The organism is Crossiella sp. S99.2, assembly GCF_023094165.1.
GTDB lineage: Bacteria > Actinomycetota > Actinomycetes > Mycobacteriales > Pseudonocardiaceae > Crossiella.
Map to the genome: position 1 here is coordinate 112,824 of NZ_JALMDK010000009.1, position 56,280 is coordinate 169,103.

At 70.9% G+C, this 56,280-nt stretch carries 58 protein-coding genes and 2 tRNA genes (2 of these 60 running past the window's edge); 28 read left to right on the forward strand and 32 right to left on the reverse strand.

The window, feature by feature from the left end; all coding sequences use genetic code 11:
* From MZC64_RS31175 to MZC64_RS31260, 18 genes are all read right to left on the reverse strand, one after another.
* On the reverse strand, positions 1 to 65 hold the 5' end (the start) of the coding sequence (locus MZC64_RS31175; RefSeq protein WP_247760662.1) for a DUF5403 family protein. Its footprint begins 223 nt before the window's first position; the window shows 65 of its 288 coding nt (coding positions 1-65); the start codon lies at positions 63 to 65; its stop codon lies beyond the left edge, outside the window.
* On the reverse strand, positions 66 to 404 hold the full coding sequence (locus tag MZC64_RS31180) for a hypothetical protein (RefSeq protein WP_247760661.1): 339 nt from the start codon (positions 402 to 404) through the stop codon (positions 66 to 68).
* Positions 395 to 775 carry a hypothetical protein gene (locus MZC64_RS31185; RefSeq protein ID WP_247797765.1) on the reverse strand — a complete coding sequence of 127 codons (381 nt, stop codon included), beginning with the start codon at positions 773 to 775 and terminating at the stop codon, positions 395 to 397. Before MZC64_RS31185 ends, MZC64_RS31180 begins: the two co-directional genes overlap by 10 nt.
* Entirely contained in the window at positions 756 to 1,160 is a 405-nt protein-coding gene (locus tag MZC64_RS31190; RefSeq protein WP_247760659.1) for a hypothetical protein, read from the reverse strand. Before MZC64_RS31190 ends, MZC64_RS31185 begins: the two co-directional genes overlap by 20 nt.
* Positions 1,161 to 1,201: 41 nt before the next feature.
* The gene (locus MZC64_RS31195) at positions 1,202 to 2,128 is read right to left on the reverse strand and encodes a major capsid protein (protein ID WP_247760658.1); all 927 of its coding nucleotides are present in this window, start codon (positions 2,126 to 2,128) and stop codon (positions 1,202 to 1,204) included.
* Between the two features lie 31 nt (positions 2,129 to 2,159).
* A complete protein-coding gene (locus tag MZC64_RS31200) occupies positions 2,160 to 2,696 on the reverse strand; it encodes a hypothetical protein (protein WP_247760657.1) in 537 nt (178 codons plus the stop codon).
* A gap of 54 nt (positions 2,697 to 2,750) precedes the next feature.
* Complete coding sequence (locus tag MZC64_RS31205; protein WP_247760656.1) at positions 2,751 to 3,515, reverse strand: hypothetical protein; 765 nt, start codon at positions 3,513 to 3,515, stop codon at positions 2,751 to 2,753.
* A 265-nt stretch (positions 3,516 to 3,780) separates the two neighbouring features.
* Positions 3,781 to 5,160: a phage portal protein gene (locus tag MZC64_RS31210; protein WP_247760655.1), complete on the reverse strand. Its 1,380-nt coding sequence runs from the start codon at positions 5,158 to 5,160 to the stop codon at positions 3,781 to 3,783.
* A 179-nt stretch (positions 5,161 to 5,339) separates the two neighbouring features.
* Positions 5,340 to 6,884 (reverse strand): hypothetical protein, encoded by a 1,545-nt coding sequence (locus MZC64_RS31215; RefSeq protein ID WP_247760654.1) that lies wholly within the window; start codon positions 6,882 to 6,884, stop codon positions 5,340 to 5,342.
* Positions 6,884 to 7,363 (reverse strand): hypothetical protein, encoded by a 480-nt coding sequence (locus tag MZC64_RS31220; RefSeq protein WP_247760653.1) that lies wholly within the window; start codon positions 7,361 to 7,363, stop codon positions 6,884 to 6,886. The genes MZC64_RS31215 and MZC64_RS31220 overlap by 1 nt, the downstream gene beginning before the upstream one ends.
* 1,551 nt (positions 7,364 to 8,914) lie before the next feature.
* On the reverse strand, positions 8,915 to 9,124 hold the full coding sequence (locus tag MZC64_RS31225; RefSeq protein ID WP_247760652.1) for a hypothetical protein: 210 nt from the start codon (positions 9,122 to 9,124) through the stop codon (positions 8,915 to 8,917).
* Complete coding sequence (locus MZC64_RS31230; RefSeq protein ID WP_247760651.1) at positions 9,121 to 9,825, reverse strand: hypothetical protein; 705 nt, start codon at positions 9,823 to 9,825, stop codon at positions 9,121 to 9,123. The genes MZC64_RS31225 and MZC64_RS31230 overlap by 4 nt, the downstream gene beginning before the upstream one ends.
* Positions 9,826 to 9,886: 61 nt before the next feature.
* Positions 9,887 to 10,405 (reverse strand): hypothetical protein, encoded by a 519-nt coding sequence (locus MZC64_RS31235; RefSeq protein WP_247760650.1) that lies wholly within the window; start codon positions 10,403 to 10,405, stop codon positions 9,887 to 9,889.
* Complete coding sequence (locus MZC64_RS31240; protein WP_247760649.1) at positions 10,402 to 11,409, reverse strand: hypothetical protein; 1,008 nt, start codon at positions 11,407 to 11,409, stop codon at positions 10,402 to 10,404. The genes MZC64_RS31235 and MZC64_RS31240 overlap by 4 nt, the downstream gene beginning before the upstream one ends.
* A gap of 33 nt (positions 11,410 to 11,442) precedes the next feature.
* Positions 11,443 to 11,673, reverse strand: a complete 231-nt coding sequence (locus MZC64_RS31245; RefSeq protein ID WP_247760648.1) for a hypothetical protein — start codon at positions 11,671 to 11,673, stop codon at positions 11,443 to 11,445.
* Positions 11,670 to 12,110: a hypothetical protein gene (locus MZC64_RS31250; protein ID WP_247760647.1), complete on the reverse strand. Its 441-nt coding sequence runs from the start codon at positions 12,108 to 12,110 to the stop codon at positions 11,670 to 11,672. The genes MZC64_RS31245 and MZC64_RS31250 overlap by 4 nt, the downstream gene beginning before the upstream one ends.
* Complete coding sequence (locus MZC64_RS31255; RefSeq protein WP_247760646.1) at positions 12,107 to 12,430, reverse strand: hypothetical protein; 324 nt, start codon at positions 12,428 to 12,430, stop codon at positions 12,107 to 12,109. Before MZC64_RS31255 ends, MZC64_RS31250 begins: the two co-directional genes overlap by 4 nt.
* Positions 12,431 to 12,503: 73 nt before the next feature.
* Positions 12,504 to 12,749 (reverse strand): helix-turn-helix domain-containing protein, encoded by a 246-nt coding sequence (locus MZC64_RS31260; RefSeq protein ID WP_247760645.1) that lies wholly within the window; start codon positions 12,747 to 12,749, stop codon positions 12,504 to 12,506.
* A gap of 506 nt (positions 12,750 to 13,255) precedes the next feature.
* On the opposite strand from MZC64_RS31260, the gene MZC64_RS31265 reads away from it, so the two are divergent.
* On the forward strand, positions 13,256 to 13,636 hold the full coding sequence (locus MZC64_RS31265) for a hypothetical protein (protein ID WP_247760644.1): 381 nt from the start codon (positions 13,256 to 13,258) through the stop codon (positions 13,634 to 13,636).
* Between the two features lie 370 nt (positions 13,637 to 14,006).
* Positions 14,007 to 14,234, forward strand: coding sequence for a hypothetical protein (locus tag MZC64_RS31270; protein WP_247760643.1), 228 nt, complete (start codon positions 14,007 to 14,009; stop codon positions 14,232 to 14,234).
* 5 nt (positions 14,235 to 14,239) lie between these two features.
* On the opposite strand, the gene MZC64_RS31275 is transcribed toward MZC64_RS31270, so the two are convergent.
* Entirely contained in the window at positions 14,240 to 15,745 is a 1,506-nt protein-coding gene (locus MZC64_RS31275) for a tyrosine-type recombinase/integrase (protein WP_247760642.1), read from the reverse strand.
* 331 nt (positions 15,746 to 16,076) lie between these two features.
* Positions 16,077 to 17,324, reverse strand: coding sequence for an FAD-dependent oxidoreductase (locus tag MZC64_RS31280; RefSeq protein WP_247760641.1), 1,248 nt, complete (start codon positions 17,322 to 17,324; stop codon positions 16,077 to 16,079).
* Positions 17,325 to 17,402: 78 nt separating this feature from the next.
* Between MZC64_RS31280 and gltX the strand changes: the two genes are divergently transcribed.
* The 4 genes from gltX (at position 17,403) to MZC64_RS31300 (ending at position 20,056) form a co-directional block, all read left to right on the forward strand.
* Positions 17,403 to 18,905, forward strand: coding sequence for a glutamate--tRNA ligase (gene gltX, locus MZC64_RS31285; RefSeq protein ID WP_247760640.1), 1,503 nt, complete (start codon positions 17,403 to 17,405; stop codon positions 18,903 to 18,905).
* A gap of 149 nt (positions 18,906 to 19,054) precedes the next feature.
* On the forward strand, positions 19,055 to 19,747 hold the full coding sequence (locus tag MZC64_RS31290) for an HAD family hydrolase (protein WP_247760639.1): 693 nt from the start codon (positions 19,055 to 19,057) through the stop codon (positions 19,745 to 19,747).
* A gap of 128 nt (positions 19,748 to 19,875) precedes the next feature.
* Positions 19,876 to 19,947 (forward strand) — tRNA-Gln (locus MZC64_RS31295).
* Positions 19,948 to 19,983: 36 nt separating this feature from the next.
* Positions 19,984 to 20,056: transfer RNA gene (locus tag MZC64_RS31300), tRNA-Glu, on the forward strand.
* A 427-nt stretch (positions 20,057 to 20,483) separates the two neighbouring features.
* Here MZC64_RS31300 and MZC64_RS31305 read toward each other — a convergent pair.
* Positions 20,484 to 21,185 (reverse strand): IclR family transcriptional regulator, encoded by a 702-nt coding sequence (locus tag MZC64_RS31305; protein ID WP_185009215.1) that lies wholly within the window; start codon positions 21,183 to 21,185, stop codon positions 20,484 to 20,486.
* A 67-nt stretch (positions 21,186 to 21,252) separates the two neighbouring features.
* Here MZC64_RS31305 and leuC point away from each other — a divergent pair, with 67 nt between their 5' ends.
* From leuC to MZC64_RS31320, 3 genes are all read left to right on the forward strand, one after another.
* Positions 21,253 to 22,668 (forward strand): 3-isopropylmalate dehydratase large subunit, encoded by a 1,416-nt coding sequence (gene leuC / locus MZC64_RS31310; protein ID WP_247760638.1) that lies wholly within the window; start codon positions 21,253 to 21,255, stop codon positions 22,666 to 22,668.
* A 10-nt stretch (positions 22,669 to 22,678) separates the two neighbouring features.
* On the forward strand, positions 22,679 to 23,281 hold the full coding sequence (leuD, locus tag MZC64_RS31315) for a 3-isopropylmalate dehydratase small subunit (RefSeq protein ID WP_247760916.1): 603 nt from the start codon (positions 22,679 to 22,681) through the stop codon (positions 23,279 to 23,281).
* 234 nt (positions 23,282 to 23,515) lie between these two features.
* Positions 23,516 to 24,160: an HU family DNA-binding protein gene (locus MZC64_RS31320; RefSeq protein WP_247760637.1), complete on the forward strand. Its 645-nt coding sequence runs from the start codon at positions 23,516 to 23,518 to the stop codon at positions 24,158 to 24,160.
* Between the two features lie 97 nt (positions 24,161 to 24,257).
* Here the strand turns inward: MZC64_RS31320 and MZC64_RS31325 are convergent, their stop codons facing one another.
* The 3 genes from MZC64_RS31325 to MZC64_RS31335 all read right to left on the reverse strand — a co-directional run bounded on the left by MZC64_RS31325 (position 24,258) and on the right by MZC64_RS31335 (position 28,095).
* On the reverse strand, positions 24,258 to 25,163 hold the full coding sequence (locus MZC64_RS31325) for an NUDIX hydrolase (protein ID WP_282106208.1): 906 nt from the start codon (positions 25,161 to 25,163) through the stop codon (positions 24,258 to 24,260).
* A gap of 5 nt (positions 25,164 to 25,168) precedes the next feature.
* Entirely contained in the window at positions 25,169 to 27,643 is a 2,475-nt protein-coding gene (locus tag MZC64_RS31330) for an RNA degradosome polyphosphate kinase (RefSeq protein WP_374205812.1), read from the reverse strand.
* A 239-nt stretch (positions 27,644 to 27,882) separates the two neighbouring features.
* Positions 27,883 to 28,095: a hypothetical protein gene (locus tag MZC64_RS31335; protein WP_247760635.1), complete on the reverse strand. Its 213-nt coding sequence runs from the start codon at positions 28,093 to 28,095 to the stop codon at positions 27,883 to 27,885.
* A gap of 114 nt (positions 28,096 to 28,209) precedes the next feature.
* Here MZC64_RS31335 and MZC64_RS31340 point away from each other — a divergent pair, with 114 nt between their 5' ends.
* On the forward strand, positions 28,210 to 29,808 hold the full coding sequence (locus MZC64_RS31340; protein WP_247760634.1) for a hypothetical protein: 1,599 nt from the start codon (positions 28,210 to 28,212) through the stop codon (positions 29,806 to 29,808).
* Between the two features lie 70 nt (positions 29,809 to 29,878).
* Here MZC64_RS31340 and cofC read toward each other — a convergent pair whose 3' ends face one another.
* Positions 29,879 to 30,511: a 2-phospho-L-lactate guanylyltransferase gene (cofC, locus tag MZC64_RS31345; RefSeq protein WP_247760633.1), complete on the reverse strand. Its 633-nt coding sequence runs from the start codon at positions 30,509 to 30,511 to the stop codon at positions 29,879 to 29,881.
* Positions 30,512 to 30,600: 89 nt separating this feature from the next.
* On the opposite strand from cofC, the gene MZC64_RS31350 reads away from it, so the two are divergent.
* From MZC64_RS31350 to MZC64_RS31360, 3 genes are read left to right on the forward strand one after another with little or no spacing between them, the layout of a single operon-like run.
* Positions 30,601 to 31,380, forward strand: coding sequence for a lysophospholipid acyltransferase family protein (locus MZC64_RS31350; RefSeq protein ID WP_247760632.1), 780 nt, complete (start codon positions 30,601 to 30,603; stop codon positions 31,378 to 31,380).
* Positions 31,380 to 32,387 (forward strand): NAD(P)H-dependent glycerol-3-phosphate dehydrogenase, encoded by a 1,008-nt coding sequence (locus MZC64_RS31355; RefSeq protein ID WP_185009203.1) that lies wholly within the window; start codon positions 31,380 to 31,382, stop codon positions 32,385 to 32,387. The genes MZC64_RS31350 and MZC64_RS31355 overlap by 1 nt, the downstream gene beginning before the upstream one ends.
* Entirely contained in the window at positions 32,384 to 33,511 is a 1,128-nt protein-coding gene (locus MZC64_RS31360; RefSeq protein ID WP_247760631.1) for a cystathionine gamma-lyase, read from the forward strand. Before MZC64_RS31355 ends, MZC64_RS31360 begins: the two co-directional genes overlap by 4 nt.
* Before the next feature lie 19 nt (positions 33,512 to 33,530).
* On the opposite strand, the gene MZC64_RS31365 is transcribed toward MZC64_RS31360, so the two are convergent.
* Positions 33,531 to 34,190 (reverse strand): type 1 glutamine amidotransferase domain-containing protein, encoded by a 660-nt coding sequence (locus MZC64_RS31365; protein WP_247760630.1) that lies wholly within the window; start codon positions 34,188 to 34,190, stop codon positions 33,531 to 33,533.
* Positions 34,191 to 34,294: 104 nt separating this feature from the next.
* Between MZC64_RS31365 and MZC64_RS31370 the strand changes: the two genes are divergently transcribed.
* Together MZC64_RS31370 and MZC64_RS31375 are read left to right on the forward strand one after the other, a co-directional pair.
* Positions 34,295 to 35,203 (forward strand): LysR family transcriptional regulator, encoded by a 909-nt coding sequence (locus MZC64_RS31370; RefSeq protein ID WP_247760629.1) that lies wholly within the window; start codon positions 34,295 to 34,297, stop codon positions 35,201 to 35,203.
* A 219-nt stretch (positions 35,204 to 35,422) separates the two neighbouring features.
* Entirely contained in the window at positions 35,423 to 35,902 is a 480-nt protein-coding gene (locus MZC64_RS31375; protein ID WP_247760628.1) for a cysteine dioxygenase family protein, read from the forward strand.
* On the opposite strand, the gene MZC64_RS31380 is transcribed toward MZC64_RS31375, so the two are convergent.
* The gene (locus tag MZC64_RS31380) at positions 35,875 to 36,570 is read right to left on the reverse strand and encodes a pyridoxamine 5'-phosphate oxidase family protein (RefSeq protein ID WP_374205807.1); all 696 of its coding nucleotides are present in this window, start codon (positions 36,568 to 36,570) and stop codon (positions 35,875 to 35,877) included. The genes MZC64_RS31375 and MZC64_RS31380 overlap by 28 nt on opposite strands.
* On the opposite strand from MZC64_RS31380, the gene MZC64_RS31385 reads away from it, so the two are divergent.
* Complete coding sequence (locus MZC64_RS31385; protein WP_247760626.1) at positions 36,569 to 38,008, forward strand: PLP-dependent aminotransferase family protein; 1,440 nt, start codon at positions 36,569 to 36,571, stop codon at positions 38,006 to 38,008. The two genes, MZC64_RS31380 and MZC64_RS31385, sit on opposite strands and share 2 nt — an antisense overlap.
* 164 nt (positions 38,009 to 38,172) lie before the next feature.
* On the forward strand, positions 38,173 to 39,273 hold the full coding sequence (locus tag MZC64_RS31390) for a D-alanine--D-alanine ligase family protein (RefSeq protein WP_247760625.1): 1,101 nt from the start codon (positions 38,173 to 38,175) through the stop codon (positions 39,271 to 39,273).
* 4 nt (positions 39,274 to 39,277) lie between these two features.
* Here the strand turns inward: MZC64_RS31390 and MZC64_RS31395 are convergent, their stop codons facing one another.
* A complete protein-coding gene (locus tag MZC64_RS31395) occupies positions 39,278 to 39,865 on the reverse strand; it encodes a DUF3515 domain-containing protein (RefSeq protein ID WP_247760624.1) in 588 nt (195 codons plus the stop codon).
* A gap of 77 nt (positions 39,866 to 39,942) precedes the next feature.
* Entirely contained in the window at positions 39,943 to 40,179 is a 237-nt protein-coding gene (locus tag MZC64_RS31400; protein ID WP_185009185.1) for an Lrp/AsnC family transcriptional regulator, read from the reverse strand.
* Between the two features lie 96 nt (positions 40,180 to 40,275).
* Here MZC64_RS31400 and MZC64_RS31405 point away from each other — a divergent pair, with 96 nt between their 5' ends.
* The 5 genes from MZC64_RS31405 to MZC64_RS31425 all read left to right on the forward strand — a co-directional run bounded on the left by MZC64_RS31405 (position 40,276) and on the right by MZC64_RS31425 (position 43,839).
* Positions 40,276 to 41,247, forward strand: a complete 972-nt coding sequence (locus tag MZC64_RS31405; protein ID WP_247760623.1) for a thiamine-phosphate kinase — start codon at positions 40,276 to 40,278, stop codon at positions 41,245 to 41,247.
* A gap of 66 nt (positions 41,248 to 41,313) precedes the next feature.
* On the forward strand, positions 41,314 to 41,805 hold the full coding sequence (locus tag MZC64_RS31410) for a GNAT family N-acetyltransferase (RefSeq protein WP_247760622.1): 492 nt from the start codon (positions 41,314 to 41,316) through the stop codon (positions 41,803 to 41,805).
* A gap of 15 nt (positions 41,806 to 41,820) precedes the next feature.
* Entirely contained in the window at positions 41,821 to 42,342 is a 522-nt protein-coding gene (locus MZC64_RS31415; RefSeq protein WP_247760621.1) for a gamma carbonic anhydrase family protein, read from the forward strand.
* Between the two features lie 121 nt (positions 42,343 to 42,463).
* Positions 42,464 to 43,120 carry a hypothetical protein gene (locus tag MZC64_RS31420; RefSeq protein WP_247760620.1) on the forward strand — a complete coding sequence of 219 codons (657 nt, stop codon included), beginning with the start codon at positions 42,464 to 42,466 and terminating at the stop codon, positions 43,118 to 43,120.
* A gap of 44 nt (positions 43,121 to 43,164) precedes the next feature.
* A complete protein-coding gene (locus tag MZC64_RS31425) occupies positions 43,165 to 43,839 on the forward strand; it encodes a uracil-DNA glycosylase (RefSeq protein ID WP_247760619.1) in 675 nt (224 codons plus the stop codon).
* 710 nt (positions 43,840 to 44,549) lie between these two features.
* Here MZC64_RS31425 and rpmB read toward each other — a convergent pair.
* On the reverse strand, positions 44,550 to 44,741 hold the full coding sequence (rpmB, locus tag MZC64_RS31430; RefSeq protein ID WP_185009173.1) for a 50S ribosomal protein L28: 192 nt from the start codon (positions 44,739 to 44,741) through the stop codon (positions 44,550 to 44,552).
* 200 nt (positions 44,742 to 44,941) lie between these two features.
* Here rpmB and MZC64_RS31435 point away from each other — a divergent pair, with 200 nt between their 5' ends.
* Both MZC64_RS31435 and recG read left to right on the forward strand, forming a co-directional pair.
* Positions 44,942 to 46,543 carry a DAK2 domain-containing protein gene (locus MZC64_RS31435; protein WP_308301089.1) on the forward strand — a complete coding sequence of 534 codons (1,602 nt, stop codon included), beginning with the start codon at positions 44,942 to 44,944 and terminating at the stop codon, positions 46,541 to 46,543.
* Between the two features lie 28 nt (positions 46,544 to 46,571).
* Positions 46,572 to 48,782, forward strand: coding sequence for an ATP-dependent DNA helicase RecG (gene recG, locus MZC64_RS31440; protein ID WP_247760618.1), 2,211 nt, complete (start codon positions 46,572 to 46,574; stop codon positions 48,780 to 48,782).
* A gap of 14 nt (positions 48,783 to 48,796) precedes the next feature.
* Here recG and MZC64_RS31445 read toward each other — a convergent pair whose 3' ends face one another.
* On the reverse strand, positions 48,797 to 49,249 hold the full coding sequence (locus tag MZC64_RS31445; protein WP_247760617.1) for a hypothetical protein: 453 nt from the start codon (positions 49,247 to 49,249) through the stop codon (positions 48,797 to 48,799).
* A 235-nt stretch (positions 49,250 to 49,484) separates the two neighbouring features.
* Between MZC64_RS31445 and MZC64_RS31450 the strand changes: the two genes are divergently transcribed.
* Complete coding sequence (locus tag MZC64_RS31450; protein WP_247760616.1) at positions 49,485 to 52,862, forward strand: pyruvate carboxylase; 3,378 nt, start codon at positions 49,485 to 49,487, stop codon at positions 52,860 to 52,862.
* A gap of 208 nt (positions 52,863 to 53,070) precedes the next feature.
* Here the strand turns inward: MZC64_RS31450 and MZC64_RS31455 are convergent, their stop codons facing one another.
* On the reverse strand, positions 53,071 to 53,487 hold the full coding sequence (locus MZC64_RS31455) for a helix-turn-helix transcriptional regulator (RefSeq protein ID WP_247760615.1): 417 nt from the start codon (positions 53,485 to 53,487) through the stop codon (positions 53,071 to 53,073).
* A gap of 82 nt (positions 53,488 to 53,569) precedes the next feature.
* Between MZC64_RS31455 and rsmD the strand changes: the two genes are divergently transcribed.
* The 3 genes from rsmD to coaD form a co-directional block, all read left to right on the forward strand.
* On the forward strand, positions 53,570 to 54,124 hold the full coding sequence (gene rsmD, locus MZC64_RS31460) for a 16S rRNA (guanine(966)-N(2))-methyltransferase RsmD (protein ID WP_247760614.1): 555 nt from the start codon (positions 53,570 to 53,572) through the stop codon (positions 54,122 to 54,124).
* Positions 54,125 to 54,364: 240 nt separating this feature from the next.
* Positions 54,365 to 55,735 carry an RNA polymerase sigma factor gene (locus MZC64_RS31465; RefSeq protein ID WP_247760613.1) on the forward strand — a complete coding sequence of 457 codons (1,371 nt, stop codon included), beginning with the start codon at positions 54,365 to 54,367 and terminating at the stop codon, positions 55,733 to 55,735.
* A gap of 120 nt (positions 55,736 to 55,855) precedes the next feature.
* Positions 55,856 to 56,280, forward strand: partial view of a pantetheine-phosphate adenylyltransferase gene (gene coaD, locus MZC64_RS31470; protein ID WP_247760612.1) — the 5' portion only. 76 nt of this gene lie beyond the right edge of the window; the window shows 425 of its 501 coding nt (coding positions 1-425); it begins with the start codon at positions 55,856 to 55,858; its stop codon lies beyond the right edge, outside the window.

The following is a 56,280-nucleotide window of genomic DNA, read 5'->3' on the forward strand; positions in this document are numbered from 1 at the left end:
ACGGCGGCCTTGACCCCGCGCATGTGGGTTACGACGTAGACGGTGTTGCGTTTGATGGTTGCCAATCAGCCTGCTTTCTTGATGGTGGCGCGCACGTGGTGCAGGGGCGGGTGTGCTTGCCACTGCTGGGGTTCTCCGTCCACTTCATACCGTTGGCCGCGCCAGTCCACCGCCGACCAGGCGGTGACCGGAGCGGCCTGGGTGTAGACCCGGTACCGCTCGGTGGAGCGCTGCCCGGTGGTGTGGTCTTCGGTGGTGTCCAAGGGAAAGACCCAGCAGCCGGGCACGGTGACCGGCCGGGTGAAGTCCGGCGCGGCCACCGGGTTGCCCTCGGCGTCGGTCGTGTGGTGTTCGGGGTAGACGGTCAACGTCTCCGGGCCGTCGGTGAGCAGGCTCAGCAGCACCCCCCTGTGCAGGTCGGCCGCGGCGGCGCAGCGCCGGGCAGGATGGTGAAGGCGTCGCCCGGCGCCAGCTGGGTCCACTCCTCGCCGGTGGGGTCCAGGGCGGTGGGGTCACCGCCGAGAAGCTGGTAGCTGTAGTCCCCCAGGTTCTCAGCCCGGTATCCCTTGGGGTTGCGCATGTTGCGGGCCACGATCGCGGCCAGCACAGCCGCCGCCGAGGCCGGAACCCGCACGGCCAGGCGAGGTTTGGCGCCGGTGATCCTCGCCCACGACAGCGCGGCCAGCACGCGGGCGCGGGCGGCTTCGGCGGCGGTCAGGGAGTCCTTGCCCAGCAGGGCGGCCACCGCGGCAGGGTCAACCTCGGGTACGGGCACCTCGTCCGGCTTCCTGCCCGGCGGCGCTCTCCTCGGCGGCCGGGCCGGTCGGGGCCGCCTCGGCCGGGGTGGTCTCCTCGGGCGTCGGCGGGGCGGCCACGGCGGTGGTTCCGGTGTCGTAGTTGTGCGTGACGGTGACCTCGGTTCCGTCGGCGCGGCGCTGCTTGTAGGTCTCCACCCGGCCGCCGCCGGGCGGCGGCGGGAGGGCGGGCAGATCCCCGGCTTTGACCACGGCGTTGACCGTGCGGTGTCCGGCCGCCGCGGCGGCCCGCTTGTCCGGGGCCACCGAGGTGGCGCGTTCCCGGCGGTCGGTGGTGTCGGCCGGGGCGTCGCCGGGTTCGGTGGGCTGGGGCTTGGTGACGTCGTTGGACAGTCGGGTTGCCACGGGGGCGGGGTCCTCCTTTGCATCGAACAGGGACGGCTGGGTCAGTTCAGCTTCACACCGCGCAGCCGGGCGGCGGCCTGGCCGCCCTGCACCACCAGCCCGGCGTAGAACTCGATCCGCACCCGGTGCGCGGGCTTGTCCTGCAACTCGCCAAGCTGGGTGGTCTGCACGTTGCCGTTGGTGATGCCCATGACCCCGACTTCGCCGGGGCCACTGGCAAAGCGCAAGGCGTACAGGTCGGTCCCGTTGGTTGGGTCGACCGGCAGGACCGGACGCCCGTCGAAGGTGTTGCCCGGGTCCACCACAGGCACACCGTTCCAGGTGAGTTCGGTCTTACCCGTGATGTCGTTGCGGACCTGCTCGAACCCGCCGGAGCGGCGGAACAACCCCTTCAGCTTGGCCACCACGGACTTGTTGCCGTAGATGACATCCGGGCCGCCGGAGACCGCGGCGCACAGGGCGTCCAGCTGATCAAGCTGGGCATGGGCTTCCTCCACCGTGCCGGGGGTCAGGTCGCCGGTGGCGTCGATGACCTGATCGCGGACCAGGCGCTTGCGCAGCCCGTCGAAACCCTTGGGCTCCAACAGGGTGTCGCCGGTGAACAGCGCTTCACTGAAGGTGGCCTGTGTGCTGCGGACTTTCAGGTTGGTCTGCTGGGCCAGGTGGTCCCCGAGGGTGCCGCCCATGGTGGTCTGGACGAAGCGGTCCACGTCGGCGTCACCGCCGAGGATCTTCAGCTTTTCCACCACCTGGTTGATGACCCCGGTGGATTCCACGTAAGCCTCGTTGACGGTGCGGAAAGCCGTGCCTGGTAAGGCTTCCTCTTGGTTGTAGGACCAGGCGTTGCCGGTGACCGGTTCCAGGGGAAGGCGGTCCAGGACGTTGGATTCCTTGATGAACAGTTCCACGACCCCGCGGGCCACGGGGTCGGGGATCAGGGCTGCGGCCTGAGCGAGAGTGACAGCCACTCGGCGGGATTCTCCTTACGCGACAGGGGTTCTAGGGATTGGTGTTGAGTGCGCCGAAGGCTGCGCGGAGCCGGTCCATGCCGGTGGCGGTGCTGGCGGTGGCGCCGCCGCGGGCGCCCTGCCCGGCATCGGGCGCGGGCCGGGTGAGCGGGGTCAGCCGGGCGGCCAGGTGCGCGGCCTGCGCGGTGATCTGGGCCGGGTCGGTGGCGGTGATCAGCTCCACATCGGCCGGGGCCAGACCGTGCGCGGTGGCTGCGGTGGTACGCAGCTGGCGGACCCGGTCGGCGGCTAGGGCGGCCTCTACGGCGTCCAGCCGGGCCGCCAGGGGCGCGTACTCGGCCGCGACCTGTTCGACTGCTGGCGGGGCCGCAGGGGGCGCGGGAGGCGGCGCCGGTGCAGCCGGGGCCGTGGCGGCTGGGAGGGCGGCGCGGACGGCGGCCAGTTCGGCCAGGACCGCGGCCACCGGGTCGGGTACGGCACCCGCCGCCGGAACAGCCGCCGGGACGGGGGCGGTCGGGGTGGGCTGCTCGCCCGGGGCGGGGGTGTCGGGCGCGGCGGGGTCGGACATGCCGCACCTCCTTTCTGTCCACCAGGGACGTGGGGGTGTGGGCGTGGTCGGGGGTCAGTCGGCGCCGTTGCTGCGGGCGGTCGTGGTGGTCTTGTCCCCGGCGGGGACCCAGACGGAGCTACGGCCGGGGGCACGGCGCCATACCTGGGTTTGGTAGGTCTCTCCGGCCAGCACGGCCACCCCGACGCAGCGGCAGTGGTTGTGGGCGTCGAAGCCCGCGTTGTCCCGGCGGTAGACCGGGCCGCGCCACTCCAACATCCGGCACCAGGTGCACGCGCTGGGTTCGGCCCAGCGGCGCCAGGCGACCGCGACCCGTTGGGAGCGCACGGCTTTGGCGTAGGCGCGCTGTCCGGCGCGCTGAGCCATGGTGAGCGCGGCCGAGGCGGCTTCCCGGCCGGTGGCCTCCACCGCCTCGGCCGTCTCGGTGCCGGAGTTGATCCGGGCCGCCAGCCGGGCGCGGGTGGCGGCCAGACGCTCAGTGGTGCTGACGGGACCGTCGCCGAACTTCCCGCTGTTACGGGTGAACTCGGTGGGGTCCAGCTCCACCAGGCGCACCCGGCCGCCGGGGTCACCGGGCTGGCCTTCGGGGTGCTCGAACTCCGGCAAGGCCACCCGGTCGGTGCGGGTCCACTCCGGCAGGGGCGGCAACGGCGGGACCTCGCCGAGACGGTGGGCCAGGTCCAGGGCCAGGTACCGGGCAGCGAGCTGGACCTCAAGCGCCACATGGCGGTTCACCACCGGCGCCGCGGTGATCAGCCACCGGGCGTGCCCGGCGGAGAGTGCGGCGGGGGTGACCTGGCGGCGCCACAGTGCCAGCACGGTGCGGAACAGGGCGAACAGTCGGGCTTCAAAGGCCCGTTGGTGGGCACGGGCCAGGGTGGCCGAGGACGGGATACCGCACCTCCCTCAGACGAGCCTGCCACACCGAAGTGTGACGCTGCGTAAGTGTGCTGCAGGACGTTTCATGGGCCCTGACCTGCGGAGATGCTATGCCGGCATTTAGTCTGGAAGTACTCGGTGTGACCGGCTGGGGGCCTGCCCGGCAGGGGTCTGCGACAGGTCGGCGGAGCCGCCCGGCGCGCGGTCAGGCCGCGTCCCCGCCGGGGGCAATGTCGTGGGTGGGGGCCAGGCCGAGGCGCAGGCCGTCCAGCCGGGCGGCCTGGTGGTCGTCGGCTTCCATCCGGTGGATGGTGGCTTCGGAGTAGCCGAGGTCTTCCCGGGTCTGGCGCAGGGTGACCGGGCCGCGGCCGTCGGCGTAGAGCTTCACCGAGGCGTCGGCGCGCTGGGCCACCGTCGGGGTGCCCGCGTCGAACCACAGCGCCTCAAGGTGCCGTAACCCCGGATCGGTGCGCCCGGTGGCAATGCGCCGCCCCAGCCGCATCACGCGTTCCCACGATCCGCCGAAGCGGTTCTGCCGGGCCTCGGCCCGGCGGACAAGCCGGGCCTCACTGCTGCGGATGGCATCGGCCGAGGCCGGTACGTCGGTGCTGAACCCCAAGTAGTGCGGCGGCAACCCGCACAGGGAGGCCACCAGCCGGGCAAGCTGGTTGATGGTGTTGTGGAAGTTGGACAGGTCGGCTTCGGGCAGCTGTTCCACCCGCGCGTCGCCGGGGCTCTTGCGGGTGGCCCACAGGGCGTGTGCCTCCCGTGCCCACCGGTTGAGCGGGGTCCCGTCGGGGCCTACGAAGTCTTCTTCGGCGAAGCCGTAGGCGACCCGCCGCGGCATGGCGTGGAACTCCCCGGAGACCATCATGTCCGTCGCGATCTTGTTGACCGCGTCTGCTAGGGGGATGACGTCGGCCAGTTCCGAGACCCCGTAAGGGTTCCGGGGCCGGGACCGGTTGGCGAAGGGCACCACGGGGACCTGTCCGAGGCCGTGGCGGTCCACGGTGTCGGCGACCCAGCCGCGGGAGGCCCGGCGCATCAGCCAGGTCTCGGCGGTCAGGTACAGGGTGGCGAACTCCTCGGCGCCGTCCTTCCACGCCTTGACCGCCGCGGCCACCTGCCGGGTGCGCGGGTCGTGGACGGTGTGGACCTCAAGCGGGGACTCCACCGTCACCAACGGCACGTCGGCGGCCTCGGCCGCCGCGCCCACGATGGCGTAGGCGCGGCCGTAGACCAAGGCTTCGGTATGCAGGTCATGCTGTTGTTCGTCCAGGTCGTTGGCCTGCCACAGCTCGTTGAGTGCCAGGTCTGTCCCGGACTGATTCGGGAGACGGAATCCCTTGAGCTGCAAGCGTTCCGCGTGGGAGTCGACCACCAGGCGCGGCCAGTTCACCACCACCTGCCGGATACGGCCGGAGAGCAGCCGGACAAGCTGCGGGTCCAGGTAGGACAGGCCGGGGCGGCCTTCGTAGTACCGGTCCGCGGTCAGCAGGCCGGGGACATGGTTGGCGTGCCTGGTGATCAGGGCCGCGGTCAGGCGGCTGGCGTCCTCGGCCGTAACGGTGGCAGGCCAACGCAAGGGGCATCACCCCCTTGCGTTTGATCTTTTCCGCAGCACCGTCCATAAAAGACTGAACCAGCGCCAACAAGACTGTCCGTTGTGGACAGTCAGGGAAATGCCGGCATCGATGTTCCCGCAGGTAGATGGCCATGTGTTCGCACAAGGCGGAGTGGCCGATTCTGTGCCGGTCGGCGCCGTCAGGGCAGCAAGACCATGCGGTCCTCGCCTGCCTCCTCGGAGGTCCAGCCCGCGGCCAGCACGTCCAGGTACGCCTGCCAGGACAGCGCCCCGCACATGGCCAGGTCGATCTTGCGGGGCGAGTGGTCGCGGTCCTTGCCAATCAGGTTCCACCGGCCGCTGCGCCGGATCATGGCGTTGGCGACGTGGTCGGCGAACACCGGGTCACCGTTGTGGGACAAGGACTTCCGGCCGATCGCGGTCCGGTAGGAGTCCAGGGCGGTGGCCGTGGGCTTGACCATGGTGGTGTCGAACTCCCGGACCCGGCCGGGCCAGTTCAGCGCCCACGTGCCCACGGTGTCGCGCCACCCGGCCCACGGGTCGGCATAGACCATGCGCACGTCGTAGGTGTCCATGATGGCGGTCAGGACCGCGGTCACCTCGGTGGTGCTGATCTCCCAGTCCGGCCCGGCATCCTCGGGCCGGGACCACAGCCCGAACACCTCTTGGAATCGGCTGTCCAGGTCGGTGGCCACCAGGCCGGTGCAGTCGTGGCGTACCGACCCGTCGAACCCCAGCGTCACCGCCGACCCGGGCGCGATCTCCAGTCCCGGCAGGGCGCAGGCGGCCCAGCGGGCCGGGTCGAAGAACGCGTCCTCTCCGGCGACCAGTTCGGAGAGGAAGTAGCGGCGGGCGTTGGTCTCGCCGGTGGCGGGGTCGCGGATCTCGGCAAGGATGCGGTCCAGGTCCACCCACACCGAGTCCCCGTAGACGTGGCGCAGCTCCGCGCGCACGGCGCGGGTGTGGGTCAGGTTCAGGTGTCGGCGGGCGTGGCGGGCGTTGACGTAGACGCTGCGGTCCTTGCGCGCGGCTTCGTAGGTCGACTCCGCAACGGAGCGTTCGCCGGGGCGGTAGGCGTTGGTGGTCTCCAGTGCCCGGCCGCCGACCCCGCCGAGGTTGCGGCGCTGGGTCTCGGCCAGGCGTACCCCGCCGGAACTCGGGGTCCACAGGTGGGTTTCGTCCTGGCAGGCAAAGGTGATCCGCTGCCCCAGCCTGCTGCCCGAGGATGCGGTGACCCGTTGCAGGCGCCCGCCGGTGGCGGTCACCACCCGGGTCAGGCCGACGTCCAGGCCGCGCCGGTTGGCAAGCGGCCCCTCCCGCAGCATCGGCAACAGCGCGGAGTAGGTGTTGTCCGCCTGGTCCTCGCTCACCGCGGTGAGCTGCACCCACGGGGTGGGCCACGGGCGGCCGACCGGTTCCCCGTCGGCGTCGAACCCATCCGGCAGTACCGGGCCGAGGAGTTCAGCGGCGGACAGGGCCGCCAACAGCGGCCCCTTGCCCCACTTCTGCGAGCGCATCAACTGGCCGCGGCGGTAGACGAACTTCCCTGTCTCCGGGTCGATCCGGTACCACCAGCAGACGAACTCGTACTGTTCGCCGGTGAGCAGGAACGGCTGTCCTTTGTGGTCACCGTCGGGGATGACCAGGTGCTCAGCCACCCAGTCATAGACCAGGTGCCCGAGGGTGGGGAACTCACCGGGGTGCGCGGGTTCCCGCCACGGCATCAGCCGGACTCATCCGGCAACAGGGCCGGGTCGACCAGCCGCAGGGGCGGGCGCCGGGACGTGGGCTCAGCCGGGTCGGCGCTGTCCTCGGCCACCGGGTCGGCGGGCACGATGCGGCGCCGCAGGCGGGCCAGGTCGGCGGAGGTGAGGCCGAGCCCGGCGCCGAGTCCGGCCGTGACCGCCTTGAACACCTCGGCGGTGGGCCGGGCGAGGTAGCGCTCCACCAGCGGCAGGGCCAACTGGAGAGACAGCCAGTCGCCGGGCGACCAGGCCGCGGCCTGCGGCAGTTCGGCCAGTCGGGCGTAGAAGGCGTGGCCGACGGCGCCGACGTCCACCCACTCGGGGATCTCCGGGACCTGCCCGGCGTAGGGAGTGTCCGGCAGCTCCGTCCAGTCCGAGCCCCCGGCCAACAGGGGGTCGGCGTTGCGGCGGGCGCGGTCGGCGGGGTCTTTCGGGGCGGGGCCGGGGCGTCGGCTCACGGGGATCACCCCCGCCCGTCATCACCGTAGGTAGCGGCCGGAAGTGCCCTTGAAACCCGTACACCTGGCGAGGCCGTTCAACGGGACGGTCCCCCCTGGGGATTCCAGGGGTTGCCCCCCACCCCTCGGCGGTCACGATCGGTGACGGGCAGCCCAGCCGCCGGGCTGGTGGCGTGCGGTGTGGCCGTCGTGGCAGGGCTTGCACAGGCCGCGGCCGTGCGCGGGGTCGTTCGGGTCGACGCCGTCGGCAACCAGCTGGCGGCGGGACCGGGGCCAGTGGTCGGCGACCGTGGCCGGGCGCTGTCCACACAGGACACACACCGGGTCCCGGCGGAGAACTCCGGGCCGGAAGCGGGCGCGGTGGTCCCGGCCATAGCCGCGGGCGGCTGCACTACCGCGGTGCCGATCGGATGCCCGACGGACGCTGGCAAGCTGATTCCGTTGGTGCGTAAGGCATCGGGCGCCAATCGTGGCAGCGGCCGGGCAGTCAGCTTCAACGCAGGTGGACGGGGCACGCGGCAGAGGTCACCTCCGTTCAGAACTGGGTGCTCCCGCTGAGACCTGCGAGACACACCGCTGACACTCGCCAGCTACACAGGTGGTAGCCGCGGGGTAGTCGATTGCCCCACTGATGGACCCACCGATTGGCCGTCCGATTGACACTCCGATTGGCGCCCCACTCGACAGACCACTTGGCAACTCACTCGACAGGTCGCTTGATAGTCCAGTGGGCAGATCAGCAGACGGAGCGATCCGGAAGAGTGGATAGATTCTATTCGATAGAAATTCGCGAAAGATTGCGGCGCCAACTCGTCCCATAACCCGGCTAAAAACTTGCCGGAACTTGAACCATAACCCTTCCCACCTGGGGTTTTAGAACGAGTGTCAACCAAACATTTCACTCTCATGAGTGAACTTTATGGCAGTTGATCTTGCTGGCAGTGTCGACCAGTTGGCCAATTACCAGCGACGATATGGTGATCCATGCAAAAACGCCCGTTTTTGACATCGAGCAGCGATTCGACATGGAGAGTTGCTCTCGCATACTGTCGCCGCCATCGAACGCGGCGCATCCGGATGCACTCCGCGGATAGTTCAATCCCAGAGAGGCGACAGGGGGCCTGATGTCCCGAGTAGACGATCACGCAGGCGAGCCAGAGGGCGACTGCAACTGTCCGGACCTGCGCCCGCGGCGGCTGACGTTCGCGCAGTGGTTCTCGGTGCGCATCCGTCAGGCTGACGAGGGGGTCCGCACGCTCTACGAGTGGGCGTGCCTGTGGCGCGGCGGGCCGCCGCCTGCGTGGCGGCCACGTCGGCGGCGGCGCGTTGCCGCGGGGGTAGGGCTGGGTGCGCTCCTGGCCGCGCTGCTCGCTTGGTACTACGGCGGCTAGACGCCTGATCTCCTTGTGCGCCAAGGGGTGAGGAGAGCCCCGGCGCGGGGGTGTGCGCCGGGGCTCTCAACTCAGGGGGGTGCTGGGTACAAAACACCAACGTGACTGAAGGTACGTTACAAACCCCGAGTTGTCTAGATACATTGCAGGGTGACCTCGGTCACTTCTGCATGCTGTTGATCGCGTCGGCCACGGCGTAGAGCACGGTCCGGCCGCGGTGGGTGCGCCCCACCTTCCGGCGCCACCCCTGCCGGTGGGCGCGCACCCGCACCGCGCCGGGGCTGATGCCCAGCCGGGTGGCCAATGCCTCGGCGTCGGCGGCGGCCTCGCCCGGCAGCAGGCCCGGCGCGGCCGGGCGCTCCCCGCTCACGCGGCCCGCCGCAACGGCCGGGCAGCACGCGGGGTCTGCGCGTAGGCCAGCTCCGGCCACTGGGTGAACGGCCAGGCCGTGCCGCAGCCGCGGCAGCGGATCACGTCGGCGCTCAGCCCGGCCCGCAGGTGCACCCCGCAGGCCACCGGTTCCCCGTCATCACCCAGAACGCGGGTTGGGCAGTGGCCCACCGGGATGGTGCGGTCAAAGTCCCCGCAGGCCGCGCGTAGCTGGGTGTGGATCTCGCGGAGTTCGGTGGCGAAGTCGGTGATCCAGGACCGGCTGATCAGCCAGCCGAGGTTGTAGGAGAGCACGCGGGCTTCGCCGGGCACGGTGGCCGGACCGCGCCGGGCGAACAGGCCGCGGTCGGCGCGCACGGCTTGTGCCCATGCGGAGAGCACGGCCACGACGCTGTGTGGGTCGCCGTCGTCCACGCGGGTGGTGCGCGGGTCCCGCAGGGCAATGACCGCCAAGCGGGCCGGGGTGCCCGCGGTCGGCCCCGGCGAGCCACGCGGGGTGTCGGTGGGCAGCGATCCGGACTCCAACACCTCGGGCAGCAACCCCCACAGCTCCACTACGTCGTGGAGCGCGGCGGCCAGCTGGTTGGCGCACGGCCCGCACACCAGCCACCCCAGGTCGGCCACGGCCGGGCGGGCGGCCGGGCAGTCCAGCACGCACCGCCGGATCGAGTTCGTGATCATGGCTGTTCACCTCCATTGCCGCCGCCCGCAGGCGGCGGCCCGTTCCTCTTCGGACTGTCCTCTATGGATGATCAACAAAAATGCCGGCATGGGCGTTTCCGCTGGTCGAAGCCTCGGCCTGAAAGCGGGAGTCGTGGACCCCGTTCAGGTCGGTGTGGTCGCCGGAGCGGGTGAGCCTGCGGCAGCGTTGCCGGGGCGCGGCCTCGCAGACCGGGCACGGGCGGTCCAGGGCGGCCTGTTCGGCCTCGGTGCGGTCGGCCCACCCCATGGCAGCGCGCACCCGGGCGGCGCCGCGGGCGGCAGCGGCGGCGGCCTGCTCCGGACTGATCCGGTTGACCGCCAGGACCGCAAGGCCACCCTCCCGGTGCCGCTGACCGCGCCAGGCGCTGACCAGCACTTCAGGCCGGAGCGGGTCCCGGCTACGGCGGTAGTGCTCATTGGCCGCGGTCCAGGCCGCGGGTAGCGGCACGGCGGTAAGCACGGCGGCCCAGCTGCGGGCCACCTCGGCCGAGGGGCGCGGTATCCGGGCGTCCAGGGATGCCACGTGGGAGAGCAGCCGGGCGGCTTCCTCGGGGTTCACCGTGGCCCCTGCCAGCTGCTGACCAGGGCGGTGAACTCCCGGTCCACCTCGGCGCCGTCGGCGGCCGGGGCCGGGCCGGGCGGGTCGTCGGACTCGGCGGCCAGCTCCGCCGCGACGGCGGCCCACTCGTCGGTGCGGCTGGCCTGGACGCTGCGTTCGGGGACCTGCCGCATGACCTCGGCGACCAGCGAGGGCAGCGCCCGCGGGCCGAGGGGCCGGGCCGACCAGCGGCGGAGTCCGGCGGTCACCGTCTCGGCGGGGATGCCCTCGGCCAGCAGGCCAGCGGTTTGGTTGATCAGCTCACGCTGGACGTCTTCGGGCTGGCGGGGAACCGCGCTCAGGACCAGGCGCACCGAGACGTTGGCCGGGCCGGACGTGGGGGCGGAGTGCTCCGGCCCCGGGGCGGCGGCCTCGTGCGCGGGCGTGCCCGCGTGAGGCTGCTGGTGGGGGTGTTGGGTGCTAGGTGCAGGTGCCCCCTCTACTCCCTTTACGTAACCACCTACACCATTGCCGGAGGCCACCCCCTGAGCCTGGGCAACGTCAGGGGTTGGGTCAGGGCCTCCCAGCAGGGCAGACACGACCGGTTCCACCTGATGGCCCACCCGGTCGGCGGGCAGACGGCGCAAGTCGGCGGCCAGGTCCGCGCGAATGCCCGCGGAGTGGATCAGCAGCGCCTTGCGCAGCGCGACGGCCAGCATGCGGGGCTGTTTCCACAGACCGTCATCGGCAATGAAGCCTCGGACTAGCACTTCCTCGGTGTCCTCATCCACTGTCACGAACTCGGCCGTGGCGAGTTCGGCCAGGGCGGCGGAGACCTCGGCCGGGGTGGTGCCGTGCGCGCCCGCGGCGAACTTGCGCCGCAGCAGCGGGACCACCCCGGCAAGGCTGCGGTCCGGGTGGGACACCAGCTGGGTGTAGAGCCATTGGGCGTCGCGCCCGAGTGCCCGCCAGCGCGGGTCACTCCACCGCGCGATCCTGAATTGGGCGTACTGCTGGCCGGACACAGTGTTCCTCCACAGTGGATAGACAGGTATGGGTCAGCACCCGGCCGCGGCGGGCCGGTGCGGGGTTAGGCCGAGGCGCAGGCGGATGCGCCCGGTGGTGTAGCTGGACATGCGGGTGACCGCAGCGATACGCGCATCGGGATAGCCCCGAGCGTGCAGCACCGAGACGACCAGTTCGCGCTGCACCGGGGTCAGCTCCTCGGCCACCAGTCGCCCGGCGATGCAATGCCGGGCCGCGGTCAGGTCGGCGCGGGCGGGCCTCACGCGGCCCCCGGTTCCTGCACGTCGGACAGGTCCAGGGTGTAGACAGGCTGGGGCTTGCCGCCGTTGCGGCCGGTGGTGGTGTGCTCGGCGGGCACCCACCGGCCGGTCGGGCGCAGGATGCCGTGGGCCACCAGGCGCTTGACCGTCGCGCCGATGACCGGCGGCGCCACCCAGCCGGGCACGTGCGCCCGCCACGTGTTCGCGGTGACCTCGGCGTCCGGGTGCTGCTGCCCGGCGGCCAGGATCGCGCCCACCACCGCGACGACGTCCCGGTGGTGGAGCGGGTCCAGCACCAGCAGCGCGCACACCGCGGCGGCATCCCCGGCCACCGGCGCCGAGGCGGCCGAGCGGATCACCTCGGCGGCCAGCTCCGCCCAACGGGCAACGCCGGGCACCGCAGCGTGTGCGGTGCCCGGCGTCGGCTGGCCGGTGCTCACGCCCGGTCCGTCTCCTCGATCACGGTTGTGGTCTCCACTGTCACCGTCTCGGTGCCGCAGCCCGCGCACCGGGTGGTCTGGATCGTGCTGCGGGAACGGATCACCACCCGGCGTGTGCGCGACGGCGGGTCGGTGATCCGGCGCAGCCATGCCGCGGTGTTGGCGTCCGGCTGTCCCTGCCGGGCGTCGGCTTCGGCTTGCTGGCGGCGCTGCCAGGCGTCCAGCCATCCGGCCAGTTCGCTGGCCTGCGGCCCCCGGGTAGCGCCGGAGCGGATGCGGGTGGTGTTGGGCACAGGCGTGCTGGTGCGGTTTTTGCGCATGGCGAAGCCGCCTCCCCTGACGGCAGGTGTGTCCACAGTGGATGCCGCGAGCGGATGCTCCGCGGCGGAGAACTCAGCGTGCGGAGCGGGCGGCCTTCATTGCTGCGGTAGCTGCGCGGGCGCCGTTGCGCTCACGCAGTTTGCGGTACGCCTCAAGGGCGCCAGCGCTGATCGTGGGGCAGCCGTGGCCCCGGTTGACTACCAGTTCACCGGCCTTGATCCGGCGCAGCAAGGTGCGCTTGGAGATACGCAGCAGCCGGGCCGCCTCGGCGTAGGTGTAGTCACGGACCTGGTGTTCGTGGTGCTGGTTGGCGTCCAACGCCTGATGCCCCCCTTACGGGTCGCCGGTCGGCGCCCGCACGTCTTCGTCCCGTCTCGTCGGTGCGACCGGAGCACGGCGCCACTGGGGTGGGCCAGGCGGTGAAGCATGCGCGCGGGTGCGGCGGTCAGGACAGTGATCTTCCTTGCTCACCCGGCGGACCGTGCTCCGGTCGCAACCCACACGCTGCCCTTGTACCTGCAACTTTGTCAACAAGTTGTCACCGCTTGTCGCTATGTGTCGCGGCATGGCGTGAGGATCAGACCCCGGTACGGTGCGCGTGTACGACTCAGGGATGAGTCACCTGTGCGACGACACCTGTGTGGGCACCTGTGTAACGGAATGGGTACCTGTGTGGACGTGTAGTCGAACGCACTGACAGAACGCTGACCCGCAGATCCTGGGGACTGCGGGTCAGCACCGCGAACAGCCGCCGGTCAGGGCGGTGAAACGGTGAAGGGCGGTCGGCCGGAGAAGACCCAGCCGACCAACAAGGGGGGAAACCAGTGGCAGAACGTCAAGTCAGATCCGCGGTAGGACAACTGATCCTGCGCCAGGTCGGGAAAGGCTCCGTCGCCGAATACGAGCGACAGAAGGGCTTAGCCGGGGGGACGCTGGCCTACTACCTCCGCCCCACCTCACAGAACCGGTCACGCCGGGCCGGTGTACCCAAGATCAAACAACTGGCCGAGGCGCTGGGGTCCAGCATCGAAGAAGTCTCCGAAGCCTTCGCCGTGGACAGCGGCCTGTGCGCCCTCACCGAGGAGAGCCTGACCGCCGCGGAGAAGAACATGATCGCGGACTTCCGGCGACTCAGCCCCACCAGCCAAGCCGCCTGGGCCGCCGCGGTGGCCGCCTTCGCCGAGGCCGAACAGGGCACGCGGTAGCACCACCGGCCCGTCTCGCGCGGCGCAATCCGGAACTTTCCGCAGCATCCGGACGAATAGCCACCGAACGGGTGATGTTGAATCCCGAATGAAACATCCGCTGGTGTGATCAGCGATCCACGTTGGTAGAGGACTAGAGAACACGCTCCCAACGGGGGGAGCACGCCGAGGGACGGGACACCGGCCGGTGTCGGGGGACATCCGGCCAGACCTCGGCAGAGCGGTGCGGTTCTGGGGAGGACCGCACGGGAGGGGAAACAGTTCAATGGTCATGCCGCTACGCGTACACAGCGACGCAGCCCTGACAGTGCCGTACCGGATCGAAGAGGGGGCAGACGGACTGTTCGGGCTGCGCGTCCGGAAGGGGCTGGTGATCCCAGATCAGCAGGGCCTGGAGCACTTCACCGCGGTGATCGTGGACCTGGCCGAGGCCAACGCGGCCTTGGCCGTCGACCGGAACCACCGGCCCCGGCCCGGCTGCACCGATCTGGTGTTGATCGAGGGCCACGACGTCGACACAGACGCGACCGGCCCCGGACAGGCCCCGGTACAGCAGCAGGTCCCCGGCGAGCGCCAGGGACCTGCCCACTGTGCCTGAGACGGTCAGGTCCGGGTTGCCCGCCGCCCGGCGACCCGGCCCGGCCGTCGGCCCGGGGCACTGGCCCCCACCGCGCTGCGGCGGCCCAGGCGGGTACGCGACAGTCCAGCCGGGGCAGCAGGGCCACGGTCGGCCGGGCGCCGCGAACCGGGCAGCGCACCGTCTTCCCGCGGCGGCTGCACCGGTACCGCACCGCTCGGCACGGTCGGAGTGCTCTGGTCGACCGAACCGCGCATCTGGGCCAGCGTGACCGGCTGCATCGGCGCCGTCTGGGCCTGCTCCACCTGATCCAGGTAGAACCGCATCTCCCCGCCGCCCGCGGCCTTGACATACCGAAGCGACTGATCCGCCTTGGTGTGCCTCATGATCGCCATCATGATGTAGACCGGGGTCTTGGCCCTGGCCAGATTGGTGGCACAGGTGTGCCGCAAGTCGTGGAAGGTCGGCGCCGGGCCGTCACTGCCATCCATGCCCGCCTTCACCCGGGCCTTGGCCCACTCCCGTTGCAGCACCGGGTACTTCACCGGCTGGCCGTGCCCGTCGGTGATCACGGTCTGCTGGTCGGGCTTGCGGTCGGCGCCCGTGCCGCGCAGTTCCAGCAGCGCCGCGGCTGCGCGGGCGCTGAGCGGGATGGTCAGGATGGTCTTGCCCTTGGGGTAGCCGCGCATGGTGCCGTCGGACTGCATGACGTCGGCCACGGTGATCACCTCATGGCCGGGCACGTCCAACTTGATGTTGGCCCACCGCATGCCCAGCACCTCACCCGCGCGCAGCCCGCAGTCATGCGCGATCAGGGCGGTCAGCCACAGGTTGTAGGGCAGGTAGTAGGTCATCAGGCACAGCTCTTGCTCGGTCAGGACCCGGAAGTTGTAGTTGCCCACCTGCGGGGCGGAGAACTCCGAGCACGGGTTGCCGTGGCGGTAGCCCTTGGCCGCGGCGTAGGCCAGGACGTTCTTGAGCACCGACCAGCGCGTGTTGAGGGTGGTCTCACTCCACTTGCGCGACCCGTCCGGGTTGAAGGTGGTGCGCGCGGCGGCCAGCCAGCAGCGGATCTGGTCTTCGCTGATGACGTCGATCTGGGTTTCGCCGAAGAACTTGTCCAGCTGGCGGGCGTGGTTGCGGTAGGAGTTCAGGGTGGCCACAGAGTTGGACTTGTGACGGCTCCACCACTCGTTCCAGACCTCGGTGAAGGTCAGCCGGGTGTCCTTGCGGCGGAAGGTGGGGAGCTTGATCCCCTGGTCTTCGTAGATGCCGAACAGGGCCTTGCGCTGCCTGATCTGCCAGGCGTCGGCCTCTTCCCAGGTGTCGAAGGTCTCGCCGGGCTTGGTCCGGGTGGACGGGTTGTAGTACCGGCCGCGGTAGCGGCCCGACGGCTTCGGCTCCACCCACCCGTTGCCGGGCGCGTCCCGGGAGGCCGGGCTCTGGTTGGTGGTGCGCTTCTTCGGCCTGCTGTTCTTCGGCCCCTTGGTGGCCGGGTGGTGCTGGGTGGTGCTGGGGGTGCGGGTCGGCACAGGTGGGCTCCCTCTACGCACCCGCGCGCACGGTCACCCTGTTTCCCCAGGCTAGCGGAGGGAACCGACAGTTCCGGGGGTCTGCGGGTGGTGTGGGGTAACCGCGTACCCCACGACCCGGTGCAGGTCCTTCACGGTGCTGCCAGATCCGACCGCCAACCTGCGGGAACACCCGCCCCGGCTTCCTGTCGCCGGGGGGTCACGCGATAACGGCCAACACTCGGGGCGGGTTTCCGCTCTCGGCGTGTTGGCCGGTTTCGTACGGTGTGTTTGCCGTTATGGGCGGTGTGTTGGCCGTTGTTGTACGCCTGGTTGGCCGTTGTGGGGCGGGTCAGACGCGGGTGGTGGGGCGGCGGGCGAAGGCGGGGGCGTGTTCGGGGCGCGGGCCGATGCCGACCACGTAGGCCGGGATGCGCTGGAGCACCGGGAACCGTTGCAGCAGTGCGATGGGCTTGGGCACGCCGGCGCCGGTGCGGATCTGGCCGCTGAGGGCCCGGCTGAGCAGGCGCTTGTGCACGAAGCGCTGGAGGCCCTGGAGCAGGGCCGTGGGCAGCCAGCGGCGGCGTTGCACCCTGGCCAGGTCGGCGGGGCGGACCCGGCCGCGGCGCAGCGGGGTGGCGAGCAGGCGGGCGGTGGCCACCGCGTCCTGCACGGCCAGGTTGATGCCCACGCCGCCCACCGGTGACATGGCGTGCGCGGCGTCACCGATGCACAGCAGGCCGTCGGTGTGCCAGCGGCGCAACCGGTTCAGCCGGACGTCGAGCAGCTTCACCTCGTCCAGCGATTCGATCGCGTCCACCCGGTCGGCCAGCCACGGGATCAGGCCGGTGATCCGGTCCCGGAATGCCTGCACGCCCTCGGCGCGGACCTGAGCGTCCGAGCCTTTGCGGATCAGGTACGCGGTCTGGAAGTACTCGCCGCGGTCGATCAGCACCGCGGCGTGGCCCGTGGTGAACCGGCCGATGCCGCCGCTGGGGTCCTGCGCGTGCCGGGGCAGCCGGAACCACCACACGTCGATCGGCGCGCCGAACTCCCTGGTCCGCAGGCCGGCCGCGGCGCGCGTGATCGAGTTGCGGCCGTCGCAGGCCACGGTCAGCCCGGCCCGCAGCTCGCCGCTGGTCCCGGTCTCCCGGTCGCGGTAGCGCACGCCGGCGACCTTGCCGTTCTCCCTGATCAGGCCGGTGACCTCGGTGTTCATCCGCAGCTCGAACCCGGGCTCGCGCCGGCCCGCCGCGGCGAGCAGATCCAGGAAATCCCACTGCGGCACCAGTGCGATGTGCTGATGGTCGCCGGGCAGGTGGCGCAGGTCGCCGACGGGCAGGATGCGGTCCTCCAGCTGCACCCGCAGCCGGTCCACCCGCCGTTGCGGCACCTTGGCGAACTCCTCGCCAAGGCCCAGCTCGTCCAGCAGCGTCAGCGTGGACGGGTGCACCGTGTCGCCGCGGAAGTCCCGCAGGAAGTCCCCGTGCTTCTCCAGCACCGTCACCCGCACCCCGGCGCGGGCCAGCAGCAGGCCCAGCACCATCCCGGCCGGTCCGCCGCCGATCACGACGCACCCCGTGGGGCCCTGGTCAGTCATGGTGATCATCCCCTTTTCAACGCCTGTTGAATAAGGCCAGCATCCTCTGGGGCAACCGGTTCGTCAACCACCGATCGGATGAGTAACCTCTCCGCCGTGAATGAGGTCCGCGTGCGCTTCTGTCCTTCCCCCACCGGCACCCCGCACGTGGGGTTGATCCGCACCGCGCTGTTCAACTGGGCCTACGCCCGCAACCAGGGCGGCAAGCTGGTCTTCCGGATCGAGGACACCGACGCCGCGCGGGACTCCGAGGAGTCCTACGAGGCCCTGCTGGACGCGCTGCGCTGGCTCGGGCTCGACTGGGACGAGGGCCCCGAGGTCGGCGGCCCGCACGCGCCGTACCGGCAGAGCCAGCGCCGGGAGAGCTACCGCGAGGTGATCGCCAAGCTGGTGGCCGCGGGCGAGCTGTACGAGTCCTTCTCCACCCCGGAGGAGGTCGAGGCGCGGCACCGCGCGGCCGGTCGCGACCCCAAGCTGGGCTACGACAACTTCGACCGCGACCTCACCGACGAGCAGAAGGCGGCCTACCGCGCGCAGGGCCGCGAGCCCGTGCTGCGGCTGCCGATGCCGAACGCGGACATCACCTTCACCGACCTGGTGCGCGGCGAGATCACCTTCCCGGCCGGCTCGATCCCGGACCAGGTGCTGGTGCGCGCCAACGGCGAGCCGCTGTACACGTTGGTGAACCCGGTCGACGACGCGCTGATGCGGATCACGCACGTGCTGCGTGGCGAGGACCTGCTGCCCTCGACCCCCCGGCAGATCGCGTTGTACGCGGCGCTGGAGCGGATCGGGGTGGCGCAGGGCACGCCGCGGTTCGGGCACCTGCCCTTCGTCATGGGCGAGGGCAACAAGAAGCTGTCCAAGCGGGACCCGTCCTCGAACCTGTTCCACCACCGGGACCGGGGTTTCCTGCCCGAGGGCCTGCTGAACTACCTCGCGCTGCTCGGCTGGTCCATCGCCGAGGACCGGGACGTCTTCACCATGGCCGAGATGATCGAGGCATTCGACATCGGCAAGGTCTCGGCCAACCCGGCCCGGTTCGACCTGAAAAAGGCCGAGGCGATCAACGGCAGCCACATGCGGCTGCTCGCGCCGGAGGACTTCCGGCAGCGGCTGGTGCCGTACCTGGTGCAGGCGGCCGTGCTGCCCGCGGAGCCGACGGCGGAGCAGCTGGAGCTGCTGGCCGGCGCGGCGCCGCTGGTGCAGGAGCGGGTCGGGCTGCTGGCCGAGGCGGCCGGGATGCTCGCGTTCCTGTTCGCCGAAGAGGATGCGTTCGAGGTTGAGCCGGAGTCGGCGGCGAAGGCTTTGGGCGCGGACGCCGAGCCGGTGCTGCGGGCCTCGATCGAGGCGCTGACGGGTGTGGCGGAGTGGCAGACCGAGGCGATCGAGGCGGCGCTGAAGGGCGCGCTGATCGACGGACTGGGCCTGAAGCCGCGTAAGGCGTTCGCGCCGGTGCGGGTCGCGGTGAGCGGTCGCACTGTGTCACCGCCGCTGTACGAGTCCCTCGAACTGCTGGGCCGGGACCGCTCGCTGGGGCGGTTGGAGCGGGCGCTGGAGGCGGTCCCCACCGCGTCTTGATTACTCAGGATTACCACTTGACCGTGCCAGCCGGGCAAATGTCACCTCTTTAGCAGTCTCGAACACGGCTGGTACGCGTCTAACCTCACCGGGTGACATCCGCGTTAGCGTTCTCCGCTGCCCCGCAGAAGGTCGGCCAAATCCGAGCAGTGTGCTTCGACATCGATGACACACTGGTCGACTATGCGACTTCGGCCCGGCTCGGTTTGGCCGCGTTACTCGGTCACGACAACGGGTGGTCAGCCTGGGAACGCGCAACGGAATGTCAGTTGGCCCGCCTCATTGCCGGCGAGATCGACTACGACACCATGCGCAAGGAGCGATCGCGCACCTTCTTCGCCGATCTCGGTGAGTTCATCTCCGACTCAGAGGCAATTGCCCGCGAGGAACGCCGGGTGGCCGCCATGCGCCGCGCCTGGCGGCTCTTCGACGACGCCGGGCCGTGTCTGGAGTGGTTGCGCGGGGCCGGACTGCGGATGGCCGCGATCACGAATGCCAGCGGGGCGCTCCAACGGGTGAAGCTGGCGGACTGCGGGCTGGCCGAGTACTTCGAGGAAGTCGTCATCGCGGGCGAGTTGGGCGTGGCGAAGCCGGACGAAGTGATCTTCCACACGACCTGCGCTGCACTTGGGATCGCTCCAGAACAGGCGGTGCATGTGGGGGATCGGTTGGACCTGGACGCGGTCGGGGCCCGGGATGCCGGGATGTACGGGGTGTGGCTCGATCGAAGCGGGGATGGGGTTGTCGATCTTCCGCCGCGAGTGTCCGTGATCGGGTCCCTGGAACAGCTGCCGGAGCTGTTGGTGTGCGAGCTGGCGGAGGCCCCGCTGCGAGTGCGTTGAGCTGGGCAGAAGGGGTCCGTGGGGGGTCGATTAGGTATTCGCTGGGATCGTGGTCTAGTATTCATCTCAGCACGGCGGACAGCGACAGAGACTCCGGAACGGAGCCCCTGGGGTTGGCCATCGCGCGATGGGGTATGGTGTAATTGGCAGCACAACGGATTCTGATTCCGTTAGTCTAGGTTCGAGTCCTGGTACCCCAGCAGGAGGAAGCCTAGAAATAGGAATCCTCTGAGCTAGGCCCCGTCGTCTAGCGGCCTAGGACGCCGCCCTCTCAAGGCGGTAGCGCGGGTTCAAATCCCGTCGGGGCTACATCGGTGGAAGCGGTCTGATCCGGAGGAACTGGATCGGGCCGCTTTCGCATTTTAACCCGGGGGCCGAGCCCCCGGACCCCCACGGTGCGGTGGGTTGCGGAACCAGCGGGGTTCTGTTGCGGAACTGGCGGGGTTCTATTGATTTCCATCATTGTTTTGGCCTAGCCCTTTGGGCTGGCCTCGCTAATTGTGATGGGTTCTCTTGTCGATCTGCCTTGTTGATCGTCGCTCGTGGGCTCTCGGCCCGGGGGCCGAGTCGTGGGGTTGTTGCTTGGTTGCAACCTGGGCGTGATGTGGGTCACGGACAAGGGGAGCCTCGCCTGCTAGTGCGTAGCGGCTGGCTCCCCTTGGTGGCGTGTGTTGGGCGTTGTTGGGCGTCTGGTTGGCCGTTGTGCGGGTTTTGGGGTGTCCGGAGGGTCTCTGGACTAGAGGCGGGACTGTAGGGCTTCTGCGGCGGCTAGGAGGTCTGCGGCCCAGCGGGCTCCTGGGCGGCGGCCGATTCGGTCTACCGGGCCTGAGACTGAGACTGCGGCTACTACCTGGCCGGTGCTGTCTCTTACGGGGGCGCTGACGCTGGCTACGCCTGGTTCGCGTTCTGCGACGCTTTGGGCCCAGCCTCGGCGCCTTACGTCCAGGAGGGTTCGTTCGCCGTAGACGGCGTCGGCCAGGACTGCGCGTTGGGTGGTGGGGTCGGACCAGGCGGCCAGGACTTTGGCTCCGCTGCCGGCTGTCATGGGGAGGCGGGAGCCGATGGGGACGGTGTCTCGTAGGCCCGCGGGGGGTTCCGCGGAAGCCACACAGACTCGTTGGGTGCCGTCTCGGCGGTAGAGCTGGACGCTTTCGCCGGTGATGTCGCGGAGTCTGGGCAGGACCGCGGAGGCTGCGTCGAGGAGGGGATCCGTTACCCCGCCTGCGAGTTCGGCCAGTGCGGTGCCTGGGCGCCAGCGGCCGTCGGGGCCTCGCTGGAGCAGGCGGTGGACTTCCAGGCCCACTGCGAGGCGGTGTGCCGTTGCCCTTGGCAGGCCTGTTCTTTGGCACAGCTCGGCCAGGCCGCAGGGGTCGGTTGCCACCGCGTGCAGCACTGCCACTGCCTTGTCGAGTACTCCGATGCCGCTATGCTGTCCCACGAGCCGATACTAACTTCCCGGTATTTGGGAAGTCCAGCGTTGTTTTCTTACCTCGAGCGGAGGAGCGATGGGACGCACGCTCGCGGAGAAGGTGTGGGACGCGCATGTTGTGCGTCGGGGCAGTGGGGCTGAGCCCGATCTGCTGTACATCGATCTCCACCTGGTGCATGAAGTGACCAGTCCGCAGGCCTTTGACGGGCTGCGGTTGGCGGGGAGACCGGTTCGGCGGCCGGATCTCACTATTGCCACTGAGGACCACAACGTGCCGACTGTGGACATCGACAAGCCGATCGCGGACCTGGTGTCGCGGACGCAGGTGGACACGCTTCGGAAGAACTGTCAGGAGTTCGGGGTCCGGCTTCATCCCATGGGGGATCTGGAGCAGGGCATCGTGCACGTGGTCGGGCCGCAGTTGGGGCTGACCCAGCCTGGGATGACTGTGGTGTGTGGGGACAGCCACACCTCTACGCATGGGGCGTTTGGGGCCTTGGCGTTTGGGATCGGGACTTCTGAGGTTGAGCATGTGCTCGCCACGCAGACGTTGCCGTTGCGGCCGTTCAAGACGATGGCCATCACGGTGGAGGGCGAACTCGCCGAGGGGGTCACGGCCAAGGACCTGATCCTGGCGGTGATCGCGCGGATCGGTACCGGTGGGGGGCAGGGGTATGTCCTGGAGTACCGGGGCAGTGCCATCACCACGTTGTCCATGGAAGCCCGGATGACGGTGTGCAACATGTCGATCGAGGCCGGCGCGCGGGCCGGGATGATCGCGCCGGACGAGACCACGTTCGAGTACCTCAAGGGGCGGCCGCACGCCGCCGAGGGCGCGGACTGGGACGCGGCGGTGACGTACTGGAAGTCGTTGCGGACCGATGACGACGCGGTCTTCGATGAGGAGATCGTGCTTGACGCGGCGGAGTTGGCGCCGTTTGTGACCTGGGGGACGAACCCGGGGCAGGGACTGCCGCTGTCGGCCTCGGTGCCGGATCCCGAGCTGATCGTGGATGAGGTCGAACGGACTACGGCGGAGAAGGCGTTGGCCTACATGGGGCTGACCGCCGGGCAGCCGCTGAAGGAGATCGGGGTGGACACCGTCTTCCTCGGCTCCTGCACGAACGGACGTATCGAGGACCTGCGCGCCGCGGCCGCTGTGCTCAAGGGGCGCAAGGTGGCCGAGGGCGTGCGGATGCTGGTGGTGCCGGGGTCGATGCGGGTGCGCGCGCAGGCCGAGGCCGAGGGGCTGCACACGGTCTTCAGCGCGGCGGGCGCGGAATGGCGGCAGGCCGGGTGCTCGATGTGCCTTGGCATGAACCCGGATCAGCTCAAGCCGGGGGAGCGGTCGGCCTCGACCTCCAACCGGAACTTCGAGGGGCGGCAGGGCAAGGGCGGCCGGACGCACCTGGTGTCCCCGTTGGTGGCCGCGGCCACGGCCGTTACCGGTCATCTGTCCTCGCCAGCGGATCTGGCCGGAGAGGGGTTCTGACATGGGTGCGATGAAGCCGTTCACCACGCACACGGGCGTCGGGGTGCCGCTGCGACGGTCCAACGTGGACACCGACCAGATCATCCCGGCGGTGTACCTGAAGCGGGTCACCCGGACCGGATTCGAGGACGGGCTCTTCGCCGCCTGGCGCAACGACCCCGAGTTCGTGCTCAACGCCGAGCCCTTCCGGAACGGCTCGGTCCTGGTGGCCGGACCCGACTTCGGCACCGGCTCCTCCCGGGAGCACGCGGTGTGGGCGCTGGGGGACTACGGGTTCCGGGCGGTGATCTCCTCCCGGTTCGCCGACATCTTCCGCGGCAACTCCGGCAAGCAGGGTTTGCTCGCCGCCCAGTGTGAGCAAAGCGACGTCGAGCAGCTCTGGAAGCTGCTGGAGGCCGAGCCGGGCACCGAGGTCACTGTGGACCTCGTGTCGAAGACGGTGCGAGCCAAGGAGTTCCAAGCGCCCTTCCAGGTCGACGACTACACCCGTTGGCGGCTGCTGGAGGGGCTCGACGACATCGGACTCACCCTGCGACACGCCGAAAGTGTTGATGCGTTCGAAAAATCGCGGCCGAGTTGGCTGCCGCGGACCCTTCCGGCCCGCAGCGGCTGAGAAATCCGCCTTCGCCGGACCTGAATCCCCTGGTGGGGAAGGGGATTCAGGTCCGGAAACGGCGGGGCCCGAACCCGCCCATTCCACCGCCCGGAGTACCTCGGACGGGCGGAACTCCGCGCGTCGCAATGGATTTTTGGGCGTGGCGCGTGGAAAGTATTGGCGCTTGGCCTTACCGTTGCCTTCTAGTCGGCCTGAGTTGTAGGGCCGTAAGCGTCCTGGGAGGGACTGAAGGTGAACAAGGCCCAGCTCATCGATGCGCTCGCCGAGCGTCTTGGCGACAAGAAGACCGCCGGCACCGCAGTCGACGGCATCGTCGACGTCATCGTCCGCGCTGTCCACAAGGGTGACAAGGTCACCATCACCGGCTTCGGTGTTTTCGAGAAGCGTGCCCGCGCGGCCCGCACCGCTCGTAACCCGCGTACCGGTGAGACCGTGAAGGTCAAGAAGACCAACGTCCCCGCATTCCGCGCCGGCACCACGTTCAAGAACGTGATCAGCGGCACCACCAAGCTGCCGAAGGCCGCCGCTGCCCCCAAGGCCGCCGCTGCCAAGGCCGCTGCCCCGAAGGCCGCTGCCGCGGCCAAGACCACCGCCACGCGCACCGCGCGGGCGACCGCCACCGCCACCAAGGCGCCGGCCACCAAGGCCGCCGCCAAGCCGGCGACCACCCGCAAGGCCGCGGCTGCGAAGCCCGCTGCCAAGGCTGCCGCCCCCAAGGCTGCCGCGGCTGCGAAGAAGCCGGCCGCCGCCAAGGCGACCACCGCCAAGGCTGCCGCCCCCAAGGCCGCCGCGGCAAAGAAGCCGGCCGCTGCTGCGAAGAAGCCCGCAGCCGCCAAGGCACCGGCCGCCAAGAAGCCGGCGTCCCGCAAGAAGTGAAGTCACGCCTGAGGCGGTCCTGACACCCAAACCGCTTCGGGAAGACTGAGATAAGGCCCCGCCGGGACGCCGGCGGGGCCTTTCTTTGTGCCTGGACTCAGTCGCGGACCGGCGGCAGCGGGGTTTCGCAGTAGTCCGCCGCGAGCAGCGTCGGACCGGCCGAATCAGCGTCGAAGGTGAGGATCCAGGTGCTGCCCTTGCGACTGGGGAACTCGGTCAGCGGCAGGCCCGCTTTGACCGCCAGCCGCTCGACCAATTCCGGGATCACCCCGCCCTGACTGGAGACCACCGCGGCCCCCTCGGCGGCGATGGCCAGGAACCGGCGCACCCCCGCGTCCGGGTCCGGCCAGAAGCCCTCCTCGGCCAGCAGCCATTCCTCGGCGATGGCCAGCCCGAGTCGCTCCGCCAACGGCGCTACGGTTTGCGCGCAACGCACCCTGGGAGCCGCGTAGAGGCGCTGCGGGGCGAAGGCGGGCAGCATCCGGCCCAGGCAGCGCGCCTGGTGCGTGCCGGAGGGTGTGAGCGGGCGCAGCTCGTCCGGCCCGTCCCACTTCTCCCGCTTGCCTGCCTTGGCGTGCCGGACCAGCAGCACGGTGCGGGCGCGGGCGGGCAGTGCGGTGAAGGCGTCCAGCACCACCCGGTCGTGCTGGTAACTCAGTAGCGCGCGGGCTTTGTCCGCACTCAGCCAGCGCAGTTCGTCGACTTCTTCGTTGGGTGCGAAGTCGCCGGCGATGGCCTCGGCGGAGTAATAGGTGACTCTTTTCGGCCGCGTATTTCCGTCCTTAGTGGACACCTCGTAGTGCGCGGCAGGCAGCATCCGGCCGAGTACCGCGCGGTAGCCGGTCTCCTCGGCGATTTCCCGGACCGCGGTCTCGGTCAGCGTCTCGCCGGGGTCGCACTTGCCCTTGGGCAGTGACCAGTCGTCGTAGCGCGGGCGGTGCGCCACGGCCAGTTCGACGCCTGCCGGGGTTTCCCGCCACAGCGCGGCGCCCGCCGCGTGCAGGGCGCTCACGCCTTGGCCCCGTGCCTGCGCAGCATCTCCTCCTGGTGGTCCAGCACTCGATTGCCCGCCTGCGGCGAGGGACTCCAGTGCCCGTTGGGTTCCAGCTCCCAGCAGCGGGTGGCCGGGTCCATGCAGGAGTCGAACATCACGTCCAGATCGTGCGTCAGCTTGGGATCGGCCACCCGGACCATCACCTCGATCCGGCGGTCCAGGTTGCGGTGCATCATGTCCGCGCTGCCGAACCAGTGCTCGTTGCCGCCGCGGAAGTGCACCACCCTGGAGTGCTCCAGGAAGCGGCCCAGGATCGAGCGCACGGTGATGTTCTCGCTCAGTCCGGGCACCCCTGGCTTTAGCGAGCAGATGCCGCGCACCACCACCTCGATCGGCACCCCGGCCTGGGAGGCGCGGTAGAAGGCGTCGATGACCTGTTCGTCCACCAGCGAGTTGACCTTCAGCCGGATCCCGGTCGTCTTGCCCTGCCGGGCCAGCGCGATCTCGGCCTCGACCCGCTCGATGATGCCGCGGCGCACGCCGTAGGGCGCGACCAGCAGGCTGCGGTAGGTGTGCTGGCGGGAGTAGCCGGTGAGCACGTTGAACAGGTCGGTGAGGTCCTGGCCGATGGCGGGTTCGGCGGTGAGCAGGCCGATGTCCTCGTACAGCCGGGCGGTCTTGGGGTTGTAGTTGCCGGTGCCGATGTGGCAGTAGCGCCGGATGGTGGAGCCCTCCTGCCGCACCACCAGCGCGGTCTTGCAGTGCGTCTTGAGGCCCACCAGGCCGTAGACCACGTGCACGCCTGCGCGTTCCAGCTGCCGGGCCCACTTGATGTTGGCCTGCTCGTCGAAGCGGGCCTTCAGCTCCACCAGCGCCACGACCTGTTTGCCCGCCTCGGCCGCGTCGATGAGCGCGTCCACGATCGGCGAGTCACCGGAGGTGCGGTAGAGGGTCTGCTTGATGGCCAGCACGTGCGGGTCGGCCGCGGCCTGTTCGATGAAACGCTGCACGCTGGTGGAGAAGGAGTCATACGGGTGGTGCACGAGCACATCGCCCTCGCGCAGGGTGGCGAACACGCTCTTGGGCGTCTCCCCCTCGCTGAAGGCCTGGTGCGTGGCAGGCACGAACGGCTTGTCCTTGAGTTCCGGGCGGGCCAGGCCGTAGAGCTGCCACAGGCAGGACAGGTCGAGCAGGCCGGGCACCTCGACCACGTCGTGCGGGTCCACCTCCAGCTCGCGCAGCAGGAGTTCGAGCATGTGCTCGCTCATGGTGTCGGCGACTTCCAGGCGCACCGGCGGGCCGAACCGGCGGCGGGCCAGTTCCCGTTCCAGGGCCTGCAGGAGGTCCTCGTCCCGGTCCTCCTCGACCTCCAGGTCGGCGTTGCGGGTCACCCGGAACACGTGGTGCTCCAGCACGTCCATGCCCGCGAACAGGTCGGTGAGGTGGGCCGAGATGAGTTCTTCCAGCGGCAGGTAGGTCGCGGTGTCGGCGTCCCGGTCGAGTTCGACCCGGACCAGCCTGGGCACGTTGTCCGGCACCTTGACGCGGGCGAAGCGTTCCTGCCCGCCTTCGGGATCCCGCACGGTGACGGCGAGGTTGAGGGACAGGCCGGAGATGTAGGGGAAGGGATGCGCCGGGTCGACGGCCAGGGGGGTCAGCACCGGGAAGATGTGGTCGCTGAAGTAGTTGGTCAGCCGCAGCCGGTCCGGGTCGTCCAGGTCGTCCCAGGCCACGATGCGCACCTGGTACTTCTCCAGCTCGGGCTGGATCTGGTCCAGGAAGGTGCGGGAGTGCAGCTCGACCAGGTCCTGCGCGCGGGTGGAGATGCGGGCGAGTTGTTCCCGTGGGGACAGGCCGTCGGCGCTGCGCACGGACAGCCCGGTCTCCTCGCGGCGCTTCAGCCCGGCCACCCGGACCATGTAGAACTCGTCCAGGTTCGAGGCGAAGATGGCCAGGAACTTGGCCCGCTCCAGCAACGGTTCGGAGACGTCCTCGGCCAGTGCGAGCACCCTGGCGTTGAAGTCCAGCCAGGAGAGTTCCCGGTTGAAGTACCGGTCGTCGGGCAGGTCCTTGATGGTGGGCGGCTCGGTCACCGCGGGCGGCGCGGCCGGGGAAGCCTTGGGCGGCGCGGACTCCACCGGTGGCGGGGGCGCGACCGGGTTGCCCTGCTTCGCGGGCGGCACGCTGGCGGCGACGCCGTTGCTCGCCGGTGCGGCCGTCGCGGTGGCGCTGGCGGTGCGGCGCTGGGCGGCGGCGGTGCGGCGGGCGGTCGCGGGTTTGGCGACGGGTTTGGCCGCACCTCGCCGGGTGGTGGCCGGCTTGGCCGCGGCAGGCGCCTCCGCTGGCGCGGCGGGTTTGCGGTCCGTGGGCAGGGCCACCGCCGCGGGCTGACTGGGCGTGCGGCGGGTCCGGCTGCGCGGGGCAGGCGTGGCCGCGGGCTCGGGCGGGGCTTCGGCGGGTTTGCGGGTACGCCGGGCGGCGGGCTTCACGGTCTCGGGCGCGGGGGAGTCGGGTGGCGCGGCGGGGGTGGTCTTGCGCCCCCGCTGGGTGGAGGTGGCGGCCTTCACGGTGGTGTTCCGAGTGGACGACCGGGCGCGCCCCGGCTTCGTCGTCGGTTCGGTCGGCTTTTCCTCGCTGCGGTCCGTGCTCACCCGGCCATTGTTGCTGACGGGGACGGTTATCGCGCCCTGCGCGTGGTGGGAACCGCCTGCTCGGTGTGAACTTCGGATTAAGCGGGCGGAACCGGTGGGCGTACCGCTGTGACCTGGCCCTCCGTCCGGTCCAGGGTCACCCGCTGCCCGGGACGGGGAGCCAGCCAGCCCCCGGCGGCCACCGCGGCGGCCGGCGCGTCCACCAGCAGGCCGTCATCACGCAGCGCGGTGAGCGATCCATCGGCGTGCACGGTGTGCACGGTCGCCTGTTCCGGCGCGGTCTCTGCCATGTCCGGGGAGACTACTGACAACGGCGAATGACCTACGACTAACGGCTGTTGCCGCAGGCCGGGGCCGCTGCGAGGGTGCCAGGGAGAGCCGTTGAGGAAGAGGGGATCCCCACGATGAAGACGCTGGTGGTGCTGACCGCCGCGCTGGCCACCGCGCTGACCGGGGGCGGGTTCGCCGTCGCCGGTCCGGCGCCGCAGGCCGCGCCGCCGTCCGCCGCGCAGTCCGCCGCCGCCGAACTGCCCGAACTGCAGGCCGCCTCCGCCAACGTCGAGGTGGTCGACCGGCTGCCCGACACCAAGGGCGCGATCTCGATCAACTACACCACCTACCGCTCCGGCTGGCGGAAGCGGGAGGTGATGTTCGTCAGCGGTGAGTTCGGCCTCAAGTCCTACGACGTGTCCAATCCGGACAAACCGGTGTTCCTGGATCACCTGGAGAACGCGGCGCTGGCGCTGCCCGGCGACGATGTGACCAAGCGGTTCTGGGAGAACGAGGACGTCGACGTCGACCACAAGCGCAAGCTGGTCTTCATGGCCCGCGAGCGCAGCGCGTTCGGGCGCCAGGTCGGCGGCGAGCGGCCGACCGGCGTGTACATCCTGGACGCCAAGGACCCGGCCGACCTGAAGCTGATCAGCTTCGCCGAGATGGGCACCGGGCACACGACCACCTGCATCAACGACTGCCAGTACCTGTGGACCGCGGGTTATGACGGCACCCCGACGACCGATCCGGACCTGTACAAGCGGTCCGGGAAGATCTTCGTCACCGACATCCGGGATCCGCGCCACCCCAAGACCTCGGCCACCTACGTGGACCTCAACCGCAACCAGGGCAAGACGCACATGACCCACGACGTCCAGGTGGACGCCACGGGCATCGCCTGGGTCGCGGGCACCGGCGGCACCCGTGGCTACCGCACCTCTGGCTGGCACTTCGACCCGCTGACCAAGAAGTTCCGTGAGGCCACCGCGAACAACCCGATCCCGTACGCGGGCGGCGGCGTGCCGGCCAAGGACATGCCGAGGGCCTTCAGCCACAACTCGATCCGCCCGGTCGGCGACCGGCTCGCCGACGGCCCCAAGCCCTCGGCCAAGCACCCGGCGGGCAGCCTGCTGCTGCACACCGAGGAAGCCTTCGGCTCGCCGACCTGCGCCGACCAGGGCCGGTTCGTGATCTCCTCGCTCAAGGGCTCCGGCAAGGGCGAGTCCTGGCAGGCCACCGAGCAGAAGCCGTTCCACCTGGAGACGGTCAGCGTGTGGAGCCCGCACGACCAGGAGGGCACCATCACCGACGCGGGCTGCTCGGCGCACTACTTCGACATCCACGACCGCGTGGTGGCCTACTCCTTCTACGGCCAGGGCACCCGGTTCATCGACATCAGCGATCCGGCCAAGCCGTTCCAGATCGCCTACTACCGGCCGGAGGCGGCGGTCTCCTTCTCGCCCTATTGGTACAAGGGGCGGGCCTACATCGCCGACATCTCCCGCGGCGTGGAGATCGTCAAGCTGACCAAGGGCGCGGACGAGGCGCGGGAGGCCGGCCAGGAGGTCGTGCTCAAGACCAGCAAGCCGGTCGACGGCGCGGTGCTCACCACCACCAACCGCTCCGGCCGCCTGCCACTGGCCCCGGACCCCGACTACGGCTGGGCCTGCCCGATGGTGCTGCGCCGAGGCGGCCAGGGCTGCACCGAAGGCGCCGCCAGCTGCTGCTGACCGTACGAGTTGGGCCAACTCGTACGCCGGGTTGGCCCAACTCGTACGCCGGTTTTGCCCAAGTGGGTGGTCAGGCGGCGGGGGTGAGTAGGCGGGCGGTGTGTTCGCCCAGGCCGAGGGTGGCGGCGGCGAGGAGGTCTTCGGCGGTGTCGACGTCGCAGCGGAGTGAGGGCCAGGGGCCCAGTAGCTCGGCCGCGCCGGAGGCGGCGTGCGCGGTGGCCGAGCCGGGGCCGAAGCGAGGGTTCAGCGGGCCGCGGCCGGCCAGGAGCAGGGTGGTGCCGGTGCCCTGGCGGTCCGGGCAGAAGGCCCGTTCCGGCGCGGCGGCCAGGGCCGCGTCCAGCTCCTCGGGCCGCAGCGCGGGCAGGTCGGCCTGCAAGGCGCCGATCCGGCAGTCCGGGTGGTCCTGGCGCAGCAGCTCCGCGCCGTAGGCCAGGGCCGCGTTCAGGCCGCCCGCCACATCCGGCACCGTCTCCACGCCCAGGCCGGTGAGCACCTCGGCCACGTTCGGGTCCGAGGTGATGGCCAGCAGCCTGCGCACACCACGCGCCGCCCTGGCGGCGGTCATGGTGTCGGTCACCAGGGCCAGGGCCAGGCGTTCATGCGCGGTCCGGTCGCCCGCGCCGCCGTCAGCGGCGCCGAGCAGCCTGGACTTGGCCCGGAGCAGAACCTTCACCGGGACCACGAGATCGACACGGTTGGACACCCTGACATCCTCCCAACTGGACCTTCACCACCCTCGCGGGGAAGACTCACGGCGGCAACACGCACCGGTGAGACGAAGGAGACAACAGGGTGGCCAAGAAGGAGAAGGGCGGCTTCTGGGTCGGGCTGGCCGCGGCGATCTTCTTCCCGATGACCAGGATCCTGGCCAGGCGGAAGTTCGTCGGACTCGAGCACATCCCGTTCGACCGGCCGGTACTGGTGGTCGCCAACCACATCTCCTACCTGGACCCGGTCTACAGCGCGGTGTTCGTGCGCAGCGCCCGCAGGGTGCCCCGGTTCCTGGCCAAGGCCAGCCTGTGGAAGATCCCGGTGCTCGGCCAGATCCTCAAGGGCTCCGGCCAGATCCCGGTGCACCGCGGCTCGGTGGACGCCCGCCGCAGCCTGCAGTCCGGGCTGGAAGCGCTGGGCGAGGGCAAGGTCGTGGTGATCTACCCCGAGGGCACCATCACCAGGGACCCCGAGGTCTGGCCGATGCACTCGCACGTCGGCGTCGGGCGGCTGGCGGTGGACCACTGCGTCAACGGCGAGGCGATCTGCGTGCCGATGGTGCACTGGAACACCCACCTGGTCTTCGACAAGTACAAGAAGAAGCTGAGCCTGTTCCCGCGCAAGAACGTCACCATCCAGGCCGGGCCGCCGCTGGACCTGTCCCGGTTCCAGGGCCGTGAGGTGGACGCCGAACTGCTGCGCGAGGTCACCGATCACCTGATGGGCGAGGTGCGCACGCTGCTGGCCGAGGTACGCCAGGAGACCGCGCCGACCGAGTTCTACACCGTGCGCAAGAAGAAGGACGCCGACTCGGGCGAGGCCGTGGAGAAGAACGCGGCCCCGAAGGACGGCGAGCAGTGATGCCGCAGCGGATCGCGGTGCTGGGCGCCGGGTCCTGGGGCACCACCTTCGCCAAGGTGCTCGCCGACGCCGGCCGCGATGTGGTGCTGTGGGCCCGCCGTCCCGAGGTGGCCGCGGCCATCACCGACCGCGGCGAGAATCCCGACTACCTGCCGGGCATTCCGCTGCCCGCCACCCTGCGCTCCACAGTGGACCCGCTGGCCGCCCTGGACGGCGCGCAGGCGGTGGTGCTGGCCGTGCCCAGCCAGACCCTGCGGGAGAACCTGGCAGGCTGGCGGCCCGCGCTGCCCGCGGGCGCGACCCTGGTGAGCCTGGCCAAGGGCGTGGAACTGGGCACGCTCAAGCGGATGAGCGAGGTGGTGGCCGAGGTCGCCGGTGTCCCGGCCGGACAGGTCGCGGTGGTCTCCGGACCGAACCTGGCCCGCGAGATCGCCGCCGAGCAGCCCACCGCCAGCGTGGTGGCCTGCCCGGACGCCGAGCGCGCGGTGGCCTTCCAGCGTGCCTGCTTCACCAACTACTTCCGCTCCTACACCAACACCGACGTGGTGGGCTGCGAGCTGGGCGGCGCCTGCAAGAACGTGATCGCGCTGGCCTGCGGCATGGCGGGCGGACTCGGCTACGGCGACAACACGATGGCCGCGCTGATCACCCGCGGCCTGGCCGAAACCGCCCGGCTGGGCGTGGCCCTTGGCGCGGACCCGCTCACCTTCTCCGGCCTGGCCGGGCTCGGCGACCTGGTCGCCACCTGCGCTTCGCCGTTGTCCCGCAACCGCTCCTTCGGCGATCGGCTGGGCCGGGGGGAAACCCTGGTGCAGGCCCAGGAGGCCACCAACGGTCAGGTCGCCGAGGGCGTGAAGTCCTGCTCGTCCATCCGCGAGCTGGCCGCCCGGCACGGCGTGGACATGCCGATCACCGACGGCGTGTACCGGGTGTGCCACCAGGGGCTGGAACCGTTGAAGATGGCCGCCGAGCTGTTGGGGCGGGCACAGAAAGACGAGCGACAGTGAACGAGGAGTGGGGCGACGGCACCCGGTGCGTGCACGCGGGCAGCGGGAAACCCGTGCTGGGGCAGCCGTTGGTGTCCGGGCCGGTGTTCGCCTCGGTCTACCACCTCCAGGACGGCCCGGCCGCGCCCGCCGCGCTCGGCAACACCTACGGCCGCGCGGAGAACCCGACCTGGGAGGTCCTCGAAGAGGCCATCGGCGCGCTCGACGGCGGCCGGACCCTGGTCTACCCCTCCGGCATGGCCGCCATCGCCGGCCTGTTGCGCGCCACCCTGCGTTCGGGCGACACGGTGATCGTGCCCGCGGACGGCTACTACGCCACCCGGCAGCTCGTGCGCGAGGAACTCGGTCAGTTCGGCGTGCGGATGCGGGAGATCGCCACCCCAGGACCGTGGACTCCCGAGGTGTTCGACGGGGTGCGGCTGGTGCTGGTGGAAACCCCGTCCAACCCGCTGCTGGACGTCTGCGACCTGATCGCGCTCAGCGACGCCGCGCACGAGCGGGGCGCGATCGTGGCCGTGGACAACACCACCGCCACCCCGCTCGGCCAGCGCCCCCTGGAGCTGGGCGCGGATGTGGTGGTGGCCAGCGACACCAAGGCGCTGTCCGGGCACAGCGATCTGTTGCTGGGCCACGTCTCCACCAACGATCCCGGGCTGTACGCCCGGCTCGCCCAGGGCCGCAAGCTCAGCGGCGCCATCCCGGGTCCGTTCGAGACCTGGCTGGCGCACCGCGGATTGGGCACCCTGGACCTCCGGCTGGCCCGGCAGGCCCAGAACGCCGAGGCGCTGGCCACCGCGTTGCGCGCGCATCCGGCCGTCACCGGCCTGCGCTGGCCGGGCCTGCCCGGCGATCCCGCGCACGAGATCGCCAAGCGGCAGATGACCCGGTTCGGCGGGGTGCTGCGGTTCACCCTGCCGGACAAGGAGACCGTGGCCCGGTTCATCGACGCCAGCGAACTGGTCTCGGCCACCACCAGCTTCGGCGGCCTGCACACCACCGCGGACCGGCGGGCCCAGTGGGGCGACGCCGTTCCCGAGGGGTTCGTGCGGCTGTCCGCGGGATGTGAGGACACCGCCGATCTGGTCACCGACATTGTGCTGGCACTGGAGACCGCGGACCGCTGACCCGGTCCACTGTGGACGATCAGGCCAGCTTGGCCAGCACGGCCTTCGCGGTGTCCACAGTGGACTGCGGGTTCTGGCCGGTGACCAGTTTCCCGTCCACCACAACGTGGTTGCTCCACGGCTCGCCCGCCTCGATCACCGCGCCGCGCCCGCGCAGCTCGGTCTCCAGCCACCACGGGGTGTTCTCGCCGAGGGCCTGGCGTTCCTCGGCGTCGGTGAACACGGTCAGCCGCCGCCCGGCGAAGGCGTTGCCCGCGCTGAGCAGTCCGGCCAGGCCGTGGCAGAGCGCGCCGATTACCTTGTCCTGGGCCAAAGCCATGGTCAGCAACGCGGCCAGGTGCGCATTGGTGGCCAGGTCGGTCATCGGTCCGTGGCCGCCGGGCAGGTAGATCGCGTCGTAGCCGTCCAGGGACACCGCGGCCAGGTCCAGCGGCTTGGTCAGTGCCTCGCCGAGACCGTCCAGGTAGGCAACTAGGTCGTCCTGGCCCGCGCGGCTGCCCGGGTCCGCGGTGGGGGTGACGCCGCCGGGGGTGGCGATGTCCACCTCGATGCCGGCCGCGCGGAAGGCGCGGTGCGAGGCGGCGGCCTCCTCCACCCAGTAGCCGGTGGGGTGGGCCGAGCCGTCGGCCAGGGTGAGTGAGTCGGCGCCGGTGAGCACCAGCAGGATCTTCTTCGTCATGGCCGCCAAGCTAGGCCCGCCGAGCCTGGTCACGCACCTCGTCGCCATCATCAAACTTATGGCGGGCGTGGAATAGTTCGCATGACCGCTGATGAGGAGGAGTCGTGCCCGAGCTGGACCTGCTCGCCACCTTCCTGGAGATCCACCGCACCGGCTCGCTCACCGCGGCCGCGGCCCGGCGTGGCCTGTCCCAGCCCGCGGTCAGCGGTCAGCTCGCCCGGCTGGAACGCCAGCTCGGCGTGGAGCTGTTCACCCGCACCAACCAGGGCGTGCGGCCCACCCCGCGGGCGGACACCCTGGCCGCCCAGGTCGCCTCGCACGTGGACAAGTTGCGCAGTGCCTTCGACCCCGAGGACGACCAGTGCCTGGTCGGCCAGGGCCAACTCCGGCTGGGCGGACCGGCCGAGCTGACCACGCTCCGGGTGCTGCCCGCGCTGACCCCGCTCACCGCCTGCGGCCTGCGGCTGCGGGTGCAGTTCGGGCTGGCCGAGGACCTGCTCACCGCGCTGCTGGAGGAGCGCCTCGACCTGGTGGTCTCGGCGATCCGGCCGACCCAGCGCGGGGTGGCCGCCACCCCGTTCCTGGACGAGGAGTTCCTGCTGCTCGGCGCGCCCGCCTTCGCCCGCACCGTGCGGGCCGAGCTGCTGGCCACCGACCCGGTGCGCGCGCTGGCGCACCTGCCGCTGGTCGCCTACGCCGAGGACCTGCCGATCATCCGCCGCTACTGGCGCACCGCCTTCGGGCGCAGGCCGCCGAACGCGCTGGCCGTGGTGGTGCCGGACCTGCGCGCGGTGCTGACCGCGGTGATCGCCGGGATGGGCGTGTCCGTGCTGCCCCGCTATGTGGCCGAGTCCGCGCTGAGCGCCGGGTCGGTGGAGCTGCTGCACGAGCCGGCGGTGCCGCCGCTGAACACCGGGTTCCTGGCCACCAGGGTGGGCGGGCTGGCCGATCCGGTGGTCGCCAGGGCGCACGCGCACTTGCTCGAACGGGCGAAGGCGTGGCCCACGTTGTGAGATTCTGCCGGTCGGCTTGACCGGCCTCCGGCCTGGCTGCTTCCATTCTCCCGTGACCAGTCGCGCATCCTCGTGCCAGCGAGGCCCCATCGGCCTCCGGCGAGTTGCCAGCGCGCTCTGTTGTCCTTCCTGCTGAAACACCCCGCCGCAGTGCGTTTTCCGGCGCGGTCCCGGCCCTGTGCCGCGCGCCGACCACCCTCAGCTTGAAGGACCTCAGTCATGTTCGCCGTTCCGCCCAACACCGTCGCCGTCGATGGCACCCGGGCCGCCGCCCACCCCGCCCGCATCGCCATGAACGTGGCCGCGGACCGCTCCCGCTGGGGGCACCTGCTGCGCTATGACCCGGCCGAGCGCTACACCGCGCTGCTGGAGCGCACCGCCGAGCACGAGATCTGGCTGATGAGCTGGCTGCCCGGCCAGCGAACCGAACTGCACGACCACGGCGGCGCGACCGGCGCCTTCGCCGTGGTCTCCGGCGTGCTCGCCGAACGGGTCGCCCGGCTCGGTGAGAACGGCCGCCCGGTCGAACTGGTGCACGCCCTCACCGCCGGTCAGACCAGGGTGTTCGGCCCGCACTACGTGCACCAGGTGATCAACGAGGGCCCGGACCCCGCGGTGAGCATCCACGTCTTCGACGGCGAGCGCCGGGACATGCCGCGCTACCGGATGGACTACGCGATCGGCCCGGTCCGGGACTGAACGTGCGCCGGCGGTTCGGCGCCGGCGGGCAGCAGCGGGCAGGGCTCCGGCTCGCCCCAGGCCCGGCGTAGCGGCAGCACCCCGGCCCACACACCGGGCGTGCCCAGGTCGGCCTCGTCGTCGCCGGGCGGACCGGAGCGCATCTTCACCGCCGCCTCGGCCAGGTCCAGTGCGAGCACCGTGGTGGCGGCCAGTTCGCGCTTGTCGGGTTGCCGGGCGTGGCCCCAGGAACCGGGGGCGATGTGCTCGGTCAGCGTGCGCAGGCCGTGCAGGCGGGCTTCGTCCCCGACCACCGGGATCGCCCGGCCGTGGATCACCGCGCTGCGGTAGTTGACCGAGAAGTGGAACACCGAGCGGGCGTAGACGATGCCGTCCAGCTCGGTCACGCTCACGCACACCTCGGTGCCGCCCGCCGCCCGCAGACTGGCCGCGCCGGAGGATCCGTGCAGGTAGAGCGTGTCCCCATCTCGGCCGTAGCAGGTGGGCAGCACCAGCGGCACGCCGTCGAGGACCACGCCGAGGTGGCACAGCATCGCGCCGTCGAGCAGCGCGTGCAGTTCGGCGCGGTCGGTGCGGGCTCGGTCCTTGCCGCGGCGGATCGTGCTGCGGTCGGTCGGGGACAGCGCGTCAGTGGTCACGGCACCTAGTATTCGAGCGGGAACTGGCATGCCCACAGTGCCAATACCGGGTGAATATGAGAGGCCACTCACCGTGCTCGACGCCGCGCTGCCCGCCGAACTGCCCATCGTGCTCGACCGCGGCAACGGCACCCCCCTGGCCGTGCAGCTCGCCGACGCGCTGCGCCGGGCCGCGGCCACCGGCCAGCTCCGGCACGGCGACCGGCTGCCCTCCACCCGCGCGCTGGCCGGGCGGCTCCAGGTCAGCCGCACCGTCACCGCGGCCGCCTACGAACAGCTGCACGCCGAGGGCTGGATCGGCGGCAGGCGCGGCTCCGGCACCTACGTCACCACCACCCCGCCCGCGGTCACCCCCAGCGCCGGACCGGCCAGGCGAGCCGAGTCCGAGGACACCGGCCTGATCGACCTGGTCCCGGGCGCCTCACTGGCCGGCGGCGTGGACCGGGCGGCCTGGCGCCGGGCCTGGCGGGCCGCCGGCGACGTCCCGGCCATGCCGCGCCCGGAACGCGCAGGCCTGACCGCCTACCGGGAGATCATCGCCGAGCACCTGCTCCGGCACCGCGGCCTGGTGGTCGGCGCGGGCGCCACCCCGGCCGAGGCGGTGCTGGCCACCCTGGGCACCTCGGCCGCGGTCACCGAACTGGCCGGCGCGCTGTTCCAGCCCGGCGACACGGTGGCCATCGAGGAACCCGGCTACCAGCGCGCGGTCGGCGCGCTGCGCGCCGCGGGCATGCGGGTCATCCCGGCCGAGATCGACGCGGACGGCCTGGTGGTGGACGCGCTGCCCAGCGGGATCCGCGCGGTCTACTGCTCCCCGGCCCACCAGTACCCGCTCGGCGGCAGGCTGCCCGCCGCCCGCCGGGTCGAACTGGTCCGGCGGGCCAGGGCCGAGGGCTGGCTGGTCATCGAGGACGACTACGACGGCGAACTGCGCTACGACGTGGCCCCGCTGCCGCTGCTGGCCGCGCTCGCCCCGGACGTGGTGGTGCACCTGGGCACCACCAGCAAGATCCTCTCCGCCAGCCTCGGCGTGGGCTGGATGGTGGCCCCGCCCGAGGTCGCCCGCGCCGTGCTCGACTACCGGCACCGCTGCGGGGTCAGCCCGGCCGCGGCCGGCCAGCAGGTCATGGTGCAGCTGGCCCGCAACGGCGACCTCGGCAGGCACCTGCGCAGGCTGCGCCGGGAACTGGCCGAGCGGCGCGAACTCGTGGTCTCCGCACTCTCCGTGGCCGGGGCCCCGGTCTTCGGCGACTCCGCGGGCGGGCACGTGGTGGTGCTGCTGGACTCCCTCGACACCGAACGCGCGGTGATCGCCGCCGCCCGCGCCCGCGGCCTGTCCGTGGACGGCCTGGCCCGCCACCACCAGGCCACCCCGCGCTGGCACGGCCTCGCCGTCGGCTACACCAACTGCACCCGCGCCCAGCTCACCACCGCCCTCCCCACCCTGGTCAACCTGCTCACCCCCTGACCGCGTGTTGGCCGTTCCGGTACGCCGAGTTGGCCAAACTCGTACGCTAACTTGGGCCAACTGGACGTACGACTTGGGCCAACTCGGCGTACGAGATCGGCCAACTCGGCGTACGGGTTTGGGGCGGAATGGTCGCCCAGAGTGCGCGGGTAGGGTCGGGGCCCATGACGCAGCGCAAGACCAGGGTGGCGGTCGTCTTCGGCGGTCGCAGCACTGAGCACACCATCTCCTGTGTGTCCGCAGGCAGCATCCTGACCCACCTGGACCGGGACCGGTTCGAGGTCATCCCGGTGGGCATCTCCCGCGAGGGCGCCTGGGTGCTCGGCGCCAGCGACCCCAAGGCGCTGGAGATCCGCGACCGCAAGCTGCCCGAGGTGGACGGTTCCACCGGCGCGCTCGCCCTGCCCGCCGACCCGACCCGGCCGGACCTGGTGCACCTGGGCGCGGACCGCGCAGGCGAGGTGCTGAGCGCGGTCGACGTGGTCTTCCCGGTGCTGCACGGCGCTTATGGCGAGGACGGCACCATCCAGGGCCTGCTGGAAATGGCCGGGCTGCCCTACGTCGGCGCGGGCGTGCTGGCCAGCGCGGCGGGCATGGACAAGGAGTTCGCCAAGAAGCTGCTCGCCGCCGAAGGCCTGCGCAACGGCGACTTCGTGGTGCTGCGCCGCGGCGACAAGACCCTCACCGACGCCCAGCGCGAGCGGCTCGGGCTGCCGGTGTTCGTCAAGCCGGCCCGCGCCGGCTCCTCCATCGGCGTGTCCAAGGTCAGCGACTGGGACCAGCTGGACGCGGCCATCGCGCTGGCCCGGCAGACCGATCCCAAGGTGCTGGTGGAGGCCGCGATCCTCGGCCGCGAGATCGAATGCGGCGTGCTGGAGTTCCCGGACGGCCGGGTCGAGGCGTCCCTGCCCTCGGAGATCCGGGTGGTCGGCGACATCGAGTTCTACGACTTCGAGTCCAAGTACCTCGACGCCGAGGAGGTCTGCGAGTTCGACTTCCCGGCCAAGGTCGACGACGAGGTCTCCGAGGAGATCCGCCGCCAGGCGGTGGCCGCCTTCCACGCGCTGGACTGCCAGGGCCTGGCCAGGGTGGACTTCTTCCTCACCGAGGACAACCAGCTGATCGTCAACGAGGTCAACACGATGCCGGGCTTCACCCCGGTCTCGCAGTACCCGCGGATGTGGGCGGTCACCGGCGTGGACTATCCGACCCTGCTGAGCACCCTGATCGAGACCGCGATCGCCCGCGGCACCGGCCTGCGCTGACGGGCTACTTCGGGGCGGTGCCGGTGTCGACCTTCTGCTGCGGCAACGTGGCGTGGATCGACTCCGACACCCCCTGCAGCGGCCCGGTGCCCGAGAGGGACGGCACGGTGAGCACCACGTAGACCTCGCGGTCCACCGCGACCCAGCTGCTGGCGCCCTGGCCCGGCAACTCCAGCCACTGCACGCCGGAGATGTCGGCCAGCCTGCTGTCCGGCTTCAGCTCGTCCGGGCGGCCGAGGCCGCAGCGCAGGATGACCGGATCGCGTTTCTCGTTGCCCCACACCATGGTCCCGTCCGGCGCGGGCGCGACGATCTCCCGGCGGCCGATCTGCTCGCCGCTGGAGGTCAGTTCCTTGGGCAGCGCCTGGATCAGCCTGCCGCAGGCGGGCGAGGCGGCCTGCTCGGCCGGGATTGGCGGCAGCGCAACGGGTCCGGTGCGGATCGGCGCGGGCGTGCTCGAGGTCGGCGCGGCCCCGGAACTGCCGGAGCCGTAGAGCAGACCGAGCGTGCCGACCCCCGCCACCAACAGCAACGGCAGCGCGATCAGCGCGATCAACAGCGGACGCGGGATGGATCGGTCGTTCGGTGCCACGGAACCAGCCAACCACGACATGCCACCGCGCCCGTCCCCGGGTCGGGACGGGCGCGGTGGCAGGCTGTGTATAGCGCTTACTTGATGTGCACCACAGGACAGGTCAGCGTGCGGGTGATGCCGTCAACTGCCTGCACCTGGGCGACCACGAGCTGGCCGAGGTCGTCAACGGTGTCCGCCTCCGCGCGCACGATCACGTCGTAGGGCCCGGTCACGTCCTCGGAAGTGATCACCCCGGGTATCCCGCCGATGCGCTCGGCCACGGCGGCGGCTTTGCCGACCTCGGTCTGGATGAGGATGTAAGCCTGGACCACGGCGTGCCCCTTCGTCTCGACCGCTGTGCTCGGGGTAGGAATCGTGGGCAGAACTTACCCCAGAGGTGGAAGCAAAGCTCGGAACTGGAGGTCCCTTTGTGCCCGGAGCCGCCGCAGAGTGCGGACACCGTCGCCGATCTGGGTGAGTTCGGGCTTATCCGCCGGGTGACCGATGGCCGTGCGCAACCACCCAGCACGTTGCTCGGTCCGGGCGACGACGCGGCGGTGGTGGCGGCGCCGGACGGACGGGTGGTCGCCTCCACGGATGTGTTGGTCGAGGGCGTGCACTTCCGATTGGACTGGTCCACTCCTGAGCAGGTCGGACGCAAGTCGGTGGCGGTGAACCTGGCCGATGTGGTGGCCATGGGCGCGGTGCCCACCGCGGTGCTGGTCGGCCTGGCCTGCCCGCCCGGCACACCGGTCGCGGTGGCCGAGGGACTGATGGCCGGGATGTGGGAGGAAGCCCGGCTCGCCGGGGCCGGGGTGGTGGGTGGCGACATGGTCACCGCGAAGGAGCTGGTGATCTCCGTCACCGCGCTCGGGCACCTGGACGGCCTGGACCCGGTGACCCGTTCCGGGGCGAGGCAGGGCGACCTGCTCGCGTACTGCGGACGGCTCGGCTGGGCCGCCGCCGGACTGGCCGTGCTGGGCCGCGGGTTCCGCTCGCCGGTGGCGGTGGTCGGCGCGCAGCGGGTGCCGGAACCGCCGTACGCGGCCGGGGCGCAGGCCGCGCGGGCCGGGGCCACCTCGATGATCGACATCTCTGACGGCCTGCTCGCCGACCTGGGGCATGTGGCCGAGGCGTCCGGGGTCGGCCTGGACGTGCGCAGCAAATCCCTTGAGGTGCACCAGCGGCTGCTGGACGTGGCCTCCGCGCTGGGCGCCGATCCACTGCACTGGATGCTCACCGGCGGCGAGGACCACGCGCTGGCCGCCACCTTCCCCGGCGCCGAGGCGGTGCCCGAGGGCTGGACGGTGATCGGTTCGGTGGTCAGCGGTCCTGGGGTGACCGTGGACGGCAGGCCGTACGAGGGCGCGGCGGGCTGGGAGCACTGGCGCCGGGACTGACCTGGGGTGAGTAGAAATACAGCAAGATGTATTTATCCTCACCCGTTCGGGACGTAAATTGCTCCCGTGGAACTGCGCACCCTCGCCTACGACCATCCCGACGCCACCGCGCTGATCGCCGAGGTGCAGCAGGAGTACGTGGTCCGTTATGGCGATGAGGACATCACCCCGGTCGACCCGGCCGAGTTCGCCCCGCCGCGCGGCCTGTTCCTGGTCGGCTACCTCGACGGCGTGCCGATGGTCTGCGGCGGCTGGCGCGCGCACGACGCGGACGAGCCCGGCTTCGCCGACGGCGACGCCGAGCTGAAGCGGATGTTCGTGGTCCAGGCCGCCCGCGGCCGGGGCCTGGCCAGGGTGCTGCTGGCCGAGCTGGAACGCACCGCGCTGGCCGCCGGGCGGCGCCGGATGGTGCTGGAGACCGGCACCGAGCAGCCCGAGGCGATCGCGCTCTACACCTCCAGCGGCTACGCCCCGATCGCCAAGTTCGGGGTGTACGCGGGGTATGACAACAGTCGCTGTTTCGGCAAGCAGATCGCCGTTCCGGCGGCGGCCGAGTGAACGTTAGAGTTCCGTATGGCTGTCTACGCCCTTGGTGACCTGGAACCGGTAATCCACGAGACCGCCTACGTGCATCCCGATGCCGTGGTGATCGGCAACGTGACCCTTGGCGCGCACGTCTCGGTGTGGCCCACCGCCGTGCTCCGCGGTGACTACGGGCGGATCGAGGTGGGGGAACGTACGAGTGTGCAGGACGGCACGATCGTGCACTGCACGCACATCCACCCGACCCTGATCGGCGCCGGATGCGTGGTCGGGCACAACGTGCACATCGAGGGCGCGGTGATCGGCGACGGCTGCCTGATCGGCTCCGGCTCGGTGGTGCTCAACGGGGCGGTGGTCGAGGAAGGCGCAATCGTCGGCGCGGGCGCGGTGGTCTCGCACAACGGCCACGTCCCGGCCCGCAGGCTCGCTGTCGGGGTGCCCGCGAAGATCAAGGAGAACTTCGAGGTGCCGGAGAACGGGGTGCAGCCCGGGGTTGACCTGTATGTGGCCAACATCAAGGTCTACAAGGACGGTCTGCGCCGGCTGGACTGACAGCCGTACGGGTGACCGCACCTCCGGTCACCCCCAGAGTGTCGGCCCTCGGCGTAGGCTTGATCGTGGGTGGGCAGTGGCCTGCCCGGACCACAGGTTCGATGTTTCTGGGGGCAGGAACATGTTGTCGAAGTTCTACGCGCGCTGCGGCGCGCCCATGGGGAGTACCGAGTCCAGACCCGCGCTCGCGCTGCAGCGGTTCACCGCCCGAGGTGAACAGGTGCTGGCCGAGGTGGTGCTGGCCGATCCGAACACCGCCGCGCCACTGGCGTCCTTGCCGATCGGCGCGGTCAGCGAGGCATTGCCGGTGCACCGAGCGGTGCCGGTGACCATGCACGGAGTCCCGGAGGCCGGCGCGCGGATCAGCGTGCGGCTGGCCGACGGCGAGACGTTGCCGGTCTGCACCGCGGTGCGGCCCAAGCGGATCCAGCCCAGGCTGGTCGAGTTCAACCCCGGCTACCCGCCCCGGCCCCCGGCCGACGGCAGGCGCTGGGAGGCCGCCTACGCCGTGCCGGTGATCGGCAGCCACGGCCGCTCGCTGGTGCTGGGCGACCCGGTGACCGGCAGCCCGCTGGTCGCGGCCGTGCTCTGCGATGTGGCCGCCCGGCAACTGGTCGCGGCCGAGGCGGTGCTGGTCGGCTACGACCCGGCCGAGCACACCGACGTCATCAGCGCGGTCACCGAGGACGCCGCCGCACTGTTCCTGCGTGCCTGGCCACGGCCGTTGCCGTTGCGCCACCGGCAACTCCGGCTGCGGCGACGCACGGTGAGCGCCTGACCCACTGGTCCATGCCTGGCGGTCCGCCGCTAGGGTCACGTTCCGTGGTTGGACGTCCGCTGCACGAGATCATGGAAGCCGGTTGGGCCAAGGCGCTCGACCCGGTTGCCGACCGGATCGGCTCGATGGGGGAGTTCCTCCGGGAGGAGATCGCCGCTGACCGGCGATACCTACCCGCGGGGGAGAACGTGTTGCGCGCGTTCAAACAACCCTTCGACGAGGTGCGCGTGCTCATCGTCGGGCAGGACCCCTACCCGACCCCCGGCCACGCCATCGGCCTGTCCTTCTCGGTGGCCGCCGACGTGCGCCCACTGCCGAAGAGCCTGATCAACATCTACCGCGAGTACGGCGAGGACCTGGGCTTTCCCCCGCCCCCCAACGGCGATCTGTCTCCATGGACAGAGCGCGGCGTCCTGCTGCTCAACCGCTCCCTGACCGTGGCCCCCGGCCGCCCCGCCTCCCACCGGGGCAAGGGCTGGGAACAGGTGACCGAACAGGCCATCGTCGCCCTCGCCGGCCGAGGCACCCCCCTGGTGGCCATCCTCTGGGGCCGGGACGCCCGAGAACTGAAACCCCTCCTGGGCGGCGTGCCCTGCATCGAGTCGGCCCACCCGTCCCCGATGTCAGCCGACCGAGGCTTCTTCGGCTCCCGCCCCTTCACCCGCGCCAACGCCCTGCTCGAAGAACAGGGCGCCACCCCCGTGGACTGGAAGCTCTAACCAGAAACCCGCGAGTGTTGGCCGTTGTCGTACGGCAGGTTGGCCGTTGTCGTACGCCGTAGGTCGCTGCGACCGAGCGAAGCCCGAAAACCGGTGGCCGGGGTGGCTTTTCGAAAACCCATTCCGAGCGGTTCCCCATCCTTTGATTTCTGCCCGTCCGGCGAGGACGCTCTTGATCTTCGCTCGTGTACCTCAGCAACAGAGCCGAAGATCAAAAAAGGATGGCCTCGCCGGCCGGGCAGACCACCGGAGGGGTGGGGCAGATCAAACCCCGGGATGAGCGGGTTGCGGGGCTGGGCAGGCTGCCGACTCAAGACCCAGCGTGGCTCCGAGGGCTCGCGTGCTCTCCGCACGGCCTTCCGCCAGCCAACCACACCTCACCGAGCGGCCCCCGTCACGATTGGGAGGCTAGGGCGGCGGCAGGTTGCAGGGGCCACTCGGTGAGGTGTGGTCTGCATGCTCCAGGCCGTACGGAGAACACGCGAGAGCCCTCGTCATGGGGGTTTCACCCCTCCGCCCCTGGCCTTCGGCCGTACGACAACGGCCAACGACCCGTCCACAACGGCCAACGTGCCGTACAACAACGGCCAATCCGGCGCCCATAACGGCCAACACACCGTCCACAACGGCCAACACGCGCCCGGCTTGAGACAGCGAGAGGCCCGGACCACTGGTGTGATCCGGGCCTCTCGCCGAAGCTGCGGCCGAACTCAGCCGCGGGCGACCTTGCCCGCCTTGAGGCAGGAGGTGCACACGTTCAGGCGCTTGCGCTGCGACAGGCCGATCTTCGCGCGCACGGTCTGAATGTTCGGGTTCCACCGGCGGTTGGTCCTCCGGTGGGAGTGCGAGACCGACTTGCCGAAGCCCGGCCCCTTGCTACAGACGTCGCAAACGGCAGCCACGTCAGACACTCCTTACACGTTGTTCTACAGAGTCCGCGATGCCAGCTGGCAAAAACGGGCGCACGTACCCGGGTGCGGATGCGTGCATGAGCCCAGGCCGAGCCGGGCAACCCCGACAGCGTATCTGGTGCACGCACGCCCAACCAAACCGGCCCTACCGACTAGTCTCGCTGGCAACATCTAGAGGGAGGCGGCCGCAGGTGTTGCAGGTGCTCGACGCGGTCGCGGTGCGCGGATGGGCCGCGGCCTGTGTGCAGGCGCTGACCGCCGACCGCGAGGCGATCGACCGCATCAACGTCTTCCCAGTGCCCGACGGGGACACCGGCAGCAACCTGCTGCACACCATGCGGGCCGCGCTGGAGGCCCTGGACCAGGTCATCGCCGTGGACGGCGGGTCGGCGCTGGCCGCGCTGGCCAAGGGCGCGCTGGCCGGGGCGCGCGGCAACTCCGGGGTGATCCTGTCCCAGGTGTTGCGCGGGCTGGCCGAGGCGTTGCGCCTGGACGGCACGCTGACCGGGCCCGCGCTCAAGGACGGGCTGCACCTGGCCGACCGGCTGGCCACCGCCGCGGTCAGCGAACCGGCCCCTGGCACCGTGCTCACCGTCATGCACGCCGCCGCCGAGGCCGCCGCCGTGGCGGGCGAGAGCCTGGACCAGGTGGCCTTCGCCGCCAGCACCGCCGCCGCCGAGGCACTGGCCCGCACCCCCAGCCAGCTGCCCGCACTGGCCCGCGCCGGCGTGGTCGACGCGGGTGGCCGCGGTCTGCTGGTGCTGCTGGAAACCCTCACCGCCGTGGTCACCGGCCTGCCGCTGCCCTCATCGGCCCGGTTCGACGCGCTGGTCCGGCGTGGCAAGGCCGAACTGCAGGCCACTCGCGAGGCGGGTTCGGCCGAGTACGACTACGAGGTCATGTACCTGCTGGACAGCACCGACGACACCCGCTGCGGCGCCCTGCGCGCCCGGCTGGCCGAACTGGGCGACTGCGTCTCGGTGGTCTCCGACGGCGCCGGCCTGTGGACCGTGCACGTGCACTGCCAGGATGTGGGCGCGGCCATCGAGGCTGGCGTTGCGGCTGGCCGGCCACACCGGATCACCGTGATCCGCTTCGCCGACCAGCTGCCCACCGAACCCACCGGCCTGCTGCGTGACCGCGCCGTGGTGGTGCTCGCCGACGGGGACGGGCTGGCCGAGCTGTTCCGCGGTGAGGGCGCGGTGGTCTGCCAGTGGACCGGGCAGCGGCCGGCCGCGGCCGAACTGCTGGCCACCCTCACCGGCGCGGGCGCCAAGCACATCGTGGTGCTGCCCAACGACCCCGAGCTGACCATGATCGCCGAGGACGCCGCCGAGCACGCCATGCGCTCCGGCTACGACGTGGTCGTGGTGCCCACCGCCTCCCCGGTGCAGGGCCTGGCCGCGCTGGCCGTGCACGACCCGCAGCGGCGGCACGGCGACGACGTGGTGGCCATGGCCGAGGCCGCCGCGGCCACCCGGCGCGGCGAACTGGCCGTGGCCCAAGCCGAGGCGATCACCTGGGCAGGCCGCTGCCGGCCCGGCGACCTGCTCGGCATGATCGACCGCGAGGTGGTGCTGATCAGCGCCGATCCGGCCCCGGCCGTGTGCGAGCTGCTGGACCGGATGCTCTCCGCCGGCGGCGAACTGGTGACTCTGCTGCTCGGCGCGGCCGCGCCGCCGGAGCTGGTCGGCGAGGTCGAGGAACACCTGCGCCGCGCCCATCCCGAGGTCGATCTGGCCGCGTACTCGGGTGGTCCGCGCGGCGCGATGGTGTTGCTGGGCGTCGAATAGTCAGTGCCACGCGGTTGAATGGACGGCGATGACCACCTTCGACGACCGGCTGGACCACGTGCTCGGGGCCAAGACCGCCGAGGCCCTGGACAAAGGCCTGAACCTGCGCACCGTCGGCGACCTGCTCCGGCACTATCCGCGCCGCTACGCCGAGCGCGGCGAGCTGACCAGCATCGCCGGACTGGAGATCGGCGAGCATGCCACCGTGCTGGCCGAGGTCCGCGCCACCACGGTGCGCCGGATGAAGACCAAGTACGGCTCGATCGTGGAGTCCACGATCACCGACGGCCAGCGGGCGATGACCATCGCCTTCTTCAACCAGCCGCACCGGGCCAAGGACCTGGTGGTCGGCAAGCGCGGGCTGTTCGCGGGCAAGGTCACCTCGTTCAACGGCGCGCTCCAGCTCGCCCACCCCGACTACAAGCTGCTCGGCGCGGACGAGGACGACTCGGTCGCCGACGAGTTCGCCCGCGGCCTGATCCCGGTCTACCCGGCCAGCAAGGGCATCGAGACCTGGGTGGTGGAGAAGTGCGTGCGCCAGGTCCTGGACCAGTGGGACGGCGCGGAGGACCCGCTGCCGGAGGTGGTGCGCGCCCGGCACGGCCTGGCCGACCTGTCCGCCTCGCTGCGCAAGGTGCACCGGCCAGCCGACTGGGCCGAGGTGACCAGCGCGCGCAACCGGCTCAAGTGGGATGAGGCGCTGGCCGTGCAGCTGGTGCTGGCCCAGCGCCGGATCGTCTCCGGCGCCCGGCCCGCACCGCGCTGCGCGCCCAAGCCGGAGGGCGTGCTCGCCGACTTCGACCAACAGCTGCCGTTCCAGCTCACCGCGGGGCAGCAGGAGGTCGGCGCGGCGGTCGCCACCGACCTCTCCGGCGAGCACCCGATGAACCGGCTGCTGCAGGGCGAGGTCGGCTCCGGCAAGACCATCGTCGCGCTGCGGGCGATGCTGCAGGTGGTGGACGCGGGCAGGCAGGCGGCCATGCTCGCCCCGACCGAGGTGCTGGCCGCCCAGCACGCCCGCTCACTGGCCGAGATGCTCGGCGACCTGGCCCGCGCGGGCGAACTCGGCGCGCCGGGCCACGCCACCCGGCTCACCCTGCTCACCGGCTCGATGAGCACCAAGGAACGCAAGCAGGCGATGCTGGACATCGCCTCCGGCACGGCCGGGATCGTGGTCGGCACGCACGCGCTGATCCAGGACAAGGTCATCTTCGCCGACCTCGGCCTGGTCGTGGTGGACGAACAGCACCGCTTCGGCGTGGAACAGCGCGACGCGCTGCGCACCAGGGCGAGTGAGGGCACCAGCCCGCATGTGCTGGTCATGACCGCCACCCCGATTCCGCGCACGGTGGCCATGACCGTCTACGGCGACCTGGAGGTCTCCGCGCTGCGCGAACTGCCCCGCGGCCGCTCCCCGATCAGCACCAACGTGGTGCCGACCGCGGAGAAACCGGCCTGGCTGGACCGGGTCTGGCAGCGCATCACCGAGGAAGTCCGCGCAGGTCACCAGGCATATGTGGTCTGCCCGCGGATCGGTGAGGCCGAGGCAGAAGACGATATCGACGGCGCCGACGACCCGAGCCTGGAGCCGCCCAAGGAGGACAAGGGTGGCAAGAGCGACCGCCGCCCGCCGCTGGCCGTGCTGGACGTGGCCCCCGCGCTGGCCGCCGGACCCCTCGCCGGGCTCAACGTGGGCATCCTGCACGGCCGCCTCGCGCCGGAGGACAAGGACGCCGTGATGCGCGGCTTCGCCGACGGCAAGGTCCAGGTCCTGGTGGCCACCACCGTGGTCGAGGTCGGCGTGAACGTGCCCAACGCCACCGTGATGGCGATCATGGACGCGGACCGCTTCGGCGTCAGCCAGCTGCACCAGCTGCGCGGCCGGGTCGGCCGGGGCAGCGCGGCCGGGCTGTGCCTGCTGGTCTCCGAGGCGCCCGGCGGCACCGCCACCAGGGAACGCCTGGACGCGGTCGCCGCCACCACCGACGGCTTCGAGCTGGCCCAGATGGACCTGGAACTCCGCCGCGAGGGCGACATCCTGGGCACCACCCAGTCCGGCGCCAAATCCACCCTCAAGATGCTGTCCCTGCTCCGCGACGAGGACGTCATCGCCACCGCCCGCACCGAGGCGGTGGCGCTGCTCACCGAGGACCCGGAGCTGCGCGCCTACCCCGGCCTGGCCTCGCTGCTGCAGTCCCTGGTCGACGCGGAGAAGGCCGAGTACCTGGAAAAGGCCTGACCCACTGCCCGGAGCTAACCCACCGGCCAGATCCGGATCACCCAGTTCTCCACCCCGTGCGCGTAGGACCCCGGCCCGAGCGCCTGGATCTCGGTCCGCCCGCGCGCGGCCGCGTCGATCCGGTACCGCCCTGGCACCGGCAACGACAGCCGCGCGGCCTCGCTGACCGTGACCACCGGTCCGAGCACCAGCTGCGCGCTGCCCGCCAGCACGTCCACCGCGCCCTTGGCGTCCCAGCCCTCGGCGGTGGAGCGCAGCGGCTCGCCGTCCCACAGCTCCACCCGCACCGCCGCGTAGTGCGTGCTCGCGGCGCTGCGGAAGACTGCGTGCCCCAGATCGGCGTGCACCAGTTCGCGGTCCACCGGGTCCGGTGGCAGGCTGGGCGCCGGGCCACGGTCGTCGTGCAGCGTGAAGTGGTCGTTCTCCACCAGAACCGACTGGGCGATGCTGGACACGACTCTTGCCATCACGACCTCTGCTCGTCCGGCCCCCCTGCGTACGGGGGGTCACTGTGCGCGACGGACCTGGGCGGGTCAACGTCGCACCCGTCCACCGGAGGTTTTGCGCGGCCGAACGACCCAGTTGGGGGCCGGTTGCGCACATCGGGGGAGACGCCCGTCACCTGGGATGGTTCTCCCGACTGGCGGGAGTACCGCGATACGGTGCTTCGGCTGGCCTGTCCGCCACCAGGAGGAGCTGGTTATGTTCCGGAAGGTCCTTGTCGCCAACCGCGGCGAGATCGCTATCCGCGCGTTCCGTGCGGCATACGAACTCGGCGCAGGCACTGTGGCCGTGTTCCCGCATGAGGACCGCAACTCCCTGCACCGGTTGAAGGCCGACGAGGCCTACGAGATCGGTGATCCGGGGCACCCGGTGCGGGCCTACCTGTCCGTGGAAGAGGTGATCAAGGCCGCGCGCAAGGCGGGCGCGGACGCGATCTACCCCGGCTACGGCTTCCTCTCGGAGAACCCCGACCTGTCGCACGCCTGCCGGGAAGCCGGCATCACCTTCGTGGGCCCGACCCCCGAGGTGCTCCAGCTGACCGGCAACAAGGCCCGCGCGATCGCCGCGGCCAAGGCGGCCGGACTGCCGGTGCTCGGCTCCTCCGCGCCCTCGGCCGACGTCGAGGAGTTGCTGGCCGCGGCCGATGGCGTCGGGTTCCCGGTCTTCGTCAAGGCTGTCGCCGGTGGCGGTGGACGCGGGATGCGCCGGGTCGAGCGGCCCGAGGCGCTGCGCGAGGCCCTGGAGGCGGCGATGCGGGAGGCCGAGTCGGCCTTCGGCGACGCCACCGTGTTCCTGGAGCAGGCCGTGGTCGAGCCGCGGCACATCGAGGTGCAGATCCTCGCCGACGGCGCGGGCAACGTGATCCACCTCTACGAACGCGACTGTTCGGTGCAGCGACGGCACCAGAAGGTCATCGAGATCGCGCCCGCGCCCAACCTGGACCCCGAGCTGCGGGCCCGGATCTGCGCGGACGCGGTCGCCTTCGCCCGCCAGATCGGCTACGTCAACGCGGGCACCGTGGAGTTCCTGCTGGACCGGCAGGGCAAGCACGTCTTCATCGAGATGAACCCGCGGATCCAGGTCGAGCACACGGTGACCGAGGAGGTCACCGACGTCGACCTGGTGCAGGCCCAGATCCGCATCGCCTCCGGGGAGACCCTGGCCGACCTCGGCCTGACCCAGGAGTCGATCGTCCTGCACGGAGCGGCGCTGCAGTGCCGCATCACCACCGAGGACCCGGCCAACGGCTTCCGCCCGGACACCGGCCGGATCACCGCCTACCGTTCGCCCGGCGGCTCCGGGGTGCGCCTGGACGGCGGCACCACCTTCGCCGGCACCGCGATCTCGGCGCACTTCGACTCGATGCTGGTCAAGCTGACCTGCCGGGGCCGCAACTTCGCCATCGCGGTGGCCAAGTCCCGGCGCGCGGTGGCCGAGTTCCGCATCCGTGGCGTGTCCACCAACATCCCGTTCCTGCAGGCGGTGCTCGACGACGTCGACTTCCAGGAGGGCCGGGTCACCACCTCCTTCATCGAGCAGCGCCCGCATCTGCTGACCGCCCGGCACTCCGCCGACCGCGGCACCCGGCTGCTCACCTATCTCGCCGACGTCACCGTCAACAAGCCCAACGGCGTCCGGCCGAGCACGGTGGACCCGGCGCAGAAGCTGCCCTTCGCCGACCTCAACGCCACCCCGGCCGCGGGCACCCGGCAGAAGTTGATCGAACTGGGACCACGCGGCTTCGCCGGCTGGCTGCGCGGCAACGCCGCGGTCGGCGTCACCGACACCACCTTCCGGGACGCGCACCAGTCCCTGCTGGCCACCCGGGTCCGGTCCAAGGACCTGCTGGCGGTGGCCCCGCACGTGGCCCGGCTGACCCCGGAGCTGTTCTCGCTGGAGTGCTGGGGCGGCGCGACCTACGACGTGGCACTGCGCTTCCTGGCCGAGGACCCGTGGGAGCGGCTGGCCGCCCTGCGTGAGGCGGTGCCCAACATCTGCCTGCAGATGCTGCTGCGCGGCCGCAACACGGTCGGCTACACGCCTTACCCGGAGGCGGTGACGCAGGCTTTCGTGGAGGAGGCCACCGCCACCGGCATCGACATCTTCCGCATCTTCGACGCGCTCAACGACGTCGAGCAGATGATCCCGGCGATCCGCGCGGTGCAGGACACCGGAACCGCGATCGCCGAGGTCGCGCTCTGCTACACCGCGGACCTGTCCGACCCGAACGAGAAGCTGTACACGCTGGACTACTACCTGCGGCTGGCCGAGCAGATGGTCACCGCGGGCGCGCACATCCTCTGCGTCAAGGACATGGCCGGCCTGCTCCGCCCGCCCGCCGCGGCCACCCTGGTCTCGGCGCTGCGCAAGGAGTTCGACCTGCCGGTGCACCTGCACACCCACGACACCCCTGGTGGCCAGCTGGCCACGTACACCGCCGCGATCGCGGCCGGGGTGGACGCGGTGGACGGCGCGGCCGCCTCCATGGCGGGCACGACCTCCCAGCCCGCGCTGTCCGCGATCGTCGCGGCCACCGACCACACCGAGCGCGAGACCGGTCTGGACCTGCGCGCGGTGTGCGACCTGGAGCCGTACTGGGAGGCGGTGCGGCGGATCTACACCCCGTTCGAGTCCGGCCTGCCCTCGCCGACCGGCCGGGTGTACAGCCACGAGATCCCCGGCGGCCAGCTCTCCAACCTGCGCCAGCAGGCCATCGCACTGGGCCTTGGCGAGAAGTTCGAGCAGATCGAGGCCACCTACGCCGCCGCCGACCGGATGCTGGGCCGCCTGGTCAAGGTGACCCCGTCCTCCAAGGTCGTCGGCGACCTGGCCCTGCACCTGGTCGGCGCCGGGGTCGCGCCGGAGGAGTTCGAGGAGGAGCCGGGCCGCTTCGACATCCCGGACTCGGTGATCGGCTTCCTCTCCGGCGAACTGGGCGACCCGCCCGGCGGCTGGCCGGAACCCTTCCGTACCAAGGCCCTGGCCGGTCGCAAGGAACCCAGGCGAGTAGCCGAGCTGACCGACGACGACCGCCGCGGCCTGGAAACCGACCGCAGGCAAACCCTCAACCGACTGCTCTTCCCGGCCCCCGCCAAGGAGTTCACCACCCACCGCGAGGCCTACGGCAACACCAGTGTGCTGCGCAGCAAGGACTTCTTCTACGGCCTGCGCCCAGGCGAGGAATACTCGGTCGACCTGGAACCCGGCGTCCGCCTGCTCATCGGCCTGGAAGCCATCGGCGAGGCCGACGACCGCGGCATGCGCACGGTGATGGCCACCCTCAACGGCCAGCTCCGCCCGATCGCGGTCCGCGACCGCTCGGTCGCCGCGGACGTGCCCCAGGCGGAGAAGGCCGACCGCGGCAACGCCGACCACGTGCCGGCGCCCTTCGCCGGGGTGGTCACGCTGACCGTGGGCGAGGGCGATGAGGTGGAGTCGGGCCAGACCGTGGCCACCATCGAGGCGATGAAGATGGAGGCCGCCATCACCTCCCCGAAGGCGGGCACGGTCAAGCGCCTGGCCATCGGCAAGGTCCAGCAGGTCGAGGGCGGCGACCTACTGATCGAACTCGGCTGACCCGAACCCCCTGCCCGACAACTCTCCCCTGGCCAGGCTCCGCCCGACGGAGCCCAGCCAGGGGAGAGCTTTATGCCCACCCCAGACCGAGTGTTGGCCGTTGTCGTACGCCGGATTGGTCGATGCGGCCTGCTCGCTCCGGGAACGCCACCGTCGTTCTGGCCAACGCCAGGTACGACAACGGCCAACACGCTGGAGTGGTGGCCTGTCAGCGGGAGACCGTCTCCTGCTGGGCGCGGCGGGTGCGCATCTCGGTCAGCCGTTGTGCCGCCCGCCGCGCGTCCGCGGCCGCGCCGGTGCGCAGCGGGTCGGTGATGATCTCCCGATCCGACTCCGGGATGGGTTCCAGCGTCAGTCGGAGGCCGAGTACGGCCGCCACCTCGGCGACCGTGCCCAGCGTGGGGTTGACGTTGCGGGCCGACAGCAGCCTGCGCACCGACGCGGGCTGAGCGCCGATCGCCCGCGCGAGGTCCGCCTTGGACAGGTGTTCCCGTCGGAGGGCCTCGTCGACCGCGTTGACGATCGCGTCGACGGTGGCGATCCGCACGGACTCGGTGACGTACTCGCGCAGGAACTCCGGATCCTTCAGGTCCTCGGCCAGCTCCGCCCAGAACTGCCCACTCATCCGAACCACCTCCATCTCTGCCCGAGCGTGCCATATATGTTACGCGTGCAGCCTGATTGGCCTGGCCAGCGATGATGGGCAGGTGACGCGGATTGTGGCTGGGGTGGCGGGTGGGCGGCGGCTGACCGTGCCGCCCAAGGGGACGCGGCCGACTTCGGAGCGGGTGCGGGAGGCGTTGTTCAGTGCGCTGGAGGCGGCGCTGGATCTGGACGGGGCGCGGGTGCTCGACCTCTACGCGGGGTCCGGGGCGCTCGGGCTGGAGGCGCTTTCCCGCGGGGCGGGGCACGCGTTGTTCGTGGAGTCCGACCGGCGGGCCGCGGACGTGCTCCGGGCCAACATCGCCACCGTCGGCCTGCGGGGCGCCGAGGTCAGGGCGGCCGCCGTCGGCGCCGCGCTCGCGCTGCCCGCGGCCGCGCCCTACGACGTGGTCTTCGCCGACCCGCCCTACGCCGTGGACGGGGCCGCGCTGACCGCGGCGCTGGCGGCGCTGGTGGCTAACGGATGGGTCACGAACGGGGCGCTGGTGCTGGTCGAGCGGGCCGCTCGGGACGGCGCGGTGGACTGGCCGGAGCCGCTGGCAGAGCTGCGCACACGCAAGTACGGGGACACCGCCGTGCACTGGGCTGAGTGGGCCTGACGCAGGGTGGCGTTCGAAGAATCATCCGCCATCTAGCAGGGATAACGCCGGCGAACCGGTGCTTGCTCGTGACGGCGCGCAACAAGGGGGCCCGACCGTCGCTACAATGGAACGCGTGCCAAGGGTCGAGGCCCGGGATTGAACCCCCGAGTTCCGCCGGCCTCAGGCTCTCCCCCGAATCCTGACGGCTGTGGCTTCATTGCCCCCGCCGACTGTGATGACCGTTGCGAAAGGGCGTACGTGGCAGCCGCAGAAACCGCAACTCAACGCTCCAGCGTCGCCAAGGCGAGCAAGTCCGCTTCAGCCCAGGCTGCTGACGCCGAGGAGACTACCACGCCGGGCACGGCGCGGAAGAGCGCTGCGAAGCCGGCCGCGGCCAAGAAGCCAGCGGCCAAGACCACCAAGGCGGCTGGGGCCAAGGCCCCGGCGAAGAAGACCGCGGCCAAGGCCGGTCCGGCTGCCAAGGGCGCCAAGGGCGCGGCCAAGGGCGCCGACGGCGAGGAGCAGCCGGGCGAGATCGAGGAGATGCCCGGCGACGAGGAGCTGGTGGACGAGGCCGATCTCGTCGTCGTCGACGAGCCGGTCGAGGAAGAGCCCGCCGAGGAGGAGCCGCAGAAGTCCGGCGACTTCGTCTGGGACGAGGAGGAGTCCGAGGCGCTGCGGCAGGCCCGCAAGGACGCCGAACTCACCGCCTCGGCCGACTCGGTTCGCGCCTATCTCAAGCAGATCGGCAAGGTCGCCCTCCTCAACGCGGAGGAGGAGGTCGAACTCGCCAAGCGGATTGAGGCCGGCCTCTACGCGGTGGAGCGGCTGCGCAAGGCCGAGGAGGAAGAGGAGAAGCTCGCCGCCCAGATGCGGCGCGACCTCCGCTGGATCGTCCGGGACGGCGAGAAGGCCAAGAACCACCTGCTCGGTGCGAACCTCCGCCTGGTCGTCTCGCTGGCCAAGCGCTACACCGGCCGTGGCATGGCCTTCCTGGACCTGATCCAGGAGGGCAACCTGGGTCTGATCCGCGCGGTGGAGAAGTTCGACTACACCAAGGGCTTCAAGTTCTCCACCTACGCCACGTGGTGGATCCGGCAGGCGATCACCAGGGCCATGGCCGACCAGGCCCGCACCATCCGCATCCCGGTGCACATGGTGGAAGTGATCAACAAGCTCGGCCGCATACAGCGTGAGCTGCTCCAGGACCTGGGTCGCGAGCCCACCCCCGAAGAGCTCGCGAAGGAAATGGACATCACGCCCGAGAAGGTCCTGGAGATCCAGCAGTACGCGCGAGAGCCGATCTCGCTGGACCAGACCATCGGCGACGAGGGCGATTCGCAGCTCGGTGACTTCATCGAGGACTCCGAGGCCGTGGTGGCCGTGGACGCGGTCTCCTTCACGCTGCTGCAGGACCAGCTCCAGTCGGTGCTGGCCACGCTGTCCGAGCGCGAGGCGGGCGTGGTCCGGCTGCGGTTCGGGCTCACCGACGGCCAGCCGCGCACGCTGGACGAGATCGGCCAGGTCTACGGCGTGACCAGGGAACGGATCCGCCAGATCGAGTCCAAGACGATGTCCAAGCTGAGGCACCCGTCGCGCTCCCAGGTGCTGCGCGACTACCTCGACTAGAGCACACCACATCGCCTGCACAGGGCCCACCGCCGATCGCCGGGGTGGGCCCTGTGGCATTTCCCACCAACGCCGCGAGACCGGTGGCACACGGCGAGTGGGCTGCTACGGTCCGGCCTTATGAGGCGTGCCGTGTGCCCCGGCTCCTATGACCCGGCCACCAACGGACATCTGGACATCATCGAGCGGGCCGCCGGCCAGTTCGACGAGGTCACCGTCGCGGTCATGATCAATAAGAGCAAGCGCGGGCTGTTCACCGTCGAAGAGCGCATGGACATGCTCACCGAGGCGACCGCGCACCTGACCAACGTGCGGATCGACATCTTCCACGGCCTGCTCGTGGACTACTGCCGCACCCACGACATCCGGGCGATCGTCAAGGGCCTGCGCGCGGTCAGCGACTTCGACTACGAGCTGCAGATGGCCCAGATGAACCATCAGCTCTCCGGGGTGGACACGCTGTTCGTCTCCACCAACCCGCTCTACAGCTTCCTGTCCAGCTCGCTGGTGAAGGAGGTCGCCACCTACGGCGGCGACGTCTCCCA

Coding starts and splice junctions, on each gene's coding strand:
- MZC64_RS31380 (WP_374205807.1), bottom strand. CDS start 36,570: ATGCCAGTTCCCGCTCGAATACTAGGTGCCGTGACCACTGACGCGCTG.
- MZC64_RS31365 (WP_247760630.1), bottom strand. CDS start 34,190: ATGACGAAGAAGATCCTGCTGGTGCTCACCGGCGCCGACTCACTCACC.
- MZC64_RS31340 (WP_247760634.1), top strand. CDS start 28,210: ATGAAGACGCTGGTGGTGCTGACCGCCGCGCTGGCCACCGCGCTGACC.
- MZC64_RS31200 (WP_247760657.1), bottom strand. CDS start 2,696: ATGTCCGACCCCGCCGCGCCCGACACCCCCGCCCCGGGCGAGCAGCCC.
- MZC64_RS31415 (WP_247760621.1), top strand. CDS start 41,821: ATGGCTGTCTACGCCCTTGGTGACCTGGAACCGGTAATCCACGAGACC.
- MZC64_RS31280 (WP_247760641.1), bottom strand. CDS start 17,324: ATGACTGACCAGGGCCCCACGGGGTGCGTCGTGATCGGCGGCGGACCG.
- MZC64_RS31255 (WP_247760646.1), bottom strand. CDS start 12,430: ATGCGCAAAAACCGCACCAGCACGCCTGTGCCCAACACCACCCGCATC.
- MZC64_RS31355 (WP_185009203.1), top strand. CDS start 31,380: ATGCCGCAGCGGATCGCGGTGCTGGGCGCCGGGTCCTGGGGCACCACC.
- MZC64_RS31455 (WP_247760615.1), bottom strand. CDS start 53,487: ATGAGTGGGCAGTTCTGGGCGGAGCTGGCCGAGGACCTGAAGGATCCG.
- MZC64_RS31445 (WP_247760617.1), bottom strand. CDS start 49,249: ATGGCAAGAGTCGTGTCCAGCATCGCCCAGTCGGTTCTGGTGGAGAAC.
- MZC64_RS31230 (WP_247760651.1), bottom strand. CDS start 9,825: ATGATCACGAACTCGATCCGGCGGTGCGTGCTGGACTGCCCGGCCGCC.
- MZC64_RS31450 (WP_247760616.1), top strand. CDS start 49,485: ATGTTCCGGAAGGTCCTTGTCGCCAACCGCGGCGAGATCGCTATCCGC.
- MZC64_RS31335 (WP_247760635.1), bottom strand. CDS start 28,095: ATGGCAGAGACCGCGCCGGAACAGGCGACCGTGCACACCGTGCACGCC.
- MZC64_RS31390 (WP_247760625.1), top strand. CDS start 38,173: ATGACGCAGCGCAAGACCAGGGTGGCGGTCGTCTTCGGCGGTCGCAGC.
- MZC64_RS31420 (WP_247760620.1), top strand. CDS start 42,464: ATGTTGTCGAAGTTCTACGCGCGCTGCGGCGCGCCCATGGGGAGTACC.
- gltX (WP_247760640.1), top strand. CDS start 17,403: ATGAGTAACCTCTCCGCCGTGAATGAGGTCCGCGTGCGCTTCTGTCCT.
- leuC (WP_247760638.1), top strand. CDS start 21,253: ATGGGACGCACGCTCGCGGAGAAGGTGTGGGACGCGCATGTTGTGCGT.
- MZC64_RS31215 (WP_247760654.1), bottom strand. CDS start 6,884: ATGCCGTGGCGGGAACCCGCGCACCCCGGTGAGTTCCCCACCCTCGGG.
- MZC64_RS31375 (WP_247760628.1), top strand. CDS start 35,423: ATGTTCGCCGTTCCGCCCAACACCGTCGCCGTCGATGGCACCCGGGCC.
- recG (WP_247760618.1), top strand. CDS start 46,572: ATGACCACCTTCGACGACCGGCTGGACCACGTGCTCGGGGCCAAGACC.
- leuD (WP_247760916.1), top strand. CDS start 22,679: ATGAAGCCGTTCACCACGCACACGGGCGTCGGGGTGCCGCTGCGACGG.
- MZC64_RS31385 (WP_247760626.1), top strand. CDS start 36,569: ATGCCCACAGTGCCAATACCGGGTGAATATGAGAGGCCACTCACCGTG.